The sequence below is a fragment of the Enterobacter sp. DVT3837 genome (genome assembly GCF_056238685.1).
In genome coordinates this window covers 2,356,976-2,414,646 of sequence record NZ_JBWDLA010000001.1, presented here as the reverse complement: position 1 = coordinate 2,414,646, position 57,671 = coordinate 2,356,976, and the positions used below count along the sequence as shown (strand labels likewise).

46 protein-coding genes and 3 tRNA genes (2 of these 49 running past the window's edge) are annotated in these 57,671 nt (G+C 54.0%); 17 read left to right on the top strand and 32 right to left on the bottom strand.

Annotation, left to right across the window (positions count from 1 at the left end):
* Positions 1-1,380 carry the 5' portion of a GTP diphosphokinase gene (gene relA, locus AC0XWG_RS11830; RefSeq protein WP_028016881.1) on the bottom strand. The gene continues 852 nt to the left of window position 1, outside the view, so 1,380 of the gene's 2,232 nt are visible here — the first part of the coding sequence; the start codon lies at positions 1,378-1,380; its stop codon lies beyond the left edge, outside the window.
* A gap of 51 nt (positions 1,381-1,431) precedes the next feature.
* Positions 1,432-2,730, bottom strand: a complete 1,299-nt coding sequence (rlmD, locus tag AC0XWG_RS11825) for a 23S rRNA (uracil(1939)-C(5))-methyltransferase RlmD (protein WP_475680605.1) — start codon at positions 2,728-2,730, stop codon at positions 1,432-1,434.
* 57 nt (positions 2,731-2,787) lie between these two features.
* On the opposite strand from rlmD, the gene barA reads away from it, so the two are divergent.
* On the top strand, positions 2,788-5,547 hold the full coding sequence (gene barA / locus AC0XWG_RS11820; protein ID WP_475680604.1) for a two-component sensor histidine kinase BarA: 2,760 nt from the start codon (positions 2,788-2,790) through the stop codon (positions 5,545-5,547).
* Positions 5,548-5,590: 43 nt separating this feature from the next.
* Here the strand turns inward: barA and AC0XWG_RS11815 are convergent, their stop codons facing one another.
* The 8 genes from AC0XWG_RS11815 to syd all read right to left on the bottom strand — a co-directional run bounded on the left by AC0XWG_RS11815 (position 5,591) and on the right by syd (position 13,904).
* Complete coding sequence (locus AC0XWG_RS11815) at positions 5,591-6,730, bottom strand: glycerate kinase (RefSeq protein ID WP_028016884.1); 1,140 nt, start codon at positions 6,728-6,730, stop codon at positions 5,591-5,593.
* Positions 6,731-6,807: 77 nt separating this feature from the next.
* Positions 6,808-8,145: a glucarate dehydratase gene (gudD, locus tag AC0XWG_RS11810; RefSeq protein WP_128347316.1), complete on the bottom strand. Its 1,338-nt coding sequence runs from the start codon at positions 8,143-8,145 to the stop codon at positions 6,808-6,810.
* 15 nt (positions 8,146-8,160) lie between these two features.
* Positions 8,161-9,501 carry an enolase C-terminal domain-like protein gene (locus AC0XWG_RS11805; protein ID WP_475680778.1) on the bottom strand — a complete coding sequence of 447 codons (1,341 nt, stop codon included), beginning with the start codon at positions 9,499-9,501 and terminating at the stop codon, positions 8,161-8,163.
* Positions 9,501-10,856 (bottom strand): galactarate/glucarate/glycerate transporter GudP, encoded by a 1,356-nt coding sequence (gudP, locus tag AC0XWG_RS11800; RefSeq protein WP_028016887.1) that lies wholly within the window; start codon positions 10,854-10,856, stop codon positions 9,501-9,503. Before gudP ends, AC0XWG_RS11805 begins: the two co-directional genes overlap by 1 nt.
* 295 nt (positions 10,857-11,151) lie before the next feature.
* On the bottom strand, positions 11,152-11,601 hold the full coding sequence (locus AC0XWG_RS11795; protein WP_475680603.1) for a flavodoxin: 450 nt from the start codon (positions 11,599-11,601) through the stop codon (positions 11,152-11,154).
* Positions 11,602-11,625: 24 nt separating this feature from the next.
* Positions 11,626-12,402 (bottom strand): tRNA pseudouridine(65) synthase TruC, encoded by a 777-nt coding sequence (gene truC, locus AC0XWG_RS11790; RefSeq protein WP_128347314.1) that lies wholly within the window; start codon positions 12,400-12,402, stop codon positions 11,626-11,628.
* Complete coding sequence (locus AC0XWG_RS11785) at positions 12,399-12,728, bottom strand: YqcC family protein (protein WP_128347313.1); 330 nt, start codon at positions 12,726-12,728, stop codon at positions 12,399-12,401. The genes truC and AC0XWG_RS11785 overlap by 4 nt, the downstream gene beginning before the upstream one ends.
* A 630-nt stretch (positions 12,729-13,358) precedes the next feature.
* The gene (gene syd / locus AC0XWG_RS11780; protein ID WP_134707880.1) at positions 13,359-13,904 is read right to left on the bottom strand and encodes a SecY-interacting protein; all 546 of its coding nucleotides are present in this window, start codon (positions 13,902-13,904) and stop codon (positions 13,359-13,361) included.
* 69 nt (positions 13,905-13,973) lie between these two features.
* On the opposite strand from syd, the gene queF reads away from it, so the two are divergent.
* The 5 genes from queF (at position 13,974) to xni (ending at position 20,400) form a co-directional block, all read left to right on the top strand.
* On the top strand, positions 13,974-14,816 hold the full coding sequence (gene queF / locus AC0XWG_RS11775; RefSeq protein WP_108091053.1) for an NADPH-dependent 7-cyano-7-deazaguanine reductase QueF: 843 nt from the start codon (positions 13,974-13,976) through the stop codon (positions 14,814-14,816).
* A 116-nt stretch (positions 14,817-14,932) separates the two neighbouring features.
* On the top strand, positions 14,933-16,297 hold the full coding sequence (ppnN, locus tag AC0XWG_RS11770) for a nucleotide 5'-monophosphate nucleosidase PpnN (RefSeq protein ID WP_108091054.1): 1,365 nt from the start codon (positions 14,933-14,935) through the stop codon (positions 16,295-16,297).
* 514 nt (positions 16,298-16,811) lie between these two features.
* A complete protein-coding gene (locus tag AC0XWG_RS11765; RefSeq protein WP_028016894.1) occupies positions 16,812-18,101 on the top strand; it encodes an HAAAP family serine/threonine permease in 1,290 nt (429 codons plus the stop codon).
* A 63-nt stretch (positions 18,102-18,164) separates the two neighbouring features.
* A complete protein-coding gene (locus AC0XWG_RS11760; RefSeq protein ID WP_108091055.1) occupies positions 18,165-19,532 on the top strand; it encodes an L-serine ammonia-lyase in 1,368 nt (455 codons plus the stop codon).
* A gap of 112 nt (positions 19,533-19,644) precedes the next feature.
* Positions 19,645-20,400: a flap endonuclease Xni gene (gene xni, locus AC0XWG_RS11755; RefSeq protein ID WP_128347312.1), complete on the top strand. Its 756-nt coding sequence runs from the start codon at positions 19,645-19,647 to the stop codon at positions 20,398-20,400.
* A gap of 60 nt (positions 20,401-20,460) precedes the next feature.
* Here the strand turns inward: xni and rlmM are convergent, their stop codons facing one another.
* The 4 genes from rlmM to AC0XWG_RS11735 all read right to left on the bottom strand — a co-directional run bounded on the left by rlmM (position 20,461) and on the right by AC0XWG_RS11735 (position 23,481).
* Positions 20,461-21,561: a 23S rRNA (cytidine(2498)-2'-O)-methyltransferase RlmM gene (gene rlmM, locus AC0XWG_RS11750; RefSeq protein ID WP_049005912.1), complete on the bottom strand. Its 1,101-nt coding sequence runs from the start codon at positions 21,559-21,561 to the stop codon at positions 20,461-20,463.
* Positions 21,554-21,949, bottom strand: coding sequence for a DUF423 domain-containing protein (locus AC0XWG_RS11745; RefSeq protein ID WP_028014272.1), 396 nt, complete (start codon positions 21,947-21,949; stop codon positions 21,554-21,556). The genes rlmM and AC0XWG_RS11745 overlap by 8 nt, the downstream gene beginning before the upstream one ends.
* Before the next feature lie 39 nt (positions 21,950-21,988).
* Positions 21,989-22,906, bottom strand: coding sequence for a glycine cleavage system transcriptional regulator GcvA (gene gcvA / locus AC0XWG_RS11740; protein WP_028016898.1), 918 nt, complete (start codon positions 22,904-22,906; stop codon positions 21,989-21,991).
* 347 nt (positions 22,907-23,253) lie between these two features.
* The gene (locus AC0XWG_RS11735; RefSeq protein WP_028016899.1) at positions 23,254-23,481 is read right to left on the bottom strand and encodes a YgdI/YgdR family lipoprotein; all 228 of its coding nucleotides are present in this window, start codon (positions 23,479-23,481) and stop codon (positions 23,254-23,256) included.
* Positions 23,482-23,673: 192 nt separating this feature from the next.
* Here AC0XWG_RS11735 and csdA point away from each other — a divergent pair, with 192 nt between their 5' ends.
* A complete protein-coding gene (gene csdA, locus AC0XWG_RS11730; protein ID WP_475680602.1) occupies positions 23,674-24,879 on the top strand; it encodes a cysteine desulfurase CsdA in 1,206 nt (401 codons plus the stop codon).
* Positions 24,879-25,325: a cysteine desulfurase sulfur acceptor subunit CsdE gene (gene csdE, locus AC0XWG_RS11725; RefSeq protein ID WP_128347311.1), complete on the top strand. Its 447-nt coding sequence runs from the start codon at positions 24,879-24,881 to the stop codon at positions 25,323-25,325. The genes csdA and csdE overlap by 1 nt, the downstream gene beginning before the upstream one ends.
* Here csdE and tcdA read toward each other — a convergent pair.
* Entirely contained in the window at positions 25,316-26,122 is an 807-nt protein-coding gene (tcdA, locus tag AC0XWG_RS11720) for a tRNA cyclic N6-threonylcarbamoyladenosine(37) synthase TcdA (RefSeq protein WP_028016902.1), read from the bottom strand. The two genes, csdE and tcdA, sit on opposite strands and share 10 nt — an antisense overlap.
* Positions 26,123-26,198: 76 nt before the next feature.
* Positions 26,199-27,296 carry a murein transglycosylase A gene (mltA, locus tag AC0XWG_RS11715; protein ID WP_028016903.1) on the bottom strand — a complete coding sequence of 366 codons (1,098 nt, stop codon included), beginning with the start codon at positions 27,294-27,296 and terminating at the stop codon, positions 26,199-26,201.
* A gap of 208 nt (positions 27,297-27,504) precedes the next feature.
* Here mltA and AC0XWG_RS11710 point away from each other — a divergent pair.
* The 3 genes from AC0XWG_RS11710 (at position 27,505) to AC0XWG_RS11700 (ending at position 27,823) form a co-directional block, all read left to right on the top strand.
* Positions 27,505-27,581, top strand: a tRNA-Met gene (locus AC0XWG_RS11710).
* A gap of 44 nt (positions 27,582-27,625) precedes the next feature.
* Positions 27,626-27,702, top strand: a tRNA-Met gene (locus AC0XWG_RS11705).
* A gap of 44 nt (positions 27,703-27,746) precedes the next feature.
* Positions 27,747-27,823, top strand: a tRNA-Met gene (locus tag AC0XWG_RS11700).
* Between the two features lie 89 nt (positions 27,824-27,912).
* Here AC0XWG_RS11700 and amiC read toward each other — a convergent pair.
* On the bottom strand, positions 27,913-29,166 hold the full coding sequence (gene amiC / locus AC0XWG_RS11695; RefSeq protein ID WP_028016904.1) for an N-acetylmuramoyl-L-alanine amidase AmiC: 1,254 nt from the start codon (positions 29,164-29,166) through the stop codon (positions 27,913-27,915).
* A gap of 227 nt (positions 29,167-29,393) precedes the next feature.
* Here amiC and argA point away from each other — a divergent pair, with 227 nt between their 5' ends.
* The gene (gene argA, locus AC0XWG_RS11690) at positions 29,394-30,725 is read left to right on the top strand and encodes an amino-acid N-acetyltransferase (RefSeq protein WP_028016905.1); all 1,332 of its coding nucleotides are present in this window, start codon (positions 29,394-29,396) and stop codon (positions 30,723-30,725) included.
* 34 nt (positions 30,726-30,759) lie between these two features.
* Here the strand turns inward: argA and recD are convergent, their stop codons facing one another.
* The 12 genes from recD to rppH all read right to left on the bottom strand — a co-directional run bounded on the left by recD (position 30,760) and on the right by rppH (position 49,090).
* Positions 30,760-32,580: an exodeoxyribonuclease V subunit alpha gene (recD, locus tag AC0XWG_RS11685; protein ID WP_475680601.1), complete on the bottom strand. Its 1,821-nt coding sequence runs from the start codon at positions 32,578-32,580 to the stop codon at positions 30,760-30,762.
* Entirely contained in the window at positions 32,577-36,119 is a 3,543-nt protein-coding gene (gene recB / locus AC0XWG_RS11680; protein ID WP_128347309.1) for an exodeoxyribonuclease V subunit beta, read from the bottom strand. The genes recD and recB overlap by 4 nt, the downstream gene beginning before the upstream one ends.
* On the bottom strand, positions 36,116-38,998 hold the full coding sequence (gene ptrA, locus AC0XWG_RS11675) for a pitrilysin (RefSeq protein WP_475680600.1): 2,883 nt from the start codon (positions 38,996-38,998) through the stop codon (positions 36,116-36,118). Before ptrA ends, recB begins: the two co-directional genes overlap by 4 nt.
* Positions 38,999-39,137: 139 nt before the next feature.
* Positions 39,138-42,512 (bottom strand): exodeoxyribonuclease V subunit gamma, encoded by a 3,375-nt coding sequence (gene recC, locus AC0XWG_RS11670; RefSeq protein ID WP_128347307.1) that lies wholly within the window; start codon positions 42,510-42,512, stop codon positions 39,138-39,140.
* 12 nt (positions 42,513-42,524) lie between these two features.
* Positions 42,525-42,848, bottom strand: a complete 324-nt coding sequence (locus AC0XWG_RS11665; protein WP_128347306.1) for a prepilin-type N-terminal cleavage/methylation domain-containing protein — start codon at positions 42,846-42,848, stop codon at positions 42,525-42,527.
* Entirely contained in the window at positions 42,833-43,234 is a 402-nt protein-coding gene (locus AC0XWG_RS11660) for a DUF2509 family protein (protein WP_128347305.1), read from the bottom strand. Before AC0XWG_RS11660 ends, AC0XWG_RS11665 begins: the two co-directional genes overlap by 16 nt.
* Positions 43,231-43,791, bottom strand: coding sequence for a prepilin peptidase-dependent protein (locus tag AC0XWG_RS11655; RefSeq protein WP_128347304.1), 561 nt, complete (start codon positions 43,789-43,791; stop codon positions 43,231-43,233). Before AC0XWG_RS11655 ends, AC0XWG_RS11660 begins: the two co-directional genes overlap by 4 nt.
* Complete coding sequence (locus AC0XWG_RS11650; RefSeq protein ID WP_028016913.1) at positions 43,782-44,246, bottom strand: prepilin peptidase-dependent protein; 465 nt, start codon at positions 44,244-44,246, stop codon at positions 43,782-43,784. The genes AC0XWG_RS11655 and AC0XWG_RS11650 overlap by 10 nt, the downstream gene beginning before the upstream one ends.
* A 184-nt stretch (positions 44,247-44,430) precedes the next feature.
* Entirely contained in the window at positions 44,431-45,225 is a 795-nt protein-coding gene (thyA, locus tag AC0XWG_RS11645; protein WP_013098550.1) for a thymidylate synthase, read from the bottom strand.
* 6 nt (positions 45,226-45,231) lie between these two features.
* Complete coding sequence (gene lgt / locus AC0XWG_RS11640; RefSeq protein ID WP_023309046.1) at positions 45,232-46,107, bottom strand: prolipoprotein diacylglyceryl transferase; 876 nt, start codon at positions 46,105-46,107, stop codon at positions 45,232-45,234.
* Positions 46,108-46,300: 193 nt separating this feature from the next.
* The gene (gene ptsP / locus AC0XWG_RS11635) at positions 46,301-48,547 is read right to left on the bottom strand and encodes a phosphoenolpyruvate--protein phosphotransferase (protein ID WP_475680599.1); all 2,247 of its coding nucleotides are present in this window, start codon (positions 48,545-48,547) and stop codon (positions 46,301-46,303) included.
* A 12-nt stretch (positions 48,548-48,559) separates the two neighbouring features.
* Positions 48,560-49,090 carry an RNA pyrophosphohydrolase gene (gene rppH, locus AC0XWG_RS11630; protein WP_013098553.1) on the bottom strand — a complete coding sequence of 177 codons (531 nt, stop codon included), beginning with the start codon at positions 49,088-49,090 and terminating at the stop codon, positions 48,560-48,562.
* A 683-nt stretch (positions 49,091-49,773) separates the two neighbouring features.
* On the opposite strand from rppH, the gene mutH reads away from it, so the two are divergent.
* From mutH to AC0XWG_RS11615, 3 genes are all read left to right on the top strand, one after another.
* The gene (gene mutH / locus AC0XWG_RS11625) at positions 49,774-50,466 is read left to right on the top strand and encodes a DNA mismatch repair endonuclease MutH (RefSeq protein WP_028016915.1); all 693 of its coding nucleotides are present in this window, start codon (positions 49,774-49,776) and stop codon (positions 50,464-50,466) included.
* 128 nt (positions 50,467-50,594) lie between these two features.
* Positions 50,595-50,813: a YgdI/YgdR family lipoprotein gene (locus AC0XWG_RS11620; RefSeq protein ID WP_028016916.1), complete on the top strand. Its 219-nt coding sequence runs from the start codon at positions 50,595-50,597 to the stop codon at positions 50,811-50,813.
* Positions 50,814-50,945: 132 nt separating this feature from the next.
* The gene (locus tag AC0XWG_RS11615; RefSeq protein WP_108090393.1) at positions 50,946-51,986 is read left to right on the top strand and encodes an NADP(H)-dependent aldo-keto reductase; all 1,041 of its coding nucleotides are present in this window, start codon (positions 50,946-50,948) and stop codon (positions 51,984-51,986) included.
* A 47-nt stretch (positions 51,987-52,033) separates the two neighbouring features.
* On the opposite strand, the gene lplT is transcribed toward AC0XWG_RS11615, so the two are convergent.
* Both lplT and aas read right to left on the bottom strand, forming a co-directional pair.
* Positions 52,034-53,227, bottom strand: coding sequence for a lysophospholipid transporter LplT (gene lplT / locus AC0XWG_RS11610; RefSeq protein ID WP_028016918.1), 1,194 nt, complete (start codon positions 53,225-53,227; stop codon positions 52,034-52,036).
* Complete coding sequence (gene aas / locus AC0XWG_RS11605; RefSeq protein ID WP_108090394.1) at positions 53,220-55,379, bottom strand: bifunctional acyl-ACP--phospholipid O-acyltransferase/long-chain-fatty-acid--ACP ligase; 2,160 nt, start codon at positions 55,377-55,379, stop codon at positions 53,220-53,222. Before aas ends, lplT begins: the two co-directional genes overlap by 8 nt.
* Positions 55,380-55,804: 425 nt before the next feature.
* On the opposite strand from aas, the gene galR reads away from it, so the two are divergent.
* Positions 55,805-56,821 (top strand): HTH-type transcriptional regulator GalR, encoded by a 1,017-nt coding sequence (gene galR / locus AC0XWG_RS11600; RefSeq protein ID WP_049006176.1) that lies wholly within the window; start codon positions 55,805-55,807, stop codon positions 56,819-56,821.
* Here the strand turns inward: galR and AC0XWG_RS11595 are convergent.
* Positions 56,782-57,267, bottom strand: a complete 486-nt coding sequence (locus tag AC0XWG_RS11595; protein ID WP_108090395.1) for a GNAT family N-acetyltransferase — start codon at positions 57,265-57,267, stop codon at positions 56,782-56,784. The genes galR and AC0XWG_RS11595 overlap by 40 nt on opposite strands.
* A 232-nt stretch (positions 57,268-57,499) precedes the next feature.
* Between AC0XWG_RS11595 and AC0XWG_RS11590 the strand changes: the two genes are divergently transcribed.
* A protein-coding gene (locus AC0XWG_RS11590) for a LacI family DNA-binding transcriptional regulator (RefSeq protein ID WP_049006174.1) crosses the window boundary here: on the top strand, positions 57,500-57,671 show its start. It continues 866 nt past the right edge of the window; the window shows 172 of its 1,038 coding nt (coding positions 1-172); it begins with the start codon at positions 57,500-57,502; the stop codon falls past the right edge of the window.

Sequence of the window (57,671 nt, the reverse complement as noted above, 5' to 3'; positions counted from 1 at the left end):
AATCTGGTCGCCCATCTGCAACTGGTAGGTGAACGGTACAATGCGCCCGCCGATTTTCGCCCCGATACAGCGGTGCCCCACATCACTGTGGATATGGTAGGCAAAATCGAGCGGTGTAGAGCCCGCAGGCAGATCAACGACATCCCCTTTCGGGGTAAAGACATACACCCGGTCGTCAAAGACCTGGCTGCGCACCTCGTCAAGCATCTCGCCGGAGTCGGCCATCTCTTCCTGCCACGCAATCAGCTTACGCAGCCAGGCGATGCGATCTTCATGGCCGGAACGCGCCCCACCGGAGGTGCCTTCTTTATATTTCCAGTGCGCGGCAACGCCCAGTTCGGCGTCTTCGTGCATCTGTTTGGTGCGGATCTGAATTTCGACCGTTTTGCCGCCAGGGCCGAGCACAACGGTATGAATAGACTGGTAGCCGTTAGGTTTCGGGTTCGCGACATAGTCATCGAACTCATCCGGCAGGTGGCGGAAGTGAGTGTGCACTATCCCCAGCGCGGCATAGCAGTCCTGCAGACGCTCCGCCACGATACGTACTGCGCGCACGTCAAACAGCTCGTCAAAAGCGAGATGTTTCTTCTGCATTTTGCGCCAGATACTGTAGATGTGCTTTGGTCGACCGTAGACTTCGGCACGCACATTCTCTTCTTTCATTGACTGACGCAACCCGCTGACAAACTCCTCGATATAATGCTCGCGGTCGATACGGCGCTCATGCAGCAGTTTGGCAATGCGTTTATATTCCGCCGGGTGCAGGTAGCGGAAGCAATAATCTTCCAGCTCCCATTTCAGTTGACCAATCCCTAAACGGTTTGCGAGCGGCGCATAGATGTTTGTACACTCTTTGGCGGCCAGCACGCGCTCGTCTTCCGGTGCATCCTTCACTTCACGCAGATGGGCAATACGCTCGGCAAGTTTGATGACCACACAGCGGAAATCATCCACCATGGCCAGCAGCATGCGGCGAACGTTATCGACCTGTTCTGAAGAGACAGAGTCAGTGTGCGCAGCCTTAAGCTGGCGGATGGCAGCCATATCGCGTACGCCGTGGATCAGCGCCACGACCGATTTTCCAACGCTTTCGCGCAGTACGTCTTCAGTGACGACGTCCGCATCGGCAAGCGGGAACAGAAGCGCGGCCTGCAACGTTTCGATATCCATGTTCAGCATGGATAAGATTTCAACCATCTCCACGCCGCGCCATAAGAGAAGATCGGCATCCTGATGCCCCTGCGTGGTGCGCAAACAATAGGCCCAGGTTTCGGTTAAGCGTTCACACGACTGCTGGCTGGAAATTCCCAGACTTGCGATCCATTTTTGTGGGTCAAATTCCCCAGCTTTATTAAGATGTGCACTTCTTACCGCAACCATTGTCCTCTCCTTTAGGGACCAGGGCCTGTCGAAGTCGACAAGCCAAACAAATTAGATGTGCTCGAACAACACCATCGATTCCAGATGTCCAGTGTGCGGGAACATGTCCAGCATTGCCAGACGCCGAATCTGGTAACCCGCACTGATTAATGCCTCACTGTCACGGGCAAGCGTTGCCGGGTTACAGGAAACATAGACCACACGCTTCGGCGCGAGTTTAATAATACGTGCCATGACACCCGGAGCACCGGCACGAGCCGGGTCGAGTAAAATTTTATCAAAGCCCTGCTTCGCCCACGGCTTTTGGGTGACATCTTCCTCAAGATTTTGATGAAAGAAGGTCACATTTTGCAAGCCGTTCTGCTCTGCGTTCTCCCGCCCTTTAGCCACCAGCGCCTCAACACCTTCCACGCCGACGACGCTGGCGGCTTTTAGCGCCAACGGCAGCGTGAAGTTACCCATTCCGCAGAACAGATCGAGCACCCGATCGCTTTTCTGAACATCCAGCCACGCCAGCGCTTTCTCAACCATCTGCTGATTAACGCCATCATTTACCTGAATGAAATCCCGCGGGCTGAACGTTAAGCGTAGTCCGTTTGACGCATACCAGGGCGCGTCACCTGTAACCTGCTCAAGTATCTCGCTTTGTGGTGCCAGGAAAAGCGCCAGGTCGTGGGAATGCGAAAAGTGTTCCAGTTTTTCGCGATCTTTTTTCGACAACGGCGTGGTGTGGCGCAAAACCATCAGCGGGCCATTATTTGCCATGACCAGTTCGACATGCCCAAGGTGGCGAACCCCCTCCAGCCCGGAGAGACAAATGCGCACTTTTGGAAGCAATGCCTCAAGATGGGGCACCAAAACAGGGCAATGCTTCACATCAACGATATCGCTGGAGCCGGCTTTGCGAAACCCCATCTCCAGCCGCTCAGTTTTTGGTTGAAAGCTGAGACTCAGGCGCGCACGGCGGCGATAACCCCACGCCTCATCGGCAATAATCTCGCTAACGTCATGTTTAAGCAGACGCGCCAGGGCACTGCTTTTGCTTTTTTGCTGTAATTCTGTGCTCGCATGCTGTTGCTGACAGCCTCCGCAGATACCAAAGTGCGGGCAACGAGGTTCCACACGCTGTGGGCTATCGTTGAGGCGACGCTTCACCTGTCCACGGGCGTACTGCCGTTTATCTTCTGTCAGCGTAATTTCTGCTCGTTCTGTTGGCAGTAAACCTGTTATAAACAGAGTCTTACCATTATGTCGAGCAACCCCCTGGCCAAAAGGATCCAGGTCCGTAGCTTCAACAGTGATGATTTGACGCGTCGTCACGCGTCGTTTTGCAGAGTAGAATTGCGCCATCGCCGAGATTTTTCTCACATAAACATAATTATCTTAATTGTCCCATAACGGAACGCCATGACCAACTACAGCCTGCGCGCGCGCATGATGATTTTGATCCTCGCCCCCACCGTTCTTATCGGTTTGCTGCTGAGTATCTTCTTTGTGGTGCATCGCTATAACGATTTGCAGCGTCAACTGGAAGGTGCTGGCGCCAGCATCATCGAACCGCTGGCCGTTTCCAGTGAGTATGGGATGAACCTGCAAAACCGCGAGTCCATTGGTCAGTTAATCAGCGTGCTCCACCGTCGTCACTCGGACATTGTTCGTGCCATTTCCGTTTACGACGAACATAACCGTCTGTTTGTGACCTCGAATTTTCATCTCGATCCGGCGTCCCTGAAAATCCCTGACGGCACACCGTTCCCGCGCCAGCTCACAGTGCTTCGGCGCGGGGATATCATGATCCTGCGCACGCCGATCATTTCAGAAAGTTATTCACCCGATGAGTCTGCGCAATCCGACGCCAAATCCAGCAATAATATGCTGGGATATGTCGCACTGGAGCTGGATCTCAAGTCGGTACGGCTACAGCAGTACAAAGAAATTTTCATCTCTGGCGTGATGATGTTGTTCTGCATCGGTATTGCACTGATCTTCGGCTGGCGTCTGATGCGCGATGTGACGGGGCCCATCCGCAACATGGTCAACACGGTTGACCGTATTCGCCGGGGTCAGCTCGACAGCCGCGTTGAAGGGTTTATGCTGGGCGAGCTGGATATGCTGAAAAATGGCATCAACTCGATGGCGATGTCTCTGGCGGCGTATCACGAAGAGATGCAGCACAACGTTGACCAGGCCACGTCTGACCTGCGCGAAACGCTGGAACAGATGGAGATTCAGAACGTTGAGCTGGATCTGGCGATAAAGCGTGCGCAGGAAGCGGCACGTATTAAATCTGAATTCCTTGCCAATATGTCACACGAGCTGCGTACACCGCTCAATGGTGTGATCGGCTTTACCCGCCTGACGCTGAAAAGCGAGCTTAACCCGACTCAGCGCGACCATCTGCACACTATCGAGCGCTCCGCTAACAACCTGTTAGCGATCATTAACGACGTGCTGGACTTCTCCAAGCTGGAAGCAGGCAAGCTTATTCTGGAGAGTATCCCGTTCCCGTTGCGGAGCACACTGGATGAAGTGGTCACGCTTCTCGCACACTCCTCGCACGATAAAGGGCTGGAGCTGACACTTAACATCAAGAACGATGTGCCGGATAACGTCATTGGCGACCCGCTACGTCTGCAGCAGGTTATTACTAACCTTGTCGGAAATGCCATTAAGTTCACCGAAAGCGGTAACATCGACATTCTGGTGGAAAAACGTTCTATCAGTAATAACAAGGTTCAGATTGAAGTGCAGATCCGCGATACCGGCATCGGTATCCCTGAGCGCGATCAGTCGCGGTTGTTCCAGGCGTTTCGTCAGGCAGACGCCAGTATCTCCCGCCGTCATGGCGGTACTGGTCTGGGGCTGGTGATCACGCAGAGACTGGTGAATGAGATGGGAGGAGATATCTCTTTCCACAGCCAGCCGAACCGGGGGTCAACCTTCTGGTTCCACATTAATCTGGACCTCAACCCGAACGTGCTGACAGATGGTCCGGTGACAGACTGCCTGAAAGGCAAGCGTCTGGCCTACGTCGAGCCTAACGCGGCGGCGGCGCAGTGTGCGCTTGATATTTTAAGCACCACGCCGCTGGAAGTGGTCTACAGCCCAACCTTCTCAGCCCTTGCCGTTGAACACTACGACATTCTGCTGATGGGGATCCCGGTCACTTTCACCGGCGAACTGACCATGCAACAGGAACGGCTGGCGAAAGCCGCGTCAATGACCGACTATCTGCTGCTGGCGCTCCCTTGCCATGCCCAGCTCAATGCAGAAGAGTTGAAGAATGACGGGGCCGCCGCGTGTCTGCTAAAACCGCTTACCGCGACCAGACTGCTGCCAGCGTTGACGGAATATTGCCGTCTTAGCCAGAATGCTCTGCCTCCAATTGACAATGAGCAAAAATTGCCGATGAGCGTGATGGCCGTGGATGATAACCCGGCCAACCTGAAGCTCATTGGCGTATTGCTTGAAGACCAGGTTCAGCATGTTGAACTGTGTACCAGTGGCACGCAGGCGGTTGAACAGGCTAAACAGATGCAGTTCGATTTAATTCTGATGGATATTCAAATGCCGGGTATGGATGGCATTCGGGCCTGTGAGCTGATCCATCAGCTCCCGCATCAGCAGCAGACCCCGGTGATTGCGGTCACCGCGCATGCGATGGCCGGTCAGAAAGAGAAGCTATTGAGTGCCGGGATGAATGATTATCTGGCTAAACCTATCGACGAAGAGAAACTTCATAACCTGTTGTTACGCTATAAACCGGGGCATTCAGGCGGGACGTACACGCCATCTGCCGAGCCAGTTGAGATTAGCGTCAATCAGAACGCGACTTTTGACTGGCAGCTTGCGCTGCGTCAGGCAGCAGGAAAACCCGACTTAGCGCGCGAAATGCTGCAAATGCTCGTCGCGTTTCTACCGGAAATTCGCAATAAGGTTGAAGAGCAACTGGTGGGTGAAAACCCGGACGATCTGCTGGAAGCGATTCACAAGCTGCACGGCAGCTGTGGATACAGCGGCGTGCCGCGGCTGAAAAATCTCTGCCAGTTGCTGGAGCAGCAACTGCGTGCCGGTACGCCGGAATCTGAGCTTGAACCGGAATTTCTGGAGCTGCTGGATGAGATGGATAATGTGACGCGGGAAGCGATGAAAGTGCTGGGAAGCTGAGGTAAAAGCCGGGTGGCGGTTTCGCCTTACCCGGCAATCACAGCTAAAATGCCTGCCCTATTTTCAGCGCCGCCGCGATATTCCTTGCGGCCATCTGGACATTTTCACTGGCATTTTCCAGCGCGTCTTCCAGTGAGCAGATGGTGTAGATCACGCTAAACACCGCATCAATGCCGTGTTCGTGTACCACGCCAACATCCGCCGTCAGACTCCCCGCAATACCGATGACGGGTTTGTTAAAGCGTTTGGCCACTTTCGCCACACCTACCGGGACTTTGCCGTGGATCGTCTGACTGTCGATGCGTCCTTCACCCGTGATCACCAAATCCGCATCGGCTACCTGGTCGGCCAGGTGTAGCGCATCGGTCACGATCTCAATCCCCTGGCGCAACTGCGCACCGCAAAAGGCATACAGTGCTGCCCCCATACCGCCCGCTGCGCCACCGCCAGCAAGGTTCAACACATCGATATCCAGATCCCGGGCAATGACCCGCGCATACTGAGCAAGCGCGTTGTCCAGGGTGACGATCATCTCGGGTGTGGCCCCCTTTTGCGGACCAAATACGGCTGACGCGCCATCCTTTCCGGTGAGCGGATTAGTGACATCACAGGCCACCTCAATCCGGCACTCAGCCAGGCGTTTATCCAGCCCGCTCAGGTCGATACGCGCGAGTTTTCCCAGCTCGCCCCCGCCCTGCCCAAGAGGCTGTTCGCTCGCGTCGAGCAATTTAGCGCCCAGCGCCTGCACCATCCCTGCACCGCCGTCATTGGTTGCACTGCCGCCAATGCCAATAATGATATGCTTAACGCCCGCATCCAGCGCATGACGGATAAGCTCACCTGTTCCCCAGGAGGTGGTTCTCAGAGGATTACGCTGCGAAGGCGCAACCAGCTCCAGGCCGCTGGCCGCTGCCATTTCAATAAAGGCGCTCTGCTTATCACCGGACAAACCATAAAACCCGTCCACGTGCTCGCCCAGCGGGCCGGTCACCGGAACATGCATAATGCTTCCCTGCGTTGCCGCGATCATCGCCTCAACCGTCCCTTCGCCACCGTCCGCGACCGGCAGTTTGACGTAAACTGCCTCGGGGAAGATCTCGCGAAAACCACGCTCTATCGCTGTCGCAACCTCAAGCGCACTCAAACTTTCCTTATATGAGTCCGGTGCGATAACAATTTTCATAAGCCATCCTTACGCATCGTTGTTACGTTAAGCATACACCACGCAAATGACCAGCAATGGGAGCGTTCCCTGCACATTTATCGCACCATGCACGGACGTTTATTATCAAATGACCAGCCCGGGATGAGATACTGCATCGCCATCGCATCATCGCGCGCACCCAGGCCATGTTTCTGATACAGCTCGTGAGCTTTCATAACCTGATCCATATCCAGCTCAACACCTAACCCCGGTGTGGACGGCACCTGCACCATGCCCCCTTTGATCTCAAACGGCTCTTTGGTCAGGCGCTGATTGCCTTCCTGCCAGATCCAGTGCGTGTCAATCGCAGTGATCGTACCCGGTGCGGCAGCGGCAACGTGAGTGAACATTGCCAGCGACACATCGAAGTGGTTGTTGGAATGCGAGCCCCAGGTCAGGCCAAACTCATGACACATCTGCGCCACGCGCACTGAACCCTGCATCGTCCAGAAGTGCGGGTCAGCCAGCGGAATATCGACAGATTGCAGAGAAAGCGTATGCCCCATCTGGCGCCAGTCGGTTGCTATCATGTTTGTTGCCGTTGGCAAACCTGTTGCACGGCGGAATTCCGCCATCACTTCGCGGCCGGAGAAACCTTGTTCAGCCCCGCACGGATCTTCCGCATAGGCCAGCACGCCTTTCAGCTGTTTACCGATTCTGATCGCTTCATCAAGAGACCAGGCCCCATTCGGATCGAGCGTTACGCGCGCTTGCGGGAAACGTTTCGCCAGCGCAGATATGGCTTCCGCCTCTTCTTCGCCCGCCAGCACGCCCCCCTTCAGTTTGAAATCGTTGAAGCCGTATTTCTCATAAGCGGCTTCCGCCAGACGCACCACCGCATCCGGAGTCATCGCCTCATCGTGGCGAAGTCGGTACCAGTCGCATTGTTCATCTGGCTGACTCTGATACGCCAGAGGCGTCAGCTTGCGGTCGCCGACAAAGAACAGATAGCCCAGCATTTCCACTTCGCTGCGCTGCTGGCCATCGCCTAACAGTGACGCGACGTTAACGCCCAGGTGCTGGCCTAACAAGTCCAGCATTGCCGCTTCGATACCGGTCACCACATGGATAGTGGTACGCAGATCGAACGTTTGCAGCCCACGTCCAGCCGCATCGCGGTCAGCGAAAGTATTGCGCACGGTATTCAGCACATTTTTGTACTCGCCCAGCGTTTTACCGACAACTAATGAAATGGCATCTTCCAGCGTAGTACGGATCTTCTCCCCACCCGGAATTTCGCCTACACCGGTATGACCGGAGTTGTCTTTGATAATCACGATATTGCGGGTAAAGAATGGCGCATGCGCACCACTCAGGTTCATCAGCATGCTGTCATGGCCCGCAACCGGAATGATCTGCATGGTAGTGACTACGGGGGTAGAAAAAGTGCTCATCGTTCTATCCTTTTATCAGTGACGTCCGAAAACAGGGCGCTTACGGTCAAATGTCCAGCCGGGGATAAGATACTGCATTGGTCCTGCGTCGTTACGCGCACCACCAGGCAGTTTTTTATACGCCTCATGGGCTTTATGAACCTGATCCCAGTCAAGCTCTACACCCAGCCCAGGCGCATCCGGCACAGCAATTTTGCCGTTTTTGATCTCAAGCGGATTTTTGGTCAGGCGAGCTTCACCCTCCTGCCAAATCCAGTGGGTGTCGATAGCGGTGGGGTTACCCGGTACCGCCGCGCCAACGTGGGTAAACATCGCCAGCGAAATATCAAAGTGGTTGTTGGAGTGGCAGCCCCAGGTTAGCCCCCAGTCATCGCACAGCTGTGCGACACGTACTGCACCTGAAAGCGTCCAGAAATGCGGGTCAGCCAGCGGAATATCGACAGCGTTCAGCATCACAGCGTGACCCATTTCGCGCCAGTTGGTCGCGATCATGTTGGTGGCGACTGGCAACCCGGTGGCGCGACGGAACTCGGCCATGACTTCACGACCCGAGAATCCCTGTTCGGCGCCGCAGGGATCTTCCGCATAGGTCAGGACATTCCCCAGCCCTTTACACAAGCTGATCGCTTCATCCAGCAGCCATGCTCCGTTCGGATCAACCGTGATACGCGCCTCCGGGAAGCGTGTTTTCAGCGCCCGGGCCGTTTCAATCTCCTGCTCACCTGGCAGTACGCCGCCTTTAAGCTTGAAATCTTTAAAACCGTAACGATCCTGGGCCGCCTCAGCCAGCCGGACAACGCTTTCACCGGAGAGCGCTTCCTGATGACGCAGGTGATACCACTCGTGGCGGCCAGGCGAGTGAGCCAGATAAGGCAGGTCGGTTTTGTTGCGATCGCCAACATAAAACAGATAGCCGAGCACCGTCACCGCATCGCGCTGCTTGCCGGGCCCCAGCAATTCGCAGACCGGGACATGCAAGGTCTTGCCCAGTAAATCAAGCAGGGCGGCTTCCAGAGCGGCGACAGCATTGACGCGCAGTTCAAACGTCCACGCCCCTTTTCCGAAGGTATCAAAGTCTGCCGACTGATTTCCCTTATGTACCTGCTGGACCACCCTATTCAACCGGGCGATCTCCTGACCCACCACCCGAGGTATGGCATCGACCAGCGTCTGATAAATCACCTCTCCGCCAGGCGCTTCGCCCACGCCGGTATTCCCTGCACTGTCTGTCAGCACAACGACATTACGGGTAAACCAGGCGTTATGTGCGCCGCCAATATTCAGCAGCATACTGTCCTGCCCGGCCACCGGGATGACCTTCATCTCAGTGACGATTGGGCTTGATTGCGTTGTCATCATCCACGCTCCGCAACAGGTTTAAGTTCGACGCGTTTGATATCCCCCACCAGCACCAGGTAACTCAGCACCGCCACCAGCGCATGCACACCCACGTAGATCAGCGCACCGTTGAAAGAGCCCGTCGTGCCGACGATGTAGCCGATAGCGATGGGGGTGACAATCCCGGAGATGTTGCCGAACATGTTGAACAGACCGCCGCTCAGACCACTGATCTCTTTTGGCGCAGTATCTGCCATCACCGCCCAGCCCAGCGCACCGATCCCTTTACCGAAGAAAGCCATCGCCATGAAGCCGATAATCATCCACTCGGTATTTACGTAGTTACAGAACACCATGGTCATGGAGAGCAGCATGCCGAGCACAATCGGCGTTTTTCGCGCGATGTTCAGGGAACCGGTGCGGCGCATCAGCCAGTCGGAAATCACCCCGCCGAGCACCCCCCCAACGAAGCCGCAGATTGCCGGAACAGAGGCGACAAACCCCGCTTTCAGAATCGACATACCACGCGCCTGCACCAGATAAACCGGGAACCAGGTGATAAAGAAGTAAGTTAAGGCGTTGATGCAATACTGGCCAAGATAGATCCCGATCATCATCCGCGAGCCGACAAGCTGTTTGATCTGTGCCCATTTCTGACTGAACGGGACTTTTGCTTTTGCGGATTTTTGATCCATGTTGATCAGCGCTCCGCCTTCGGCAATGTACTCCAGCTCTTTCTTGTTCACGCCGGGATGCTGATTAGGTTCGTGGATCACTTTCAGCCAGATGAAGCTGATGACGATCCCAAGCCCGCCCATGAAGAAGAATACGTGCGACCAGCCCACCTCATGCGTCAGCCAGCCCATGATTGGCGCGAAGATCACCGTTGCGAAGTACTGTGCGGAGTTGAAGATCGCTACCGCCGTTCCCCTCTCCTGCGCCGGGAACCATGCCGCCACAATGCGGCTGTTGCCCGGGAAGGAAGGCGCTTCCGCTAAGCCTACCAGGAAGCGCAGCGTGAAGAGCGCCACAATAATGCCGAAGCCGCTGAAGATATCGACGAAACCCTGCAGCAGGGTGAACATCGACCAGATAAAGATGGACCAGAAATAGACGCGTTTAGATCCAAAACGGTCCAGCAGCCAGCCGCCAGGAATTTGCCCGATAACGTAGGCCCATGAGAATGCAGAGAAAACGTAACCCATGCCCACCGGATCAAGGCCGATGTCTTTTGCCATTTCCGAGCCGGCAATCGACAGCGTGGCGCGGTCACCATAGTTAAAGGACGTGACGATAAACAGCATCACCACTATCCAGTAGCGGGCATTGGTGCGCTTCTCAGCGCTGCTCGCTGCGTGGCTTAATGTACTCATTGTTGCACTCCTGAAACATAGCTTTCGCCTGGTTCATTCTGTACAGCACCGGTAGGGTAATCAGAATGAGATTTGTGTTTTGTCGTTTTGGTACGGCCTGACGCCGTTTTATAGTGACCGGAAAAGTATATGAAGGAGTGACACCGTCTCTCACCGTGCAAAAACACAGTATTAAAGGGGGTGTGAGAGGTTGTTTATGGCATTAGCCCAGGGGAGTTGAAGGTGGTTCACGGAATTGGCGTTTGGTGCGGGATGTACAGCCGGGTGGCGTCTACGCCTTACCCGGCATACAGAACTATTTAAGGAGCGTCGCCCAGTGTTCAACCCATGGGTTCGACTCGCTTTCAGGCTCAGGGTGTTCGCCCGCATCAATCAGCAGCATCTCGCCGACGCGTTGGGCGCTTTGCTCCTGCAGGAGAGCATCGAACTGCTTACCGCCGCCGCAGAAGTTGGCGTAAGAGCTATCGCCCAGCGCAATGATGCCGTAGTGAACGTCCGGCTGATAGCCGAGCTGGTCTTTAATTCCCTGGAAAAGCGGCACGATGCTGTCCGGAAGATCGCCCTGTCCGGTGGTGGGGGTCACCACCAGAATGTATTTATCTTGATACTTTTTCCAGTCTGCCAGTTCCGGGTCTTCATAGACCGTGGCTTTGTGGCCCTGGCTGGCGAGTATTGCCTCAGCCTCTTCCGCAACCAGCAGCGAGTTGCCGTACATTGTGCCGACAAAAATGCCTACTTCAGCCATGATATTTTCCCATATTGAATGCGTTTACTGTTCATCCTGAACGTTGCCCGATACAAACTCAACCCTTTCATTTTCGGGGAGTTGTCCCAGCCAGCCAAACTGTGACAGCGCCTGCATCCAGACGTCGTCCAGCCCCGCACGTATAGTTAGCGGTTCGCCGGTAAACGGGTGCGTCAGGCTCAGCTCGCTGGCGTGCAACATCAGACGATGGCAACCAAAGTGTTCGGCCGCGCTGCGGTTCTGGCGCAGATCGCCGTGTTTGCTGTCGCCAATAATCGGGTGGCGCAGGTGCGCAAGATGGCGTCGCAGCTGGTGCTTACGCCCGGTTTTAGGCAGAAGCTCAACCAGGCTGTAGCGTGTGGTCGGAAATTTGCTGGTTGCCACCGGCATTTCGGTAGTCGCCATGCCGCGATAATCTGTCACCGCAGGCTGCGGACCTTTGTCATCACGGGCAAATTTATCGGCAATTTTGTCCAGCTCCTCCACCAGCGGATAGTCCAGCGTGGCACTTTCCGTAAGCCAGCCACGGACAATCGCGTGGTAGCGTTTCTGGATCTGGTGCTGTTCGAACTGCTGCGCCAGCAGGCGGCCTGCCTCGCTGGACAACCCCATCAGCAGAACGCCGGAGGTCGGCCTGTCGAGACGATGGGCAGTGAAAACATGCTGGCCAATCTGGTCGCGCACGGTTTGCATTACCACGACTTTCTCGTCGCGATCCAGCCAGCTTCGGTGCACCAGCCAGCCGGACGGTTTATTCACCGCCACCAGCCACTCATCCTGAAAGAGGATCTCAAGCGTCATACATCTTCACCGGCAAACAGGGCATCCAGCTTTTCCAGTTCGACCAGCATCACGTCGCGCGCTGGATGCGTCGCCTCAAGCGCCATTTCATAATAGGGAGAAACAGCAAAGGCCTGTGGCAGCGGATGACCGCCTTCCAGCAGTGCGTGCATACGCGGAATTAATACCCACTGGAGCCACTCGAACGGTGCCAGCGTATCCAGGCAGAATGGCTGGGTGCTTGCGAACGCTTCTGGCTGCGGTGCAGTCTCCTGCCACAGCTGATGTTGGCGCAAAAGGGCTTCGATGGCGTGCAACCGGGCACGAACGCGATCGTGTTGCGTCATAGTAACCTCAACTGAAAAAATGAACGGCGCGCAGCATAGCATTGCGGAAGACAGAAATAAAAAAAGGGAGCACTGTAAAAACAGTGCTCCCGGTTCGTTTCGCAGCATTCCAGCTACAATTCGTGCTCCCTGCTCATCCGTGACAACTTTTCCTGATGCCCGAAGGCCTGGTCATCCGTAAACCGATGCATCCTGCACATATCGTCCTGATATGTTTGTTTCATCCTGAAACATCCTGGCCTTCCTGACCCACCGCTCATCCTGACCGGCTCTCATTCTCCTTCCTGGAGGTGTCCCTTACGCATCTTGCGTTATCCTTTTGCTTCATCCTGAAGCCTTCCTGCAGCGCCATCCTGACGTGTCCTGAGTAAGAAACGCCATCATCCTGATGTTCGTTTCTCGTGTCGGCGTCCTGTCGACGGAGATAGAATCCGCTATTCCGCTTCGTCTTACAACCCACCCTGTCAGTTGTGTAAGCCTTAAGAAAGCGCTAAAAGTCATGCAATGAACAAGTAATCCATTGAAAAACAGAGTAATATTAATCTTAATTAAATAAGGTAATACTGAATGTTCCAGCGATCTCTCACAAACCTTGTAAGAGATCTCTCACACGCGCTGTAGCATCAAGGATTACAGCAGTGGCTCAATTCGTGTAAGGAAATCCGCAAGAGAGGGGGCGAGGATTTCGCGATTGCGGGTACCGATTGTCTCTTTAACCACTTCACCAGACAAGTTACAGACGGATATTACATCCAGTTCGCTATCCAGCGTGGCAATAAAGAGTGTCGGAGAAAGCTTAAGGCGCTTTTGCGTGACCAGATGCCCAATCAGGTTTTCCTGAACACGCTGCAGATCGTCTTCACTCCAGGTCTGCAACAAGGTCAACGTAATATCAGCAAAGCGTGCAGGCATATCCCCTGCAAATTGCGTGGTATAAAACGCATGAACGGCAGATTGTATCACAATATCCATTGCCCGTTCAACCGCATTTACATTTTGCTCACCGGGATTGGGCTTCGGCTGCCAGATCACGTAATCATCCTGAGAAGAGATAATGCACGGTGACGGTACGCCATATAAATCAGTACTTTGTGGCCATGTGTCATGCTTTTCATGCCATGCATCGCAATAACGGGTCGTGAAGGTAGTGAGGGCATTTGCAGTTTCGATGTCCACCGATTTCTCTCTTCTTGTAAGACAGGATAAACTCAGGCCATAAGTGTACCTGTAAAGTGGCTATGAAACATGTCTTACGAAAATCATCAGGCGTTAACCGGCTTAACGCTGGGTAAATCGACCGATTACCGCGACACCTACGATGCAAGCCTGCTGCAGGGTGTGCCGCGCAGCCTGAATCGCGATCCTCTGGGTTTACACGCGGATGCACTGCCGTTTGTCGGCGGAGATATCTGGACGCTGTACGAACTCTCGTGGCTTAACGCTCGCGGTTTGCCGCAGGTGGCGGTGGGCCATGTTGAGCTGGATTACGCCAGCGTTAATCTCGTTGAGTCCAAAAGTTTTAAGCTCTATCTCAACAGTTTTAACCAGACAAAATTCAATAGCTGGGACGACGTTCAGCACACCCTGGAACGTGATTTAAGTGCCTGCGCTCAGGGCAACGTAAGCGTTTCATTGTATCGTCTGGATGAACTCGAAGGGCAGCCCATTGCCCACTTCAACGGTACCTGCATCGACGATCAGGATATCGAGGTGAACAGCTACGAATTCAGCACTGATTACCTCGAAAACGCGGCGAGCGGGAAGGTGGTCGAAGAGACGCTGGTCAGCCATCTGCTGAAGTCCAACTGCCTGATTACCCATCAGCCGGACTGGGGTTCCGTGCAGATCCAGTATCGTGGCCCGAAAATTGACCGGGAAAAACTGCTGCGCTATCTGGTGTCGTTCCGTCATCACAATGAATTCCACGAGCAATGCGTGGAGCGCATCTTTAATGACATTCAGCGTTTCTGCCATCCTGAGACGCTGAGCGTTTACGCGCGCTATACCCGACGTGGTGGGCTGGATATTAACCCGTGGCGCACCAATACCGATTTTGTGCCTGCGACTGGCCGTCTGGTGCGTCAGTAACATAAATATTTTCATAATATGCGGGCGGTATTCCGCCCGAAGTGTTGTGAAATCTCATAAGCCAGGGCTATTGTAATCAACAGGGAAAGACGATAATCGTCCCGTAAGGAGCTCACTTGATTACACATATTAGCCCGCTTGGCTCAATGGATATGTTGTCGCAGCTGGAAGTGGACATGCTTAAACGCACGGCCAGCAGCGATCTTTATCAACTGTTTCGTAACTGTTCACTTGCCGTACTGAACTCCGGAAGCCTGACAGATAACAGTAAAGAACTGCTGTCCCGCTTCGAAAGCTTTGATATCAACGTGCTGCGCCGCGAGCGTGGCGTGAAACTGGAAGTGATCAACCCGCCGGAAGACGCCTTCGTCGACGGGCGCATTATTCGATCACTTCAGGCCAACCTGTTTGCCGTGCTGCGTGACATCCTGTTTGTTAACGGGCAGATCCACAACGCAGGCCGTTTCCAGCATCTCGATCTGGAAAGCTCTGTCCATATCACCAACCTGGTGTTCTCGATTTTGCGAAACGCTCGTGCCCTGCACGTCGGCGAAGCACCGAACATGGTCGTTTGCTGGGGCGGCCACTCCATTAACGAAACCGAATATCTCTATGCCCGTCGGGTGGGAACGCAACTCGGCCTGCGTGAACTGAATATCTGTACGGGCTGTGGCCCAGGGGCAATGGAAGCGCCAATGAAAGGTGCCGCGGTTGGGCATGCACAGCAGCGTTACAAAGAGGGGCGGTTTATCGGTATGACCGAACCGTCAATCATCGCTGCTGAGCCACCTAACCCGCTGGTTAATGAGCTGATTATCATGCCGGATATCGAGAAACGTCTTGAGGCGTTTGTCCGTATCGCCCACGGCATTATCATCTTCCCGGGCGGTGTGGGAACAGCGGAAGAGTTGCTTTATCTGCTGGGCATTCTGATGAACCCGGCCAATAAAGATCAGGTTCTGCCGTTGATCCTGACCGGACCAAAAGAGAGCGCCGACTACTTCCGCGTGCTGGACGAGTTCATCGTGCATACGCTGGGGGAATCCGCGCGTCGTCACTATCGCATCATCATTGATGATGCAGCAGAAGTGGCTCGTCAGATGAAAAAATCGATGCCGCTGGTGAAAGAGAATCGTCGTGATACCGGCGATGCTTACAGCTTCAACTGGTCAATTCGTATTGCACCGGACCTGCAGATCCCATTCGAACCTACACACGAGAATATGGCGAACCTGAAACTCTACCCGGATCAACCGGTGGAAGTCCTGGCTGCCGATCTGCGTCGTGCCTTCTCCGGGATTGTGGCGGGGAACGTGAAAGAGATGGGCATCCGCGCCATTGAACAACATGGTCCGTACAAAATTCACGGTGACCGGGAGATGATGCGTCGCATGGACGATATGCTGCAGGGCTTTGTCGCCCAACACCGCATGAAGCTGCCAGGCTCAGCCTACATTCCTTGCTACGAAATCTGCACTTAACGCTTAGCGTCTTCTCTTTAAAGCCGGGTCGTCATACAACGCGTCCCGGCTTTTTTATTACCGAAGCAATTCATATAGCTCGCTTATATCTTTTACAAATCACACCAGAACGCAAACGATTACCTTGATTTTACAACCGTAAGTTATCAGCCTTAATCCAAATTACCCGCCAGAAAATACTAAAAACCCGTTTCTTTACAGCTAAAGACACCTATATCACGGGCCTGTCTTTCAGCTCACATGTCGTTAGTGGTAGCCTTCGCGCCCGTAAATTCTCTTTGATGTTTTTTTAACAGATAAATGGTCTAAAGATGCCCACATCATAAGTGGATTATTGCATTTGAGATCGCGATCACTGATAGATTCATAACGAGAATGTATCTTTCCGCCCGCCAATAGTTACGGGTGAAAATTATTAAAAAACCGTCACTGAACGAATTTCATATTACCGTCAGGCACTTTTTCATCGGATTTGACTTAAAACCTGACAATTTGCTTCCTCCAGGAGATACAGATGGAAACCACTCAAACCAGCACCGTTGCTTCGATTGAATCCCGAAGTGGTTGGCGCAAAACGGATACCATGTGGATGCTTGGCCTTTACGGCACAGCAATCGGCGCTGGTGTACTGTTCCTTCCTATCAACGCAGGCGTCGGCGGTCTGATCCCGCTGATCATCATGGCCATCATTGCCTTCCCGATGACCTTCTTCGCACACCGCGGTCTGACCCGCTTCGTGCTGTCCGGTAAAAACCCTGGCGAAGACATCACTGAAGTGGTTGAAGAGCACTTCGGTATCGGCGCAGGTAAACTGATTACCCTGCTCTACTTCTTCGCGATTTACCCAATCCTGCTGGTTTACAGCGTGGCAATCACCAACACCGTTGAAAGCTTCATGACGCACCAGCTGCACATGACGCCGCCTCCGCGTGCAATTCTGTCTCTGATCCTGATCGTAGGCATGATGACTATCGTGCGCTTCGGTGAGCAGATGATTGTTAAAGCAATGAGCGTACTGGTCTTCCCGTTCGTGATTGCTCTGATGGTACTGGCTTGCTACCTGATCCCACAGTGGAACGGTGCAGCACTGGAAACCCTGTCCCTGAGCAGCGCATCTGCAACCGGTAACGGCCTGCTGATGACCCTGTGGCTGGCGATTCCGGTAATGGTCTTCTCCTTCAACCACTCCCCAATCATCTCCTCCTTCGCAGTGGCGAAGCGTGAAGAGTACGGCAACGGTGCAGAGAAGAAATGCTCCAGCATCCTGGCACGTGCACACATCATGATGGTACTGACCGTGATGTTCTTCGTCTTCAGCTGCGTACTCAGCCTCTCCCCGGCGGATCTGGCAGCAGCGAAAGAGCAGAACATCTCTATTCTGTCTTACCTGGCGAACCACTTTAACGCACCAGTCATTGCGTGGATGGCACCTATCATCGCGATTATCGCCATCACCAAATCCTTCCTCGGTCACTACCTGGGCGCGCGTGAAGGCTTCAACGGTATGGTGATCAAATCTCTGCGCGGTAAAGGCAAGAGCATTGAAATCAGCAAGCTGAACAAAATCACCGCTCTGTTCATGCTGATCACCACCTGGGCAGTTGCGACTCTGAACCCAAGCATCCTGGGCATGATTGAAACTCTGGGTGGCCCGGTTATCGCGATGATTCTGTTCCTGATGCCTATGTACGCGATTCAGAAAGTGCCTGCGATGCGTAAATACAGCGGCCACATCAGCAACGTCTTCGTTGTTGTGATGGGTCTGATTGCCATCTCCGCTATTTTCTTCTCACTGTTCAGCTAATACCTCCTGCGCCGTCCTCGGGCGGCGCATTCTTCCTCTCTGACTGAAAGCAATGGACGCATCATGATTAGCGTATTCGATATTTTCAAAATCGGTATTGGTCCTTCCAGCTCTCACACCGTCGGACCAATGAAAGCCGGTAAGCAGTTCACGGATGACTTGATTGCACGCGGCATTCTGCACGACGTAACCCGCGTGGTTGTTGATGTTTACGGTTCTCTTTCCCTGACCGGGAAAGGCCACCATACCGATATCGCCATTATCATGGGCCTGGCGGGAAACCTGCCGGATACCGTTGATATTGACGCGATCCCTGGCTTCATCCAGGACGTTAATACCCACGGTCGCCTGCTGCTGGCAAATGGCGAACATGAAGTGGAATTCCCGGTTGATCGCTGCATGAATTTCCATGCTGACAACCTGTCGCTGCACGAAAACGGTATGCGTATCACTGCGCTGGCCGGCGACAAAGCGGTATACAGCCAGACTTACTACTCTATCGGCGGCGGTTTTATCGTCGACGAAGACCACTTTGGTCAAACCAGTACCTCTTCGGTCGACGTGCCTTATCCGTACAAAACTGCGGCGGACCTTCAGCGTCACTGCCAGGAGACAGGACTTTCCCTCTCCGGCCTGATGATGAAAAACGAGCTGGCACTTCACAGCAAAGCGGAGCTGGAACAGCACTTTGCTAACGTTTGGGAAGTGATGCGCGGCGGTATTGAGCGCGGGATCACCACCGAAGGCGTTCTGCCTGGCAAGCTTCGCGTGCCGCGTCGTGCAGCAGCGCTGCGCCGTATGTTGGTCAGCACCGACAAAACGACAACAGATCCTATGGCAGTCGTGGACTGGATCAATATGTTCGCGCTGGCAGTAAACGAGGAGAACGCCGCAGGTGGCCGCGTGGTCACCGCGCCGACCAACGGTGCCTGCGGTATCGTTCCGGCCGTGCTCGCGTACTACGACAAGTTTATCCGCGAAGTGAACGCTAACTCTCTGGCGCGCTACCTGCTAGTCGCCAGTGCGATCGGTTCCCTGTATAAGATGAACGCGTCAATTTCTGGTGCGGAAGTAGGCTGTCAGGGTGAAGTCGGTGTGGCTTGCTCTATGGCGGCGGCGGGTCTGGCTGAGCTGTTGGGTGCAAGCCCGACGCAGGTGTGCATTGCCGCAGAAATCGGCATGGAACATAACCTGGGGCTGACCTGTGACCCGGTTGCCGGACAGGTGCAGGTGCCGTGTATCGAGCGTAACGCGATCGCTTCCGTGAAGGCGGTAAACGCTGCACGTATGGCCCTGCGTCGTACCAGCGAACCGCGCGTCTGTCTCGATAAAGTTATCGAAACCATGTACGAAACCGGGAAAGATATGAACGCCAAATACCGCGAAACCTCTCGCGGCGGTCTGGCGATGAAGATCGTTACCTGCGATTAAGCCTCTCAGGAAGCCTCGTTTTGCGAGGCTTCTTCCTGTTTCCCCTCACACTATTCGTTTCATCCTGCCGACAGTGTTACCCTTTACCCATCAGATTTAAGGGAGAATCTCTGTGGCTGTTCATTTGCTTATTGTCGACGCACTCAACCTGATTCGCCGGATCCATGCGGTACAAGGCACCCCCTGTAAAGACACTTGCCTGCACGCACTGGAGCAGCTTATCCGCCATAGCGAACCGACTCATGTTGTGGCCGTGTTTGACGACGAAGCGCGTAACACTGGCTGGCGTCACCAGCGCCTGCCTGATTACAAGGCCGGACGTGCCCCGATGCCAGACGATCTGCATGCCGAGATGCCCGCCATTCGTGCCGCCTTTGAACAGCGCGGCGTCCCTTGCTGGGGGGCGCATGGCAATGAAGCTGACGATCTGGCGGCAACACTTGCGGTTAAAGTTGCCAGCGCTGGGCATCAGGCGACGATTGTTTCAACCGATAAAGGCTACTGCCAGCTGCTCTCACCTACGATCCGCATCCGTGATTACTTCCAGAAACGCTGGCTTGATGCCCCTTTCATTGCCAGTGAGTTTGGCGTCTCGCCTGAACAGCTACCAGATTACTGGGGGCTGGCGGGGATCAGCAGCTCGAAGGTGCCGGGTGTCGCGGGTATAGGACCAAAAAGTGCCGCTCAGTTGCTAACGGATTTTCAGAGTCTGGAAGGGATTTACGCCAGGCTGGATGAGGTGCCGGAAAAATGGCGCAAGAAGCTTGAAGCACACAAAGAGATGGCCTTTATCTGCCGGGATGTAGCGACGCTACAAACGAGTTTACAGCTGGACGGAAACTTGCAGCAGTTAAGGCTGGAACGTTAATACAATTCACGATTTGTCTGCCCGGTAAGCGCAGCGCCACCGGGCAAAATAAAGCACACACTATCGCTCGTCGCGACGTCCACCGACAGCGGCCCACCAGCGACGAATATGCACCGTCACCTCTTCGCGGTCGTGATACAGCTGACGCGCCTGGATCTCCGCGTTAATGCCATGCTCATCCAGTTGCTGCTGAATATAAGCCAGATTCTGCGACACTTCCTCATAGCGCTTTTTCATTGGCAACTTGAGGTTGAAGATCGTCTCACGACACCAGCCGTTCACCAGCCAGGAAGCCATCAGCGCGGCCACCTTGGCCGGTTTCTCAACCATATCGCACACCATCCAGGAGATGTTGTTACGGTTCGGACGATAGCGGAAACCATCTTCACGCAGCCAGGTAACCTGCCCGGTATCCATCAGGCTTTGTGCCATCGGGCCGTTATCGACAGATGAAACCCACATGTTACGTTTCACCAGTTGGTAGGTCCAGCCGCCCGGGCACGCACCGAGATCGACGGCATACATGCCGTTTGCCAGACGCTCGTCCCACTCATCTGCCGGGATAAAGACGTGGAAGGCTTCTTCCAGCTTCAGCGTTGAACGGCTCGGCGCATCGGCCGGGAAGCGCAAACGCGGGATGCCCATAAAGAAGGGAGAGTTGTTGGTGGTGTATGAATACCCCGTATAGCAGCAGCCTGGTGCGATAAAGAAGATATGCACCACCGGACGTTTAGGTGTTTCGTAGTTCGTCAGGATACCCGCATCACGCAGCGCTGCACGCAGCGGTACGGTAAATTTGCGGCAGAACTTCATCAGCTCTTTGCTTTCATTGGTATCCGCCACTTCAACGCGCAGATCCCCGCCCTTCTCCACCACGCCCTGCAGCATGCCGACAATTGGGGTGATACGGTCTTCCGGCGGAAGATCCTTCAGCAGTTCACCCGCGACAAACATCTGGCGGGCAAAGATCAATGAGTTGAAAGGTAGTTCACGCGCCAGCTTATCCGCGTCTTCAGGCTGATAGCATTCAAATACCACATAGCCTGCATTCTCTTTAACGCGCGCAAAGCCGAAGACCTCGCGCTTTGCCGCTTTATCGGTAATTTCCGCGGCGCACTCTTTCTCAAACCCCGGGCGACAATATAAAACAACCTTATTCATGAACAACGCCCTTGCGTTTCAGACGGATAGCTCCGATAAACATTAATACCCAACCCGCCAGGAAGCTAACGCCACCGACAGGTGTAACAAACGCCCACAGGCGTAAATGCGAAAGTGCCAGACAGTAGAGACTGCCACTGAAAAGCACGGTGCCCAACGCCATAAAGACGCTGCTCCAGTAAAACCAGATACTGATACGGCGCTGCATCGCCACCGCCAGCCCAAAAATAGCCAACGTGTGGAATGCCTGATATTCAAGGCCGGTCTGGATCCAGCCCATCTCTACTGCGCCCAAAGACTTGCTTAATACATGTGCGCCAAAAGCGCCCAGTGCAACAAAAATAAAGCCACTCACCGCGGCAAAAATCAGCATGAATCGGCTGGTCATGTTTAAGTCCTGAATTGATGCGTGCCCGGCACACAAACGTTATTGTTCATACCTGAAGCGGAATTTTTCTTGCTCGCTTGCCGCTTTCGCCAGTATCCACTGCCGGAAAGCGGCTATTTTACCCAGTTCTGCCTGACTGTCATGACAAACCAGATAAAACGCATTCTTGCTGACCAGAACATCATTAAAAGGGCAAACCAGGCGGCCGGCCTCAATTTCGGACTGTGCCATCACGTTGTTCGCCAACGCCACGCCCTGCCCGTGAATAGCAGCCTGTAACACCATCGCACTGTGGCTAAAAATGGGCCCCTGCTGCACGTTTATATGAGTAAGACCTAATTGACGGGTATAAGTTTGCCAGTCACGGCGAGACGCATCATGTAAAAGTGTATGTTGCGCCAGGTCAGCAGGTGTCTTCAGCGCCTTTTCACCCGTTAATAGCAGAGGCGAACAGACCGGCAGGAGATATTCTGCGTATAATTTTTCGACGCGCAAGCCCGGCCAGTTACCGCGACCGTAAAAAATGGCGACATCGACGTCATCTGCCAGCTTGTCTTCCTGACGATCGACCGCCTGGATTCGAACGTCGATCCCCGGATAAGCTGAGTTAAAGCTTGAGAGTCTTGGCACCAGCCATTGAATGGCAAAACTGGGCAATAAACTAACAGTCAGGGCACCTTTTGCACTTCGGGCCTGCAGCTTACGCGTGGCCTCTGTGAGCTGGGAAAAAATCTCTTTAATATCCTGAAAATAGCTCTGCCCCTCTTCGGTCAACAGCAATGAACGGTTGCGTCGACGAAACAGCTTAAGGCCCAGAAAATCCTCCAGGGACTTGATTTGGTGACTTACTGCGGCCTGTGTCACAAAAAGCTCATCTGCTGCACGTGTAAAGCTCAGGTGACGTGCTGCTGCATCAAAAACACGTAATGCATTAAGGGGTGGCAATCGCTTCGACATGGTTATCTGGCTTAGATGTTAACGGATTTTAACAAACAGGAAACAACGTTTAACCTATTAGTTTTTTTTATCTGAGACATTATAATTTGTCCGTTGAGGAACTACCAGCAAATACCTATAGTGGCGGCACTTCCTGAGCCGGAACGAAGAGCTTTTTTTGGAATGCGTGTTCTGAAGGGCTTTTGGCTTACGGTTGTGATGTTGTGTTGTTGTGTTTGCAATTGGTCTGCGATTCAGACCACGGTAGCAACGCTACCAATTTTTCACTTCCTGTACATTTACCCTGTCTGTCCATAGTGATTAATGTAGCACCGCCAATTTGCGGTGCTTTTTTTTCGCCTGCGATCTTAGTGCTGAATCTCAACCATCTCTTTAACATCGCTTCGGTTGATCTGCTGCTTGTTCCCGTTGGCATCTTTGTATGAAATCATCCCGGTATCATTATCAGTTGACGGTTTCCCTTCCGAAACGATGGAACGACCATCGTTGGTGTGCATCACGTAGTTGTTACCAGAACAGGCGCTCAGGGCAAAAGTAAACGCACAGGCAGAAATGATTGCAGCTGTCTTGTTCATGATTATTCTCCTTTAGCAATTAATGCTATTCAAACCTCGATTTATAACAGGCTAAAACATCCGCCTAACACTATTTAGCATAACCTGCTTTTTTGGGGTCATCAGGATAAGCAGACAATTCTGATAGATATCAACCTCCTTGCCCTGCCGCTGAAATTGCGCGACGATCTTGCTATTGAAATGAGGAATCCCATGAACGCTTTCAGTCCCGCACATTTTCGCGAACAGTTTCCGGCGCTGGCCGATGCCGGTATTTATCTTGATAGCGCTGCCACCGCCCTGAAGCCACAGGCGGTTATTGAAGCGACGCAGCAGTTCTACAGCCTGAGCGCCGGGAATGTGCATCGCAGCCAGTTTGCCGAAGCGCAGCGTCTGACCGCGCGCTATGAAGCCGCACGCGATCAGGTAGCACGTTTGATCAATGCAGAAGGCGGGAAAAATATCGTCTGGACGCGGGGTACGACCGAAGCCATCAATATGGTGGCCCAGTGCTATGCACGCCCGTTGCTACAGCCTGGAGATGAGATCATCGTCAGTGAGGCAGAGCACCATGCCAACCTGGTACCGTGGTTGATGGTCGCTGAGCAAACGGGGGCACGTATTGTGAAACTCCCGCTGGGACCAGATCTCCTGCCCGACGGTGCTCAACTGCCTGAGTTGATTACTCCACGCAGCCGCATTCTGGCCCTCGGGCAGATGTCGAACGTCACGGGGGGATGTCCGGATCTGGCTCAGGCCATTCGCATCGCCCATGCCAGCGGCATGGTGGTGATGGTCGATGGCGCACAAGGGATCGTGCATTTCCCTGCTGATGTGCAAAAGCTGGATATTGATTTTTACGCTTTCTCTGCACACAAGCTGTACGGCCCAACCGGCATCGGTGCGTTGTACGGTAAGCCGGAACTGCTGGCGCAAATGACACCGTGGCTCGGTGGCGGCAAAATGATTACCGAAGTGACCTTCGACGGCTTTAAAACCCAGGAGATTCCCTATCGCCTTGAAGCCGGTACGCCAAACGTGGCCGGCGTCATTGGTCTGAGTGCCGCTCTCGAATGGCTTGCTGAAACAGACACTGCTCAGGCTGAAAGCTGGAGCCGCGGACTGGCGACGCTCGCAGAGGAAGAACTCAAAAAGCGCCCGGGTTTCCGCTCGTTCCGCGTTCAGGATTCCAGCCTGCTCGCCTTTGATTTTGCAGGCGTTCATCATAGCGACATGGTGACGTTACTTGCCGGGTATGGCATTGCCCTGCGTGCCGGACAGCATTGTGCCCAGCCGCTCCTGGCGGCGCTCGGCGTAAGCGGTACGCTACGCGCCTCGTTTGCGCCATATAATACCCAAAGCGATGTTGATGCGCTGGTTGCCGCCGTCGACCGCGCCCTTGAAATACTGGTGGATTAATGACTCACGCTGCTTTAGCCGGACACCCGTTTGGCACGGTCATCACAGAAGAGACCTTAAAACAGACCTTCGCCCCTCTCTCACAATGGGAAGATAAATATCGCCAGTTAATCCTTCTCGGCAAACAGCTCCCGACGCTGTCTGACGATCTAAAAGCGCAGGCAAAAGAGATCGCTGGCTGCGAGAACCGCGTCTGGCTGGGCGTAAGTGTCGCCGGCGAGAAGCTGCATTTCTTTGGCGACAGCGAAGGACGTATTGTCCGCGGGCTGTTGGCGGTACTGTTAACCGCCGTCGAGGGGAAAAGCGCGGCGGAGTTGCTGGCACACTCGCCGCTGGCGCTGTTTGATGAGCTTGGGCTGCGGGCGCAGCTTAGCGCCTCACGCGGCCAGGGTCTGATCGCGCTTAGCGAAGCGGTGCAGGCTGCGGCACGTCAGGCTCAGGCCTGACGTTCTGCTTTCGCCATCATCTTCTTCAGGGCGTGAGATACAGCTATAAAACCGAAGGACGCGGTCACCATGGTGGCCGCACCAAAGCCTGAGGCACAATCCATACGTTTTGGCCCTTCCGCCGTACTTTTCATCGCACAGACAGAACCATCAGCCTGCGGGTAGACCAGCGCTTCTGTAGAAAACACGCAGTCAACGCCGAGCTTGCCTTTGCTGTTCTTCACCACGTTGAAGTCGCTCTTCAGCCGTTCACGCAGCTTGGCAGCCAGCGGATCCTGAATGGTTTTCGCCAGATCGGCCACCTGGATCTGCGTAGGGTCGATCTGCCCTCCTGCGCCACCAGTGGTGACCAGAGGTACCTTGTAACGACGACAGTAAGCGATCAGCGCCGCTTTAGGGCGTACGCTGTCAATGGCATCAATCACATAGCTGTAGCCTTTATTCATGTACTCTGCGACGTTATCGGCTGTCACAAAGTCGTCAATGACCGTCACCCGGCATTCAGGGTTGATCAGACGAATACGCTCCGCCATGACCTCAGATTTTGCCAGACCGACGTTATCACGCAGGGCATGGATTTGACGGTTGGTGTTGGTGACGCACACGTCGTCCATATCAATCAGCGTGATTGCGCCAATACCGGTTCTCGCCAGCGCTTCTGCCGCCCAGGAACCCACACCACCAATGCCCACGACGCAGACATGCGCATGCGCAAACAGCTGCAGGGCTTTTTCACCATAGAGACGTGCCGTGCCGCCAAAACGCTGACGCCAGGCATCACTGATTACCACTGACATAAAACCTCAGATGTAAAAAGGGTGAGGTTTCTCCTCACCCTGAACATGAATCCGTATTGCGCTCAGAATACCACAATCAGCCGCTGAATACGCTTCCGGCGCCCGGCGCTGCTTTGAGCACCCATACGCGTCCGTAGTGGTTATACCAGCCGGCACGGTGACCCGCATCCGGACCAATCCCCTGATAGATATCGAAGTGCTGGCCTTTAATCGCCCCACCCACATCCAGCGCCACCATCAGACGTAGCTCATACTGGCCGTTAAATTTGCCATTATTATCCAGCAGAGGCACTTCCGCGAGCAGCGTAGTGCCAGCAGGAATAATTGAACGATCCGATGCCACAGACGCACGACCAATCAGCGGTACAGCGCTCGCCCCTTTCACCGGAGCAAAGTTTTGCGGTTTAAAGAAGACAAACGACGGGTTTTGTTCCAGCAGCTCGCGCACCTCGGCTTCGCTGTGTTTTTCACCCCACTCGCGGATCGCCTGCATCGACATATCTTCTTTCTTCACTTCGCCGCGATCGATCAACACCTTACCAATACTGCGATAGGCATGGCCGTTTTTACCGGAATAGCTGAAGAAGTTAAGCGGCGAACCATCACCGAAATCAATATAACCGCTGCCCTGAACATCCATGATGAAGTTATCCATCAGTGAATTGCTGTAAGCCAGGACGTAGTTTTCGCTCAACGCACCAGAGTAGATTTCTGCACGGGACGGCAGGCGGCCGCGTTTTGGCGGCATACGATAAATTGGATACTGGAATTCGCCCTGGCGGGAGTGCCGCGCCTGAATCACTGGCGTGTAATACCCCGTGAACTGGACGTTCCCGTAGTTATCTGCCCCTTCCATCTGCCAGGCGTCGATACCAAACTGGCGCATGTTGCGCGTATCGCCGCCCGCGCGCAGCCAGTCCTGTACTGCACTGTAAACGTTGTTTTGTGAGCCATACAGGCGTGGTGACGCATTGCGGATCTGATAGACCTGCTCGGAGAAATCTCCGGCGTTAATCGGTGCGCCAACAGCATCAGGCTGGTTAACTAAGGAGAAAGGCTGGGATAATTTCCCGTCTTTATACTGTTGACCGCGATCGGTCGGTTTGGAAGAGCAGGCCGCAAGAATGGCTACCATTGCGCCCGTCATCAGATACTTCGCCCAACGTCCTTTCATTATATCTCGTCTTTAAGTTGCCCATTTCCGCGTGATGAAGATAACAAACCGCCAGGGCTAATGAAATGCGATCGCATGACCTTTGGCAAATTTTGCGCAAAAAATAGTCCAAACAGAGCCATGTCGTTCAATTTGCATACAAAATCATGATTTATGTGAAAAAGGGGTTGCATCACAAACCTATCCGAGTATAGTGCGCATCCACGGACGCGGGGTGGAGCAGCCTGGTAGCTCGTCGGGCTCATAACCCGAAGGTCGTCGGTTCAAATCCGGCCCCCGCAACCAATTAAAATTTGATGAAGTATCTTCTACAACAGTAGAAAGACGGACGCGGGGTGGAGCAGCCTGGTAGCTCGTCGGGCTCATAACCCGAAGGTCGTCGGTTCAAATCCGGCCCCCGCAACCAATCAAATTTGAAGAAGTAAGTTTCTACAGAAGTAGAAAGACGGACGCGGGGTGGAGCAGCCTGGTAGCTCGTCGGGCTCATAACCCGAAGGTCGTCGGTTCAAATCCGGCCCCCGCAACCAATACTTCTTAAAACAATAAACACCCTTAAGGGTGTTTTTTTGTATCTGTCGTTTGTGAATTTGCCGGGTATTTCACCCGGCTGAAAGATTTACCCGCGTCGCGCCAGCGTCGCCCCATCAGAGAAATACGCTCGGATCCCTGCCAGAATCGACTCCGCTACCTCCTGCTGGAATTTTGCCGTCTTGAGCTTACGCTCTTCTTCAACATTACTGATAAAAGCCGTCTCAACCAGAATGGACGGAATGTCCGGCGCCTTGAGCACCGCAAACCCGGCCTGTTCTACGCTGTTTTTATGCAGCTTATTGATGTTACCCAGCTTGCCCAACACCGCTTTACCAAATTTCAGGCTGTCGTTGATGGTCAGTGATTGCACCATATCGAACATGGTGTGATCGACATAACGGTCGCCGCTTTTGCCCACACCACCGATGAGATCCGAGGCGTTCTGGGTATCCGCGAGATATCTCGCGGCAGTACTGGTCGCCCCTTTGGTTGAGAGCGCAAACACCGAAGAACCGCTTGGCTGGCGGCTGGTAAACGCATCCGCATGGATAGACACAAACAAATCGGCGCGCTGCTTCTGCGCTTTTGCCACGCGAACTTTCAGCGGAATAAAGACATCTTCATTACGCGTCATATAGGCGCGCATATTGCCTTCTTTATCGATCAACGCCTTCAGACGGCGGGCGATTTGCAGCACCACGTCTTTTTCGCGGGTGCGATATTTTCCGACAGCACCCGAGTCTTCCCCGCCGTGCCCCGGATCAAGCATGATCACAATCGGACGATCGCGCCCTGCTTTACCCGGCTGTGGGCCACTTTGCGCAGGTGGAACCTGCTTCTCAAGATTGCCCTGGTTATAATCTTCCAGTAACGCCAACAGAGGATCCTGAATATCCGTCGCATTCGCCGGGTAGAGATCCATTACCAGACGCTCTTTGAAGGTCGCAACAGGTGCGAGAGCAAACAGTTGAGGCTTAACGTTCTGCTTCAGCTCAAACACCATACGCACGGTTTGCGGATCAAACTGCCCGACGCGCGCCGATTTAATAAACGGATCGTCACCGCGGATCTGCGCCGCCATCCCCTTCAGCACGGAATTGAGATTCACCCCTTCGAGATCCACGACCACGCGTTCAGGATTGCTTAAGGCAAATTGCTTATATTTCAACACGCGATTGGATTCAACCGTCACGCGCGTATAGGTCGACGACGGCCAGACGCGAACCGCCACCACCTGACTTGTGGCGGCTAATCCTACCTGACTGACGCTAAGCAACCACATTGCCCCGGCCCCTTTTAACAAACGGCGACGGCTTATTGCTGAGTTGGATCCCGACATGCTTCTCCCGAGCAAGAAAACTGACTGATATACAAAATGTCCAAATTGACCGAAAACTTTAACGAATGACGCATAAACTGTCATCTATAAAAGGGTAAACAATCATACGTTAACGCACGGATTACTTATTAATTTCTGTGGGTCGCGGAAAATTTGCGCTTGCACACACGCCCACAATCGAATAAAAATACAGAAATTACGAATAAACATTCATTAAGGGTTGTGCCATGGTGAAGGAGCGTAGAACCGAACTGGTCCAGGGATTCCGCCATTCTGTTCCCTATATCAACGCCCATCGGGGAAAAACGTTTGTCATCATGCTTGGCGGCGAAGCCATTGAGCATGAAAATTTTTCCAGCATCGTCAATGACATTGGCCTGCTACACAGCCTCGGGATCCGCCTGGTGGTGGTCTATGGCGCGCGCCCGCAGATCGACGCCAACCTGGCCGCACACCACCACGAGCCGATTTACCACAAACATACCCGCGTTACGGATGCGAAAACCCTGGAGCTGGTGAAGCAAGCTGCAGGTCTGCTGCAGCTGGATATTACGGCTCGCCTGTCGATGAGCCTGAACAACACGCCATTGCAGGGTGCGCATATCAACGTCGTGAGCGGTAACTTCATCATTGCCCAGCCGCTCGGCGTGGACGATGGCGTGGACTATTGCCACAGCGGACGTATTCGTCGTATTGATGAAGAGGCAATCCACCGCCAGCTCGACAGCGGTGCCATCGTGCTGATGGGCCCGGTCGCCGTTTCCGTGACCGGAGAAAGCTTTAACCTGACGTCTGAGGAGATTGCCACGCAGCTAGCGATCAAGCTGAAGGCGGAAAAAATGATTGGGTTTTGCTCTTCCCAGGGTGTCGTAAACGATGAAGGGGTGATTGTGCCCGAACTCTTCCCTAATGAAGCCCAGGCCCGCGTAGAAGCACTGGAAGCTGAAGGTGACTACCATTCTGGTACCGTGCGTTTTCTGCGTGGTGCGGTGAAAGCCTGTCGCAGCGGCGTGCGCCGCAGCCACCTGATCAGCTATCAGGAAGACGGCGCCCTACTGCAGGAGCTGTTCTCCCGCGACGGTATTGGTACACAGATTGTGATGGAGAGTGCGGAGCAGATCCGCCGCGCCACCATCAATGATATCGGCGGTATTCTGGAACTGATCCGGCCGCTGGAGCAACAGGGTATTCTGGTGCGTCGTTCGCGGGAACAGCTGGAAATGGAGATCGACAAATTCACCATTATTCAGCGCGATAACCTGACCATTGCCTGTGCCGCACTCTATCCATTCCCGGAAGAGAAGATCGGTGAAATGGCCTGCGTGGCGGTGCATCCTGATTACCGCAGCTCCTCACGCGGCGAAATGCTGCTTGAGCGCGTGGCAGCGCAAGCCCGCCAGATGGGCCTGAGCAAGCTGTTCGTCCTGACGACACGCAGCATTCACTGGTTCCAGGAGCGTGGATTCACGCCGGTAGATATAGATTATCTGCCAGAAACGAAGAAAGAGATGTACAACTATCAGCGCCGTTCAAAAGTGCTGATGGCTGATCTGGGATGATACGATGCCCTCACCGTCTGGTGAGGGCTTTCGCTTAAAGAGACTCAAATATCGCGCTCAGTCCGCTCCGGCGCTCTGTACGGGTGGCAATGGCCTGCACCAGCACACGTTCATCGGTATAGAGTGACAAGCGCTGACGCGCGCGCGTAATCGCGGTATAAATCAGCTCGCGGGTAATAACAGGTGAAAGCTGTGTCGGCAGGATCAGCGCCGCATGGTTAAACTCGGAGCCCTGGGATTTATGCACCGTCATCGCCCACGCGGTTTCATGCTCAGGCAAACGGCTGGGCTGGAAAGACTTCACGCTACCGTCCGGTAACTGGAACCAGACGCGCAGCCCCTGGCCGCGATCGAGCGCAATCCCGATATCCCCGTTAAACAACCCCAGCGCACTGTCGTTGCGGGAGATCATTACGGGTCGTCCTTCAAACCAGCGCGAATGCGGCATGCGGTTGATTTTGTGCTTCTGAACAAGAAGCTGCTCCAGCCTGTCGTTCAGCCCACTGACGCCAAACGGCCCTTCCCTCAGTGCGCACAGTAACTGGTACTCACCAAAGGCGGCAATGACCTGCTCTGGTGAGTTGCGCTGTTGGACACATGCCAGGAAATGCTGATACCCCTCCAGGGCGTCATCCAGCATCACCTGATACTCTTCTCCGCTTTGCAGTGATTTTTTCTCGATGTCGGTAAACGTACCGTCAAACACCGCACGGGTACTGTGCCGATCGCCACGGTTTACCGCGGCAGCCAGTTGGCCGATACCGGAGTCGCTGCCGAAACGATAGCTTTTTTGCAGCAGGCACAGGCTGTCGCGTAGCGCTCCCGCCACCGGCGAGTTATCGGGTTCAAGTACGCATCCGGTCAAACGCGCCAGCTCCTGAGCACGCGCGGTGGTGTAGCCAAAGCTGGCGTAAGTACAAATATCCCCCAGCACCGCCCCAGCTTCCACTGAAGCAAGCTGGTCACGATCGCCCAGAAAAATGACGCGCGCATGGGGCGGCAGAGCATCAATCAACCGCGACATCATCGTCAGGTCGATCATCGATGCTTCATCTACCACCAGTACGTCCAGATGCAACGGGTTACCCGCATGATATCGCAGACGCTGGCTACCTGGCTGAGCACCAAGCAGTCGGTGCAGCGTACTGGCTTCATTTGGGAAAAGCGCAAGTTGCTCACCGGTGAGCGGCAGCTTTTGCAAGGCCCCACCTAACGATTCCGTCAGACGAGCCGCCGCTTTGCCAGTGGGGGCCGCCAGACGAATACGGCACTTGTGCTCGCCCGATAGCTGGATCAACGCGGCAAGCAGTTTTGCCACGGTGGTCGTTTTCCCGGTTCCCGGGCCGCCAGAGATAACCGAGATCCGCCGCGTCAACGCCACGGCTGCCGCGACTTTTTGCCAGTCTGTCGCCTCATCAGAGGTAAACAGCGTATCCAGCACGTGCCGGAGTTGCGCTTCATCGCAAGGCAGAGGCGCATTCGTCTCGCTGAAGAAACGCGCCACCGTCAGTTCATTGCGCCACAGCCGGTTAAGGTACAAACGTTCGCCGCTCAGGATCATCGGCGTCCCGGTATCGGTTCCGCTCACGGCGGGCGAGCCGAGTAATATCGCCTGCCAGTCCACTGCGTCATCCAGCAACGCGAAACACGCCTGTAAAGCCGGAGGCATTTTCTCATCAACAACCAGACGCGACAGCGGCAGGCAGACATGCCCCTCTCCCGCGTCTTTACTCAGGATTGCGGCGGCGAGCATCACGGCGGGTTCATCGCCTGCCACCATCATGGCGAACTGTACATCGAGGTGGCGGAGTAATCGTTGTTCTACCGCTTCCAGCAATAGCGCCTGCATCGTCATGCCACCTCCTCTGTGCTTGCGGCAAACAAGTTATCCATTTTTTCAATCAGTTCCACAGCCGGACGCGTACTAAAGATGCCAGAGCGCGGGTCGCTAGCATCCACTCCGCGCAGGAACAGGTAAATAACGCCGCCAAAATGGTCTTCGTAACGATAATCGGCAATGCGATGCCGCAGGTACCGATGCAGCGCCAGGGTATAGAGCTGATACTGCAGATCGTAGCGATGTGCTTGCATGGCTGATGCCATCGCCTGCTGGGTATAGGCTTCGCTGTTTTCACCCAACCAGTTTGATTTGTAGTCCAGCAGGTAGTAACGCCCTTCGTGGCGGAAAACCAGGTCGATAAACCCTTTTAACATTCCCTGCACCTGGCGGAAGTTCAGCGCTGGGCAACCGGCAGATAACGGATCATGCTCGCGGATCAACGCATCAAGCGCGTCGGCTCTGAGGGGGCTGGCAATAGGGAGATAAAATTCCATCTCCACCTGTTTATCTTTGTTAGTCAACTGACTCAGAGAGATCCCTTGCGCCGTCAGTGGGGCGTGCAGAACCGTGCTGATCCAGTCTGTGAGAACCGGTTGCCACTGTGCGTCATAGCCTCCACTCTGCAACATCTTCAGCACCCACTCTTCAGAGACTGGCTGGGTAAAATCCAGCTCTTCAAACAGGCTATGTAAAAATGTGCCTGGTGAGGCGCCACGCGGGAATTGATGCGGAGTGAGCGCTGGCTCAACAGGTACGCTACCGGTCCCTGCTGCATCGACGTCCAGTTTTGGCATCAGATCCTGGGCAATGCTCTGTCCGTGCTGCTGTAAACCGGAATAACTCGTCACACGCCAGTCGTCAGCAATTGTGCGCACAACCTGGCGGGCATGGAGCTCAAACTCGCGCAGCTCCGGCATTTGCCAGCGGCTATTATCGGGCTGCGACGGAATGTGCAGGGCAGTATGATCCCCACATAATGATTCGATACACTGACGCAGGCCTGCTGCATCTTTGGGTTCACCGAGCTGAATAAGCCGCCCCAGCGCACTCAGATGAAAATCGCTCTCCCCGGTCTTCTCACCACGGCGACGAAACAGTGGGGCGACACCCATACTGCAGTGCCAGACCGAACGGGTCAGCGCTACATAGAGCAGGCGTAAATCTTCCGCCAGACGTTCGGCCTCTGCCAGCTCAACGCTGGACTCAGCTTTACTGAGATCGAGCACCGCCTCAAATGACTCGCGATCGTGGTAAAAGGCCTGATCCTGCACGCGGTAATTGGCAATAAACGGCAACCAGACCAGCGGATACTCCAGGCCTTTCGACTTGTGAATGGTGACGATCTGCACCAGATGTTTATCACTTTCAAGACGCATCTGCTGACTGGACGAATTACTGTTCGGGTCGGCAATCTGTTGCGCCAGCCAGCGCACCAGAGCGTGTTCACTCTCCAGTTGCGTGCCCGCTTCCTGCAGCAGTTCACTGATGTGCAAAATGTCGGTCAGACGACGTTCACCGCCCGCGGTCGCAAGCATATTCTCCGCAATGTGACGCTGCGCCATGAACTCACGTATCATCGCCATTACACCGCGTCTGTGCCATTTATCCCGGTAGTAAACAAACTCTTCCACTACCGCATCCCACGCGTCTTCGTCGTTGTTGAGCGCATCAATATCACGCGCATTCAGCCCGAGCATCGCGCTGGCTAACGCGCTGCGAAGCGTGCTCTCCCTCTCCGGGGCCAGCACCGCCTGCAGCAGCCATAACATCTCCTGCGCTTCCAGCGTTTCGAAAACACTGTCCCGGTTTGAGAGGTAGACGGACGGAATGTTCAGCAATGTCAGGGCATCGCGGATAAGCGCGGCCTCCTGACGGCTACGCACCAGCACCGTAATATCCGATGCCTTTACAGGGGTTGACTCCTCCCCCTTCCAGAGCACCGCCTCGCCACGAGCCCCTGCACTCAGCCAGTCACGGATTTGCGCGGCACAGTGCTGTGCCATTGCATTTTGATAGTCCGCGACGCCACAGCCTTCTCCGTCCAGCAGCCAGAAGTTCATGGCGGGCTGAGTCGTACCGTTGAATTCGAAGCGCAATGAGGCATTTTTTGTCGCAAATTTTACCGGCTGGAAAGGGATCTCCCGGAACATAAATGCCGTATCCATGCGGCTGAAAAGCGCATTGACGCTCTCTACCATCCCGGGAGATGAACGCCAGTTGGTATCCAGTGTGTAATGTGCGTCAACTTCGCTGCGGGCTTTCATATAGGTGAAAATGTCCGCACCACGAAAAGCGTAAATAGCCTGTTTAGGATCGCCAATTAACAACAGCGCGGTATCAGGCTGTTGTCGCCAGATACGGCGGAAAATACGGTACTGCTGCGGGTCGGTATCCTGGAACTCGTCAATCATCGCAACCGGGAAACGGTTACGAATAGCCGCGGCAAGTGCTTCACCATTTTCGCTGCATAACGCGGCATCCAGGCGGCTCAGCATATCGTCAAACCCAAGTTCACCGCGGCGACGCTTTTCACGCGAGACGGTTTCACGGATCTCCACCATAGCGCGGGTGATCATCAGGTCATTGAGCGTCAACGGTTCGGCCAGCAGGGCTTCGATATCCACAAACAGCGGATGCTCCGGCACAATGCCATCGGGTTTGGTTCGTTCAACCAGAAAACGCTGAGAGAATTTTTCAAGCGCATCCGGGAGCTGATACCCTCGCGTCTCTTCCTGTGCCCAGGCGCTGATCTTATCGATCCATTTCCCCTGATTTGCACGGTTAAATTTACGTCTGTCGATCCCGGAATTTTCGATGATCGCCTCAATCTCGCCGACCGACGTATTCCACTTTTGCTTGATGGCCGCAATTTTGGCGGTAATTTTTTCATGGCGAGAAGCGAGAGTTTCATCTGCTGGCGGCGGAGATTTGATTACCGGTGCTTCACCCTGAAGATAGCGATCGATGGCACGCAGAAGCTCCTCGGGGCCCTTCCATAACGCATGTACCGCTTCTGCGATATCTCGCGGTAAGGGGTAGCAATGGCGACGCCAGAAATCCGCGCAGGCCTGATAGCGAAGCACGGATTCATCTTCAACGAGCTGCTGCTCAAACAGCATGCCGGATTCAAACGCATTCAGGCTCAGCATGCGCTGACAAAAACCGTGAATGGTGAAGACGGACGCTTCGTCCATCTGCCGTTCAGCGAGAAGCAACCACTGGGCAGCCTGTTGCTTATCAGCAATCTCTTCCAGAAGGCTCGCGTAGAGAGGGTTATCCGTACTCTGACGCAGACAGGCGATACGCAGCTCATGGATATTGGAACGAATACGGCCGCGCAACTCCGCGGTGGCAGCCTCGGTGAAGGTGACGACCAGCAGCTCTTCCACGCTTAAAGGACGTGGAAAAGCCGCGTTACCGCCAAGCCCTAACAGCAGGCGCAGATAGAGCGCGGCAATGGTGAAGGTTTTTCCCGTTCCCGCTGAAGCTTCAATCAATCGTTCACCCTTTAGAGGTAAACGTAAGGGATCAAGAGGCTCAGCGGTATCGGTCATTCTTTCTTACTCCAGGGCATAGTTTGCTGCAGCGCGCTGACGCTCTTCCAGACTTTCCAGCCTTTCGGGTTCACGTACTCCGTTTTCCCGTTCTGGCTACCGGAAACCTGAGACAGGATGGTCATTCCCTGCGGCTTAATCACCGCCTGATGGAAGAACTCGGCAACCTTCTGAGGCGTCAGCTGTTTTATCTCGGCCACTACTTTATCACGCGAATCAAAGTTCAGATTACCGCGATCAAAATCTTTGCTGAGCTGTGACGCTTCTTCACCCAATGTCTGCGGTGGCTGCATCACCTGGGCGATGACGGCCTGCTGGATCTGGGCAAATTCGTCCGGTTTCATGGCGCGCAGTTTTGCTTCCACTTGTGGAAAGAAAGCCTGATAACGCTGCCAGAGATAGGCCGGTTGTTTATCGCTACTTTGCAGCAGGAAACCCAGCCCCCACTGGCGGCCAACGTTCATGGAGAACGCAAAGACCGCATAGCCAAGCTGCTCTTCTGTACGTAGCTGGTTATAGAACCACGGCTGAATAATCTGTCCCAGAACGGCACTCCGCGCTGAACTGGAGAATTCATCATAACCCGTTGGTACAAACACCGCTGCCAGCGCAGAATCCGTACTAGTGCCCGCCTTTTCAAAAATCACATTCTGTTTTTTCTCAACCAGCACATCCTGGTTGCGGCACCACTCGTCACCTTTCGAGCCGAGCTGGGTGCGTACATTCTCCGCCAGCTTTTTGGCCTGCTCCTCACTCATGTTGCCGACGATCAGGAACTCGGGACGCGTGTTGGTTTTCAACGCATCACGGTAAGCGAGGACATCTTTCAATGAGATAGAAGGCAGTAACGCGCGGCGATCTTCACGCTGGAAATAAGGAATTTGCGACAACATTTGCGCTGGCATAAGCGCAAGATCGTAAGCTTTGCCCTTCTCCGCAGAGTCCATCATCTGCGCATACCAGGATTTGGCCTGCTCAAGCTGCTCTTCCGTCGGCGTGTAACTAAAATAGCCCTCAAGCAGCGCCTGGAACAGCTGAGGCAGGCGCTGAGTGTAGCCATTTGCATTGACCATCAAACCGTTATTGGCATTAGTTGAGAAGCTGATTCCCCCCACGGCCGCCTGATTGCTGAGCTGATCGAGCGCGATGCCAGCAAGATAGTCATTCAGGGCGAACATCACCTGATTTTTGGCGCTATTCATCGCCTTAGGGTTACGCAGAACAACGCTGACATCTGCTTTTGGCTCGCTCGCAAAATACCGGCTTGGGGTATACACCACGCGAAGCGTCGGCTCATCAATAATCAGCTCCGGGTGCGGATAGTCCTTCGTGGTTTTGATCAGCGAGAAATCATCCGGAATGTAGGGGTTCAACTCCGGCAGTTTCAACGCAATCTCCCCGGCTCTTTTCTGCCAGTCGGCGAAGGTCTGGGCGCTGATTTTGTCTACCTGATAAGGGGCGTCTACAAAATAGGCCGTTTTGTTATGGGGTTCATTCGGGCTGATGTACCAGATGCGGGCATTCTGGGGGGTCATCATCGCAAGGCGGGCTTTTACGGCCTCAGCATCATACTGATCGGCGATATTGACCGCATCAAGAGTATGTTCCACCGGCACGCGGATCATGGTATCCGCCAGCCACTCCACATAGTCCATGTCGCGGGTAATAGACGGGTAACGGAAATCGAGATCCAGCACGTGAGCCAGTTCATCAAAGTAGCGTTTATCGACGCCTTTATCACGCAGCAGAGAAATGTAGCTAAAGATCGCCGCCACCACTTCATCACGGTTTGCCTGCCCTTTGTCGGTCAGGGTTGCAGATATCGCCAGCACACCGCTATTGCCGTTCACAACGGGATCGGAGTCGGCTCGAATCCCTTCCACCAGCCCTTGTTTTTGCAGCCAGTCAGAAAGCGTACCCGGGCTACGGTTGCCAATCAGATAGGTCACCAGCTCGTCGGTTTTACTGCGAAACTGTGCCGTGTTGTTATCAATGCGGAATTCAACACGTAACACCTTGCGCGGCAAGGCGGGCACGTAGTGGATAACAATCCCTTTTTGGGCGTCCGTGACTACCGGAACGGTTATCTGAGGTAAGTCGATATTTTTATTCGGCACACGACCAAACGTCTGAGCGGCCATGCTTGCCAGCTCTGGCAGCGGTTTGTTGCTGTAGATAACCGCTTTCATCAGGTTCGCGGAGTAATATTTGTCGCGAAACGCATGCAGCGCATCAAGCACCGGGCTGTTTGGCTTATCGCTTAAAGTTTCCAGGTTACCACCGGAGAAACGCGAACCCGGATGCGCCGGGTTAATGGTTTCGGCGCTCACTTGGGCCATGCGCATACCGTCTCGCGTACGGGCAAGGGTTAACTCAGCATTAACGGCATTGCGTTCACGTTCAGCATATTTTTTATCCAGAAGCGGTGCAGCGATGGAATCAGCAAGGCGATCGACCGCCCCTTCCAGTGCATCATTTTCGACTTCGAGATAAAAAGCCGTACGGTACGGTGCTGTGCTGGCATTATGACTACCCCCGTGCATTTTCAGATATTCGGACAGGCTATCTGGCTGCGGGTATTTTTTAGACCCCATCAGCGTCATATGTTCCAGATAGTGCGCAAGCCCAGGATGGGCATCAGGATCTTCCAGTGACCCAATCGGCACCACCAGCGCCGAGAGGGATTTCACCGCCTGCGGATCGGAAACCAGCAGCACGGTCATGCCGTTATCAAGGCGTATAGCCTGATACTGCCGGGTATCTTTTTCGCTCTTACGGATAGTTTCCTGAACAGGTTGCCAACCGGAGTCTGCTTGAGTGAAGGGAGCCCAAAGGGCGACAAACAAAACCAACGCTTTAAACAAGGTGCTGCCTGGCATTACGACCTCTTTATCACGGCTACATCATTAACAAACTGCGTGCTGGGCACGCCAGCATCTCTTTCTTTGAGTACATCAGTCCGTGATAACAGGTGCATCATAAATGAACACCCTTTCCTGTGCAATTTTTATACAACACTCAGGACTGATTAAATTTGAACAACGGTAACAGGTAACGCAGTGCCTCTTCCGTGATCGTCTCGAAGTACTCTGGTTCAAGAGTGCGCCATAAGCGCTGATACCAGACATCTTCACCTTCGCCACGTACCATCATGTTTCCTTCATAGGCTTGTATAAATTTACTTCGCGCTTTCTGCAGTGACGCCTCGTCCGTTAACATTGCATCATTCTGTACGTCATAACAGGCTTTTATCCAGGCACCGCCACTCTCAGGCAGTAACAAAAGTGGTTTGTTCATGCCCTGACGGTAGCCCTCAATATACAAAGACAGATAACGTAACGCCTGTTCAGACTCCATCGGTGGGAAGCGCCATTCGCCCTCTTTGCGCACGAATATCCGGCTTTCGCCTTTATTACCCATCGCACTGTAGACAAGATGTTCCAGCCAGAGTTGCAACCCTTGAGAAACGCTAAGCATAGAAGGTCGCCAGCGTAGCAGCCCGTCCGCCTGAACCAGGGTTAGCCAGCCCGTCAACTGAACGCCGTTACAGTTGAGATCAATTTCAATGCTTTTACCGGGTTGTCGACACTCCCTTACGCGCTCGGCCAGCGCTGTCATCTCCTGGCACTGCGCCTCCCAGACAATTTCACCAAACGCCCCATAAGGCAATTGCCCTGCTGCGCGGTAACGGCGAAAAAGTTTGTCAGCATCTTCCTGATCAACCAGTGCATTCAACAGCTGCAGGTTTAACTGATAGCGCTCCAGCCCTTCCAGCGTAAAGGGCTCCGCATCGGGAATTTCGTTCTCTTCAGAGCGGAAATTGACCTGTAATCGCTGCTGGAAAAAGGCCCGCACCGGGTGCGCCCAAAACCGCTGAAGCTGTTCAAATGTCAGTGTGTCAATGGGCCGAGGGTCAAGCGCCTGAATGAAATCGGTATGCGCAGTTCCCTCTTTTTTCGCCGCAGGAAGCCACTCGTGAGCATAGCTCTGGTGCTCACTCACCACGTAGTTCACCGGGTCAAACGGCATGCGGCTATGACAACAGGTGATATGCGCTTTCACCCGCTTATCACTTTCATCGCAGTTACGTTCTTCATCCCCCGGCAGGTAGTGGCTCTGTCCGATATAATCCACCAGCTCCTGCACCAGAACAGAAGGGAAACGCTCACTGTTGTCCTGAATTGAACGGCCGATGTAACTGATATAGAGCTTACTTTGGGCGGAAATGAGCGCTTCAAGAAAGAGATAGCGATCGTCATCACGACGACTACGGTCACCCCGCTTTGGATTAGCACTCATCAGATCAAATCCCAGTGGTGCCAGTGCACGTGGATAAATACCGTCATTCATGCCAAGCAGACACACCACTTTGAACGGGATAGAACGCATTGGCATCAGGGTGCAGATATTCACCGGGCCCGCCAGGAAACGCTGACTGATTCGCTCCTGGTCAAGCCGCTGCGTCAACTCATCCCTCAGCAGTGACAAGGGGATCTCTTCGTGATAATGGGAGTTCACGCCCTCGTCGACGATAGCCTGCCACTGCGTTTCAATGAGCGCCATTGCGGCTTCAGTGTCACTGTCTGGCAGGAAGAAATCATTGAGCAATGCCCTGCAAACCGGGAGCCATTCTTCCAGAGTACGCGGTTGCATTAACTCACTTCTCCAGCGGTTAAGCTGCATCAATAGTGAAGCCAAATGCCCCACCAGTTCAGCAATTAACCCACTGGTCTCATCGTAAGGCAGTACCTCATTCCATTCCCCCTGACTGCTTTCCATGGCATATCCCAACAGCATACGTGTCAGGCCAAACCGCCAGGTATGCTGCCCAGTTGGGGGGAGTCCGAACGACTGGACGTTATCGTCATCGATCCCCCAGCGAACACCCGATTCGTTCACCCACTGGCGAAGGTAGCGTAACCCCTCTTCATTGATGTTGAAGCGGGTAGCCAGAACAGGAACATCCAGTAATGACAGAACATCTTCGGAGATAAACCGACTATCAGGCAGTGACAACAGGGTGATGAATGCCTGCAAAGCCGGGTGAGACTGACGGGCACGGCGGTCCGAGATAGCGTAAGGCAGGTATCGTTCACCCGTCGCACTGCCAAAAACGGCCTGAATGAAGGGACTGTAATTGTCGATATCCGCCACCATCACCACGATATCGCGCGGCGTCAGCTCAGGATCATCCTGCAGCATGTTCAACAGCTGGTCATGAAGGATTTCAACTTCACGCTGCGGGCTGTGGCAAACGTGGATGGTGACACTGCGATCGTCAGGATCCAGCCTCCGCTTCCTGTCGCTGCGTTCAAACTCTTGCGCCGTAACACCCATGACGGCACGGTTCTCCAGCTCCAGAATATCTAACTGAATATTATGCAGCAGGCTATCCGGGGAGATCTCAACAAAGGCATCCACGTCGCCTTCACCTGATGAAGTGATATCAGAAAGCATGTGAATGTAATCACGCCCCAGCTTCCCCCACGAAGCAAGCAGCGGATTGGGCAGGTTCTGGATACCTTCTTCATCGAAAAGTTGCCCGGCAGTCGAGCCGTCTTTAAACAGCGGGATGGTTCGTTCTTCAAAAAGGCGTTTTCGTTGGCGAGTCACCAGCCGCGAAAGCCAGCGTTGGTCGAGGATATCCCCCCAATATTGCCTGCAAGGGTTGGTAAACAAAATATGAATATCAATATGTTTACCCAGCGCATTCAACGCCTTGAGATAGACTGGGGGTAATGCAGATATTCCACAGATAAACACGCGTGATGGCAGTCGGGCTGGTCGCTCCGACGTATTTTCAAGTATGGAGATAAACCGATCGTACAGATTGGCACGGTGCCACTTAGGCTGGCCAAGTTTCTCCGTATGCTCCACCAGCGCTTTCCACAGTGGCGCCTGCCAGATTTGCGCCTCCGGTAACCCCTCCACCAGCTCACCTGCTTCCCAACGAATTAACCAGTCAGAACGATAAACAAGATATTGATCGTAGAGATCGGCGGTACGCGACGCGAGCTGGAACAGCTTGCGTTTATCGGTATCGTCATTGAGATAGTGGTTCAGCATCGCGAACTCATCACGCTGAAGCATTTCCGGCAGCAACGCCATCAGCTTCCAGCTCATGCTTTGCTTGTTGAACGCACTGTGCTCCGGGATATCCGGCAACACGCGGACAAACATCTCCCAGATAAAGCTCGCGGGTAGTGGGAACTCAATGTTCGCGGCAATGCCAAATTTGCGGGAAAGCGACATTTGCAGCCACTGTGCCATACCGGTGCTCTGCACCAGCACCATTTCAGGCTCAAAAGGATCGTCAAGCCGCTCGCGCTCAACGATATATTCCATCAGTGCTTCCAGCACATCCAGACGATTTGAGTGGTAAACCCTTAACATAGACGCTCCCGACTACTGGCTAACCGGGCAATGCAGACGCGTTATCTCACCGCGCCGCCCCAGAGGAGAAATAAGTGTAACCGTGATGCTGACACATCCGGCGAGCGTTGTCTGCCCCCGGTTGGCCTGCCAGCCTTCCGGTAGTGCATTTGTTGAGAGCTGGGACTGGTTCCAGGCATGGTGCCAGAGCTGACGATATTGGCTAAACAAGGTGAACCGCGTCGCCAGTGCCCGGTGGTAACCTGACAGTGCGGTCACGATTATCACCATCAGCATCATCGCCAGGAGAACCTCAACCATGCTAAACCCTCTTTCTTTGTTCATGGCAACAGGCATAACGCACTCCCCTTTAGCGGACAAAAATCACTCCAGCCGTGAGGCGAGAAGCGAATCTTGCCGTCGATTATCTCTCCTGTGCGCCAGAGCAGCAGGTCGTTGACTCCAGCAATGAGCAAAACATCCTTCTCACTTAATAGCCGTAAACAAACTCGCCATGACGATGCCTTTTTGCACTGAATCAGGGGCTCTGACGACCAATCCTGAACGCGTCCCCACTCAAGTGCAGATTGCACAGACGCCTGCTGCTGGAGTGAACGGCTCTCATCACCCACGAGCGCACTAAACGTTGTGAGTTGTTGGTTGAGACCGGTGAAGATCAGAGTACCGAGCACCAGTAAAAGCAAAACCAACGCCAGCGAAGACATTCCGCGTTGACGGTTCACAAGTTATACCCCGTGACCCCATATAAAGCCTGATATGACTCCCTCTGCTCACCTTTACGACTGGCGGTCAGTTCGATATTCAACTCTGGTGCAAAACCGGCATGCTCAACTTTACGCACCATAAAGTGCAGGATCACAAGCTTGTCCGGTTCGGTGAGCTTTTCCCATCCCTTTCCTTCACACGAAGTTGCCCCACGCAGCATTTCCAGCGATCCTGCTTCCAGACGAAAACCGGTGCTGTCATTTTCTGATGCGGTGTTATCCCAATTGCCGTTACTGTTAGCATCCCACCGTACAATGGCACAGCTCCCTTCCCTGCCAATCACCAGCCCTTGTCCCTGACAGTTTCCGGCACAATATCCTGCGCGCTGAAGATGTTTACCGAGGGCGAACAGGCGCTGCCAGACCTCTTCTTCCAGCTCTCGCTGGCCGGATTGCAGTAGTACAGCCCGCTGCAACCCGGGTAAAAAACGCGATGCGCTTACCAGCAAAAGGCTGCTGATCGCCGTAGCAATCAGCACTTCAATCAGTGAGAAACCGCGCTGTCTCATTGACATGAACCGTCCCCTGAACTTTTGCACATTCTGATGCGTCCTCCATTTGAGACAATAATCAGCCATTCTCCTGCTCGACTTTGTATGCGTATCCGCCCTGCCCATGCCGTATCTCTTAATCCATAAAACCCTAATGACGGTGTTAGTTCACTCACCGTGACTTCAGGCCAGAGTGGCATCAGCACAAAGGGACTCCCCTTCTCGCAACTCTTCATAACTGAGCTCACCAGGCAGTCTCTGCCTCCAATCCGCTGAAGGGTTACCTGATGGTCACGGTTGTGCCGGTTGGCATTGTTGCGCAGAAACACCAGGTAATCGCGAACCTGACTGGCGGTTTGCCACAGCCGCTGCTGTCGTTGCCAGCTGTCCCAGCCGTATAACCCTGACGCGCTGAGGATGACAATCAACGAAATCGCTACCAGTGTTTCGATAAGCGTAAAACCATTCTCTTTTTTCATACCGGGAGTGTGGCGAAGTGCCGTGAAGGTGACGAGCAGCGGATTGCTGTTTTCCGAGTCGTTATCCAGAGAATCGACCGAGTTGCAGCGTGTTGCACGCGTTCTGGATAACGCTTCGTGAAACGGGATGAAGGCGAAAAAAAACCGGCGCTAAAAAGCACCGGTTGTGTCACGCTTTGCTACATCAGATAGCGACGGGCGCTTTGATGCCAGGGTGCGGGTCGTAACCCTCAATCTCAAAATCATCAAAGCGGTAGTCGAAGATAGACTCCGGTTTGCGTTTGATAATCAGCTTCGGCAGCGCACGCGGTTCGCGGGTCAGCTGGAGATGCGTCTGTTCCATATGGTTACTGTAAAGATGGGTGTCCCCACCGGTCCAGACAAAATCGCCCACTTCCAGGTCGCACTGCTGCGCCATCATGTGGACTAACAGCGCATAGCTGGCAATGTTAAACGGCAGGCCGAGGAACACGTCGCAGGAGCGCTGGTAGAGCTGGCAGGAGAGCTTGCCGTCTGCCACGTAGAACTGGAAGAACGCGTGGCACGGGGCCAGCGCCATTTTATCCAGTTCCCCCACGTTCCAGGCGGAAACGATAATACGACGCGAGTCCGGATCGTTTTTCAGCTGGTTCATCACGGTGGTGATCTGGTCAATATGGCGGCCATCAGGCGTTGGCCATGCGCGCCACTGTTTACCGTAAACCGGGCCCAGATTGCCGTTTTCGTCTGCCCATTCGTCCCAGATTGAGACGTTGTTTTCGTGCAGATACGCAACGTTGGTATCGCCTTGCAGGAACCAGAGCAGTTCATGAATGATCGAGCGCAGGTGGCAGCGCTTTGTCGTCACCAGAGGGAAGCCTTCTTGCAGATTGAAGCGCATCTGGTGGCCAAAAATGGAGAGCGTGCCGGTACCGGTACGGTCGTTTTTCGGCGTGCCCTCATCGAGCACTTTTTTCATCAATTCAAGATACTGTTTCATGGTTCCTCAGGAAATTTGTTGCTGTGGACGACGACGATACGCCCAAATCATCATAATGGCACCCGCGACAATCATCGGAATGGAGAGAATTTGCCCCATGCTGATGTACTGCACCCACTCGCCGGTAAACTGTGCATCTGGCTGACGGAAGAACTCGACGATGATACGGAACGCACCGTAGCCAATCAGGAACAGGCCAGAAACAGCCCCCATCGGACGCGGTTTGCGGATAAACAGATTCAGGATGATAAACAGCACCACGCCTTCCAGCGCCAGTTCGTAAAGCTGAGACATATGGCGCGGCAGCACACCATAGGTATCGAAAATAGACTGCCACTCCGGGTGTGATGGCAGCAGCGCGATATCTTCTGCGCGGGAGCCCGGGAAGAGCATCGTGTACGGCACGCTTGGGTCAACGCGCCCCCACAGTTCACCGTTGATAAAGTTGCCCAGACGGCCAGCACCGAGACCAAACGGGATCAGTGGTGCGATAAAATCTGAAACCTGGAAGAAGTTGCGTTTGGTGCGTTTGGCAAAAATCACCATCACCAGAATCACGCCGATCAGGCCACCGTGGAAAGACATACCACCATCCCACACGCGGAACAGATAGAGCGGATCGTTCAGGAATACCGGGAAGTTATAGAACAGCACATACCCAATACGGCCACCGAGGAACACGCCGAGGAAGCCCGCATACAGCAGGTTTTCAACTTCGTTTTTGGTCCAGCCGCTGCCAGGACGGCTGGCGCGACGGCCAGCGAGCCACATGGCAAAAATGAAGCCCACCAGGTACATCAGACCGTACCAGTGAAGCGAAACAGGTCCTACTGAGAAAATGACCGGATCAAATTCCGGAAAATGCAGATAACCACTGTTCATCTGTCACCACAAGATGTTGTTATTCCGCTGAAAGTGGACAGCGGTAGAAATGCGATTCTGCCGTAAGCAGAGGCTCCAAAGTTGCGAATCATAGCATAAGGCGGGCGCGGAGGATGCGCCAGAGATGTAAAAGATGTGTATAGGGTTTTATGCGCGCTGGTGCCCCCTCCCACAGGGAGAGGGAGAAAGATGATTAGCGCCCGCCGCGGATCAGGCCGCCCATACCGCGTCGTTCCATAAACGCAGCAACCTGATGACGGACTTCAGTAGCCAGTTGCGCTTCCAGGCTGCGTACAGCCAGCTCTCGGGCATCGTCGATTTCAATATGCCGCAACAGGTACTTCACACGTGCAACGGCGCGACCGTTCATAGACAGATGGCGGTATCCCAGACCAATCAGGATCGCGACGCACATTGAATCCCCGGCCATTTCACCACACAGGCGTAAATCAATCCCGTACTGTTCCGCATCACGAGCGATCATCGCTAACGCGCGGATTATCGCCGGGTGCAGGCTGTCGTAGATACTGGCGACACGGGTGTTGTTACGGTCGACGGCCAGGATATATTGCGTCAGGTCGTTCGTGCCGACAGAGATAAAATCAACCCGGTTGGCCAGTTGCGGCAACATGAAGACCATAGACGGCACTTCGAGCATCACCCCAATCCGCGGTTTCGGGATCGCGTAGCCAATCATCTCTTCGACTTCACGGCCAGCGCGTTCGATCAAGCGCCGTGATTCGTCGATCTCATCAATGCTGGTGACCATCGGCAATAAAATGCTGAGATTGCCCGTCGCGGCATTCGCGCGCAGCATGGCGCGCACCTGGATCAGAAAGATCTCCGGCTGGTCGAGCGTAATACGGATCCCGCGCCAGCCCAGACACGGGTTCTCTTCGCTGATCGGCATATAGGGCAACTGTTTATCAGCGCCGACATCCAGAGTACGCAGGGTGACAGGTTTGTCGTTAAACATCTGCAGCATTCCCTGATACTGCGCAACCTGCTCTTCTTCTGAGGGGAACCCACTTTGCAGCATGAACGGGATTTCGGTGCGGTATAAGCCGATACCATCAATGCGACTGCCAAGCTTTTCTTCGTGCTCAGGGCTTAAGCCGGCGTTGAGCATAACTTTGATCCGCTCACCGCTCTTTAGCTGTGCGGGCAGGTTAACGTCATCTTCTGCCAGCTTGCTTAATTCGTTCTCTTCACTGATAAGACGCTGGTATTCCTGGAGCAGAACCGGCTCAGGATCAACCAACAGCTCACCGCGATAGCCATCGACAACCAGCGTGCGTCGATGCAGCACTGACGGCTGGATATCTGCGCCCATCACGGTAGGAATACCCAGTGCACGCACCATAATGGCAGCGTGTGAGTTGGCGGCACCATCGCGCACTACCACACCGGCCAGCCTGTCCTGAGGCAGCTCAGCCAGCGTCGTCGCGGAGAGTTCATCGGCGACCAGCACAAACCGTTTTGGCCAGGCATTTGGCCCCTGAATAGTGTCATCCAGATGGAACAGCAGACGTTGCCCCAGGGTTCGGAGATCTCCCGCCCGCTCTTTCAGGTAACCATCAGTCAGTGCCGCAAATTGCTCGGCAAATTTTTCGATAACCTTTTTAACGGCCCACTCCGCGACCGAGCCTTTATCCACTTCCGCAAAAAGCTCGCGACGCAAACGCGCATCGGAAAGCAGGTGTGAATAGAGATCAAAAATGGCCGCCGTCTCTTTTTGCGCACCTGCGGCAAAGCGTTTGCTGTAACGACGAAATTCATTCGCCGCCTCTTCCAGCGCAGCAGTAAGACGCTCACGCTCAAGCGCTTCATCAAGCGTTGAGGCTTCGTAAACCTGCTCCATTAACGGTAGCGTGGCGTCCATCCAGCCTTCTGCAATCGCCACACCTGGCGACGCAGGAAGGGCGCGAATGCGAGTATGGCGATACTGACCGAAAAGTGCGGCAAGCTGAGACTGGGAGAGGATCGCAGCCATCTGCGTGGCCAGCGTGACGAGGAAAGACTCTTCGCTTTCATCGTACTGACGCAGCTCGCGCTGCTGAACAACCAGCACGCCAAGCAGCTGGCGACGCTGGATAATCGGCACGCCAAGAAACGCGCGGAAGCGCTCTTCTTTTACGGAAGGGATGTATTTAAAGCTGGGGTGTTTTTGCGCGTCGGCAAGGTTGATAGGTTCAGCCAGCCGCCCAACCAGACCTACGATACCTTCATCAAATGCGAGCGTTACGGTGCGTCCGCGTGGTTTTTTCAAACCACGGGTCGCCATCAGGTAATAGCAGCGCCGATCGTGGTCGGCCAGATACACCGAACAGACCTCGGTCTCCATCGCAAGACGGATGTCAGTGACCAGAATGTTCAGCGCCTCATTGAGACGCGGAGCACTGGCCACCTTCTCGACTATTTCTCGCAAGCGGGTGAGCATGATTTGCGTAACTTAACCTCTTTTACGTCGCCAGGCAGGTGCGCTCTGCGGCTTAGGGGGGATCTCCTGAAGCTGCATTACCACACTTGCGAACTCTTTCATCACCCTACGGTAAACATCGCGTTTAAATGACACGACCTGACGAACAGGATACCAATAGCTTACCCAGCGCCAACCATCAAACTCCGGCGTACTGCTGGTTTGCATATTGATGTCTGAATCGTTGCCCACCAACTGCAACAGAAACCACTTCTGTTTCTGGCCGATACAAACCGGCTTTGTGTCCCAACGCACCAAACGTTTCGGTAACTTGTAACGCAACCAGTTGCGGGTCGAAGCCAGGATGCGAACATCTTTTCGGCTTAAACCGACCTCTTCAAAAAGCTCCCGGTACATCGCTTGTTCTGGGGACTCTCCTGGGTTGATCCCGCCTTGCGGGAACTGCCAGGAGTGCTGACCATATCGCCGGGCCCACATTACCTGGCCCTGACGATTACAAATTACTATTCCTACGTTCGGGCGGTAGCCATCGTCATCAATCACCGGACTACCCCAAACTAAACCTTATATATGAATGATTGTTTCACACTACAGGGAGGCGGTAAACCACTCTCTTACAGGCCTGCAACCTAATAACATTTGAATAACTCACAAATAAGTGCTGAGTTATAAACAGATAAGAGCCAGCAAAGGGATTTTTATTCACCTTTTCTGTGGATATAGTTGTGAAAAAGTGTCTGATTACCGATGAACAACCTCAATCCCCGTCTGCGTCCCGCTTTCATCAATATTATATAATGATATTATTTTCATTCAGTTAAGTGTGTCATCACAAACAAAACACAGAATAGCGTGACGATCATCACATCAGGGATCGTCGCGCTGATGAAAGATCGAACAGCGTCGGTTTTATCCACAGATTGTGCCAATAAGTTAGGCACAAATTGTCTGAAAATTCGATTTTCATCGCACGTCAAGGCTGTAAATTGAAACAGTAGTCAGGGTTATGCCCAGTTATCCCATTTTTCTGTGGATAACATGGTGTAAGATCCTGTTCATTGTCAGTGACCAGATTTGAACAACCGGTTTTTCTTCTCAGGTGAAACGATTTCAAACTAATAAAAAAACCTATAAATCATACACATGGAATATTCGTACAGAAAAAGTTAAACTCTATCCACAGGGGACAATTTCTTCGTTTATTTTTTAATCAAAAGGTTATCTTCATGCATCCGCTTACACCCTTGCTTTCACCTCCATCCAGCGAAGGCCAGTTGCTCCAGCAGGCTCAACGCCTGGCTGGCTTTTCGCTGGGCGAGCTGGCGGCAATGGCCGGGATTCCGATCCCGAAGGATCTGAAACGGGATAAAGGCTGGACGGGCATGCTGCTTGAACTGTGGCTGGGTGCCAGTGCGGGGAGTAAACCAGAGCAAGATTTTGCGGCTCTTGGCGTAGAGTTAAAAACCATTCCCATAGACAGCCAGGGGAAGCCACTTGAGACCACCTTTGTCTGCGTTGCGCCATTAACCGGCAATACCGGTGTGACATGGGAAACCAGCCACGTTCGCCATAAGCTGAAACGCGTGCTTTGGGTACCGGTTGAAGGTGAACGCCACATTCCACTGGCCGATCGTCGCGTTGGCGCACCGCTGCTCTGGAGCCCGAATGAAGAGGAGGAGCATCAATTGCGTCTGGACTGGGAGGAACTGATGGATATGATCGTTCTTGGCCAGGTAGAGCGCATCACAGCCCGACACGGGGAAGTGTTACAGCTGCGTCCGAAGGCAGCCAACAGTAAAGCGCTTACCGAGGCGATCGGTGCGCAGGGCGAGCCAATACTGACGTTGCCGCGCGGCTTTTATCTCAAAAAGAATTTCACCGGCGCAGTGCTTGCACGCCATTTTTTACTAAAAACATAGTTTTTTACTCATTTTGAGAGATCCCAAACATAATCATCTGGTTTTTAAGATTTTACCGCTTCCTCCTGCCGGCATATCGGGTTAATACTACACTATGATTTGATACCAGCCAGGTGAGGACGATAACGATGAAAAAATGGGCAGTGTTAATTTCAGCAGTCGGCTTAGCGTTTGCAGTATCGGGCTGTAGCAGCGATTACGTCATGGCGACAAAAGATGGTCGGATGATCCTGACCGACGGAAAACCTGAAGTGGATGATGATACCGGTCTGGTCAGCTATCGCGATCAGCAAGGCAATAAAATGCAGATCAACCGCGACGAAGTCTCACAAATTATCGAGCGATAAACAGAGAGAGGTCAGTCGCTTGCTGGCCTTTTTGATTTTTTTCTTCCCCTTTTGCTTCCCCTCTGCCATGTTTATATTCCTTTGTCGGGAAGTTCCTGACGCGGTCTACATGTCTATTGAAGGAAGCCGGCTATGCATTATCACCGTATCCCCCACAGCTCTCTGGAGATAAGCCAATTGGGGTTGGGCACGATGACATTTGGTGAACAAAACAGCGAAGCCGATGCCCATGCGCAACTCGATTATGCCGTCAGCCAGGGGATTAACCTGATTGATGTCGCAGAGATGTACCCTGTACCCCCGCGTCCGGAAACACAGGGGCTTACCGAAACCTACGTCGGTAACTGGCTGACAAAACGTGGCAACCGTGAAAAGCTGGTCATTGCGTCGAAAGTCAGCGGCCCCGCACGTAATAACGATGCTGGGATCCGTCCAAATCAGATCCTCGATCGCAAGAATATCCGTGCCGCGCTCGATGCCAGCCTGAAGCGCCTGCAAACAGATTATCTCGACCTGTACCAGGTTCACTGGCCTCAGCGTCCAACAAACTGCTTTGGTAAACTCGGCTACAGCTGGAATGAGAGCGCCCCTGCCGTTACGCTACTGGAAACGCTGGAAGCGCTGACCGAGTGCCAGCGAGCGGGTAAAATCCGCTACATCGGCGTATCTAACGAAACGGCCTTTGGTGTGATGCGTTACCTGCACCTGGCGGATAAACACGATCTGCCGCGTATCGTCACCATCCAGAATCCGTACAGCCTGCTTAATCGCAGCTATGAAGTGGGGCTGGCCGAAGTGACGCAGTATGAAGAGGTGGAACTGCTCGCCTATTCCTGTCTCGGATTTGGCACGCTGACTGGGAAATACCTGAACGGCGCGAAACCGGCTGGCGCGCGTAATACCCTCTTTAGCCGCTTTACCCGCTACAGCGGCGAGCAGACGCAGAAAGCCGTTGCAGCCTATGTAGATATCGCGAAACGTCACGGTCTTGATCCGGCGCAGATGGCGCTGGCCTTCGTACGTCGTCAGCCGTTTGTTGCGAGCACCCTACTGGGCGCGACCACTATGGAACAGTTGAAAACCAACATTGAGAGTTTCCATCTGAACCTGAGTGAAGAGGTGTTAGCGGAGATTGAAGCGGTGCATCAGGTATATACATACCCGGCACCATAGCTGGACGCTTTTGCCGGGTGGCGGCTTCGCCTGACCCGGCAAAGAACTCAACGCCGACGCTGCCAGATCCACAAGCCAGCAATCGCCAGCGCAAACAGCCCACCAAACCCGACGCCAATCCCCACCACCGGCACGCCCACTTTTACCGCCAGCGAGTAAAGTCCCAGCATCAACAGCATCGCCAGGTTTTCACCCAGGTTTTGTACCGCAATGGCGTTGCCTGCACCGACAGTTTGCTTGCCACGTTCCTGCAGTAGCGCATTCAGCGGCACCACGAAGAATCCACCCAGAATACCAATCAGGATCAGGAGGGCATAAGCTGGCAATAGCGCGTGTTGCAGCGAGAAAATAAGCACGACTACGCCAATAAGGATCCCTGCCGGCATACAACGCGCCACCGTCTCAAGCGTCACCAGTTTCGCTGCCGCCCCCGCACCAACAACAATCCCGATTGCGACCATCGCATTAAGGTAGGTTGGAGTCGCATTGTCGGTGATACCCAGCGCCACCGGCACCCATAGCACCAGCAGGAAGCGCAGCGTGACACCCGCTCCCCAGAACATACTGGTTCCCATCAGGGAGAAGCGCGTTTCACCGTTACGCCACAGCACGCGACAGGCGTTGAAGAAACTGCCGGTCATCGGCTTAAAGCGCCAGGATTGTCCCGGGCGTGCAACTGGCAGCTTCGGGATAAACAGGTTAGCCACAACCGCCCCGCCATACACCACCGCACAGACCCCCAGAGCGGCCAGCACATGCCAGTCGGCAAGCACCCCACCCGCAACGGAGCCGAGCAGGATGGCCGCAATGGTGGAAGACTCCATCAGACCATTGGCTTTCACCAGCTTATCACCCGTTGTCAGCTCCCCGAGGATGCCATATTTCGCCGGGGAGTAAGCGGCAGCGCCAATGCCCACCAGCGTATAGCCAATGAACGGATTAAAACCAAAACAAATGCTTGCGGCACCCAGCAATTTCAGGCCGTTAGCAAACATCATCACCCGGCCTTTCGGGAAACTGTCCGCCACCTGCCCCACAAAGGGGGCAAAGATAATGTAAGCGCCCACAAACACCATCTGCAGGATCGGCTGGCTCCAGTCTGGATAAAACTCGGCTTTCAGCAGCGCCAGAGTGGCAAACAGCAGCGCGTTATCACCGAAGGCAGAGAGAAACTGCGCGGCGATGACCGCCATCATGCCTTTTGATCTGAGCGATGTGTTAGTGTGTACTGACTCACGCATTTTGCTGTTCCGCCTCTTCAACCATGCCTTTCAGGGTCACGAAATCGGGCTTCCCGCTCCCCAGCACCGGGAGCTGCTTCAGGTAGCGAATATCGCGCGGCACCGCCAGTTCAGGGATACCATGTTCACGCGCATAGCTAAGTAGCCTGTCGCGCTTAAGCTCACTGTCAGTGGTAAACAGCACCAGCGCCTCACCTTTGCTGGCATCACTCTTCACCACGGTCGCATGAATCTTATCCGCGGAGACGGCCGTCGCCAGTTGCTCAACCATTTCCAGAGAGACCATTTCACCGGCGATTTTGGCGAAGCGCTTTGCACGCCCCTGGATCTGCACAAAACCTTGTTCATCAAAACGGACAATATCGCCGGTGTCGTACCATCCCGTTTCAACCTCACCCTTAACGTTTTCCGCCGTCGGCGCTTCCAGCACACCCGGGTTTTCCACGCGCAGATAACCGTTCATCACGTTTGGCCCTTTCAATTGCAAACGGCCACCATCCTCAATGCCCGGCACGGCCAACAAGCGCGCATCCATCCCCGGCAGAATTCGGCCAACCGTACCCGGTTTTGCCGCCATCGGCACGTTAATCGAAACCACCGGTGCGCACTCGGTCACACCATAGCCTTCAAGAATGCGCAAACCAAACTTGTCCTGCCAGATTTGACGCGTGCTCTCCTGCAGCTTTTCTGCGCCAGCTACCACATACCGCACGCGATAAAAATCATACGGGTTGGCAAAACGCGCATAGTTACCCAGGAAAGTAGATGTCCCGAACAGGACGGTGCAGTTACGGTCATACACCAGCTCCGGCACAATGCGGTAATGCAGCGGGCTTGGATAGAGGAACACTTCAGCACCGGTCAGCAGCGGCGTAAACAGCCCCACCGTCAGGCCAAAGGAGTGGAACAGCGGTAGCGCCGACATAAAACGGTCATTCGCAGTAAAGTCAGCAATGCTTTTGATCTGTTCAACGTTCGCCAGAATACTCTTGTGACTGTGGACAACACCTTTGGGGTTACCTTCCGAACCAGAGGTAAAGAGGATAATCGCATCATCTTCCGGCTGCTGTTTGACCTGCGCCAGACGCGGCATCAGCAGGTGCGCAAAAATCCACAGCTTATCGCCGGTGGTCACGTCCGCTTTCAGATCTTCCAGGAAGACCCAGCGCACCTGGGTGAGCTGTTCGGGAAGATGCCAGAGCTTGCCTTTATCCAGGAACTGTCGAGAGGTAAAAACAGTGTTAATCTGAGCGGCGGTGATGGCGCTGGTCAGCCCCTTCACACCCGCCGTGTAGTTCATCATCGCCGGTATACGACCACGCGAAACGGCACCAAAAATCACTGCAGCGCTGATGCCCGCGTTAGGCAGCATCAGACCAATTTTTTCACCCTTCTTACTGTATTTTTCCAGAATGCGGCCCACAAACAGGGTCTTAGTCAGCAGTTTGCGATAGGTATCCGGGGTAAAGTTGATGTCTTCGATACAGTTTTTCTTCGCCCCATAGCGGTATTGTGCGGAAAGGAGGGACTCGTAGAGCGTTTCGCGCGGACGAACGGCCATACGCGCTTCCATCATAATCTGGTGCAGCATTTCACCCGCGATTTTACGACGATCGCGGGCACGCGGTGCGTCAGGCATCGGTAACGAGGTTGGCGGCAGAATATGCAGCGTTATTTTGGGGAACAGGCGCTGCTTTACCAGCCCCTTAAGACGGCTGAAGCGGGTTAACTCCGCCCCTTCAATACGCAGTGGTACCACGGTGGCTTTTGACTTCGCCGCCACAAACCCCGCGCCGTCGTAGATTTTCATCAGCGAGCCCGTCACCGAGATGCGTCCCTCAGGGAAGATGACCACCGGACGCCCCTGCTCCACCAGACGTACCAGATGTTTAATCATCATCGGTTTAGTCGGGTCGAGCGGCACGAAATCAATCAGCGGTGTGAGCCAACGCATATACCACTGCTGGCTGATGGAGGTATAAACCGCAAACACCGGACGCACGGGCAAAAACAGCGCCAGTAAAATGCCATCTATAAAGGAAATATGGTTTGGTGTGATAAGAACGCGTTCACCGCGAAGTGCCTGGGCATCGCCAGTGACGCGGATTCGAAAAAGAATACTGAATAGTGTACGGAAGAACCCAAATAGCATCTCAACTCCCTTTGCCAGCCAGTGTGGAGGGTTGATAGTAAATGGTGGCAGATTACACGAGAAGTGATACAGGAGCGACAGCTAAAGTGGAGGCGAAAAAAAACCTGCGCATCCGCGCAGGTTGGTGCAAGAGATGAGTACGAAACCGTACTAAGAATTCTCACCAATCAATACCTCTGGGATCTCAACTCTACCAACCTCTTTCACGTCCTCGCTATCGGACAATCGCAACAGCCTGAGGCAAAGTGTAACTAAAGGTTCAGATTGACATTATTCAGACATGACTAGTCGTGTAACGATTACACCGTCAGGGTTGTGCTGCGTCACGTTTGTGGAGAACTGAAATCCACTCCCCTTGAATGCGCACCACTTTTCCGCAACACTACCGGGTGTGTAAACGCTTACCCCCACTAAGAAGGTATTTAATGGCGACAATAAAGGATGTGGCCCGTCTGGCAGGAGTTTCGGTGGCAACCGTCTCGCGCGTGATTAACGACTCGCCAAAAGCCAGTGACGCATCACGCCAGGCTGTGCAAAACGCCATGGAATCCCTGAACTACCATCCCAATGCCAATGCCCGCGCGCTGGCCCAGCAGTCCACTGAAACCATTGGGCTGGTTGTGGGTGACGTGTCTGATCCCTTTTTCGGCGCGATGGTTAAAGCGGTGGAGCAAGTGTCTTATCAGACAGGCAATTTTTTGCTGATCGGTAATGGCTACCATAATGAACAAAAAGAACGCCAGGCCATCGAACAGCTTATCCGCCACCGCTGCGCGGCGCTGGTTGTTCACGCCAAAATGCTTCCCGATACCGAACTTATTCATCTGATGAAGCAGATCCCCGGCATGGTGATCATCAACCGTATTATTCCCGGGTTTGAAAAACGCTGCGTGGCGCTCGATGACCGCTATGGTGCCTGGCTCGCGACCCGTCATCTGATTCAACAGGGACACACACGAATTGGTTATCTCTGTTCAAACCATCCCATTTCTGATGCGGAAGATCGGCTACAAGGTTACTACGATGCCTTGCGCGAAAACGGTCTCCCGTGTAATGACCGCCTGGTAGCCTACGGTGAGCCGGATGAGAGCGGCGGTGAGCAGACTATGACTGAGCTGCTTGGCCGTGGACGAAATTTCACCGCCGTTGCCTGTTATAACGACTCCATGGCCGCCGGGGCAATGGGGGTGCTAAATGACAACGGGATTGAGGTGCCGTCAGAAATTTCACTCATTGGTTTCGATGATGTGCTGGTCTCCCGCTACGTGCGCCCGCGCCTGACCACGGTACGTTATCCTATCATCACGATGGCAACGCAGGCCGCAGAGCTGGCGTTAGCCCTGGCTGAGAAACGCCAGCCACCGGACATTACCCATCTCTTCAGCCCGACCTTAGTGCGCCGTCACTCCGTAGCATCGCCAGCAGAAGCAGGAGAGGAATAGCGATAAAGGTGTACCGTTTTATTCGGGTACTCCAGTGCATCGCCAATATACTGCCAGCCGTAACGTTCATAGAAGTCACGGCAGGCAGACCACAAATGCAGCTCGCGATACCCGGCCTGAGCAGCATAGGTCATAACATGCTGCTGGAGTTGCCCGGCTAACCCTTTACCACGCGCCGCGTCGTCAACGTACAACGCCGCCAGCCACGGGAAGAGATCCTGCCGGGTGATCAGATCGCAACGCCAGAGCCCCACAGTGCCGAGAAGCTGTTCGTTTTGCACAGCAATAAAGGTCAATGGCAAAGCACCCGGCGTCTGGCTGTGCTCAACAATGCTATGAAAAAACGCCCGGGGAAGCCCCTCACCAAAGGCGTGCCAGATCCAGTCGGTCACTTGCTCCGCATACTGCGGTGCGGCGTAAAGCGGCAGAATGTTAGCCTTATCCATGTTTTACCTGTGTTTTTCAGTTCGATGCTCAGGCCTGATGCCCCCAGCCAGTTTGTACACTATTTTACCAGAACCCGGCCATTTTCGTTGACTGCGGGCAGGCCGTTATGTCGGCGGGCGGATCGTTACCAAAAAGCGTGATCGTGGCAGAAGTTTTGCGTCCCCCGCATCGCTTATACGCTGCGAGGTCTGTGTTAAACTGCAGACCATTACGTGGAAGCAGGAATGTAGAATGGCAACAATGCTGGATGTCTCACTGCGTGCGGGCGTGTCGAAGGCCACGGTATCGCGCGTACTGAACGGCACAGGTCAGGTTAAAGAGAGTACGCGTCAGCAGGTGTTTGCTGCGATGGAAGAGCTGGGCTACCGCCCGAACTTTCTCGCGCGTTCACTGGCTAACCAGA

Bases quoted from the DNA above. Each gene is read 5' to 3' on its own strand.
- AC0XWG_RS11615 (WP_108090393.1), top strand. From the start codon at position 50,946: ATGCATTATCACCGTATCCCCCACAGCTCTCTGGAGATAAGCCAATTG.
- truC (WP_128347314.1), bottom strand. From the start codon at position 12,402: ATGACGCTTGAGATCCTCTTTCAGGATGAGTGGCTGGTGGCGGTGAAT.
- recD (WP_475680601.1), bottom strand. From the start codon at position 32,580: ATGACGATGCAGGCGCTATTGCTGGAAGCGGTAGAACAACGATTACTC.
- csdE (WP_128347311.1), top strand. From the start codon at position 24,879: ATGACTCACGCTGCTTTAGCCGGACACCCGTTTGGCACGGTCATCACA.
- thyA (WP_013098550.1), bottom strand. From the start codon at position 45,225: ATGAAACAGTATCTTGAATTGATGAAAAAAGTGCTCGATGAGGGCACG.
- mltA (WP_028016903.1), bottom strand. From the start codon at position 27,296: ATGAAAGGACGTTGGGCGAAGTATCTGATGACGGGCGCAATGGTAGCC.
- ptrA (WP_475680600.1), bottom strand. From the start codon at position 38,998: ATGCCAGGCAGCACCTTGTTTAAAGCGTTGGTTTTGTTTGTCGCCCTT.
- AC0XWG_RS11595 (WP_108090395.1), bottom strand. From the start codon at position 57,267: ATGGATAAGGCTAACATTCTGCCGCTTTACGCCGCACCGCAGTATGCG.
- tcdA (WP_028016902.1), bottom strand. From the start codon at position 26,122: ATGTCAGTGGTAATCAGTGATGCCTGGCGTCAGCGTTTTGGCGGCACG.
- lplT (WP_028016918.1), bottom strand. From the start codon at position 53,227: ATGCGTGAGTCAGTACACACTAACACATCGCTCAGATCAAAAGGCATG.
- gcvA (WP_028016898.1), bottom strand. From the start codon at position 22,906: ATGTCGAAGCGATTGCCACCCCTTAATGCATTACGTGTTTTTGATGCA.
- rlmM (WP_049005912.1), bottom strand. From the start codon at position 21,561: ATGAATAAGGTTGTTTTATATTGTCGCCCGGGGTTTGAGAAAGAGTGC.
- AC0XWG_RS11760 (WP_108091055.1), top strand. From the start codon at position 18,165: ATGATTAGCGTATTCGATATTTTCAAAATCGGTATTGGTCCTTCCAGC.
- recC (WP_128347307.1), bottom strand. From the start codon at position 42,512: ATGTTAAGGGTTTACCACTCAAATCGTCTGGATGTGCTGGAAGCACTG.
- recB (WP_128347309.1), bottom strand. From the start codon at position 36,119: ATGACCGATACCGCTGAGCCTCTTGATCCCTTACGTTTACCTCTAAAG.
- gudP (WP_028016887.1), bottom strand. From the start codon at position 10,856: ATGAGTACATTAAGCCACGCAGCGAGCAGCGCTGAGAAGCGCACCAAT.
- argA (WP_028016905.1), top strand. From the start codon at position 29,394: ATGGTGAAGGAGCGTAGAACCGAACTGGTCCAGGGATTCCGCCATTCT.
- queF (WP_108091053.1), top strand. From the start codon at position 13,974: ATGTCTTACGAAAATCATCAGGCGTTAACCGGCTTAACGCTGGGTAAA.
- mutH (WP_028016915.1), top strand. From the start codon at position 49,774: ATGCATCCGCTTACACCCTTGCTTTCACCTCCATCCAGCGAAGGCCAG.
- rlmD (WP_475680605.1), bottom strand. From the start codon at position 2,730: ATGGCGCAATTCTACTCTGCAAAACGACGCGTGACGACGCGTCAAATC.
- barA (WP_475680604.1), top strand. From the start codon at position 2,788: ATGACCAACTACAGCCTGCGCGCGCGCATGATGATTTTGATCCTCGCC.
- AC0XWG_RS11795 (WP_475680603.1), bottom strand. From the start codon at position 11,601: ATGGCTGAAGTAGGCATTTTTGTCGGCACAATGTACGGCAACTCGCTG.
- galR (WP_049006176.1), top strand. From the start codon at position 55,805: ATGGCGACAATAAAGGATGTGGCCCGTCTGGCAGGAGTTTCGGTGGCA.
- ptsP (WP_475680599.1), bottom strand. From the start codon at position 48,547: ATGCTCACCCGCTTGCGAGAAATAGTCGAGAAGGTGGCCAGTGCTCCG.
- AC0XWG_RS11665 (WP_128347306.1), bottom strand. From the start codon at position 42,848: ATGCCTGTTGCCATGAACAAAGAAAGAGGGTTTAGCATGGTTGAGGTT.
- aas (WP_108090394.1), bottom strand. From the start codon at position 55,379: ATGCTATTTGGGTTCTTCCGTACACTATTCAGTATTCTTTTTCGAATC.
- AC0XWG_RS11620 (WP_028016916.1), top strand. From the start codon at position 50,595: ATGAAAAAATGGGCAGTGTTAATTTCAGCAGTCGGCTTAGCGTTTGCA.
- AC0XWG_RS11765 (WP_028016894.1), top strand. From the start codon at position 16,812: ATGGAAACCACTCAAACCAGCACCGTTGCTTCGATTGAATCCCGAAGT.
- AC0XWG_RS11735 (WP_028016899.1), bottom strand. From the start codon at position 23,481: ATGAACAAGACAGCTGCAATCATTTCTGCCTGTGCGTTTACTTTTGCC.
- amiC (WP_028016904.1), bottom strand. From the start codon at position 29,166: ATGTCGGGATCCAACTCAGCAATAAGCCGTCGCCGTTTGTTAAAAGGG.
- AC0XWG_RS11815 (WP_028016884.1), bottom strand. From the start codon at position 6,730: ATGAAAATTGTTATCGCACCGGACTCATATAAGGAAAGTTTGAGTGCG.
- AC0XWG_RS11650 (WP_028016913.1), bottom strand. From the start codon at position 44,246: ATGAAAAAAGAGAATGGTTTTACGCTTATCGAAACACTGGTAGCGATT.
- AC0XWG_RS11655 (WP_128347304.1), bottom strand. From the start codon at position 43,791: ATGTCAATGAGACAGCGCGGTTTCTCACTGATTGAAGTGCTGATTGCT.
- lgt (WP_023309046.1), bottom strand. From the start codon at position 46,107: ATGAACAGTGGTTATCTGCATTTTCCGGAATTTGATCCGGTCATTTTC.
- AC0XWG_RS11805 (WP_475680778.1), bottom strand. From the start codon at position 9,501: ATGACAACGCAATCAAGCCCAATCGTCACTGAGATGAAGGTCATCCCG.
- gudD (WP_128347316.1), bottom strand. From the start codon at position 8,145: ATGAGCACTTTTTCTACCCCCGTAGTCACTACCATGCAGATCATTCCG.
- csdA (WP_475680602.1), top strand. From the start codon at position 23,674: ATGAACGCTTTCAGTCCCGCACATTTTCGCGAACAGTTTCCGGCGCTG.
- AC0XWG_RS11745 (WP_028014272.1), bottom strand. From the start codon at position 21,949: ATGACCAGCCGATTCATGCTGATTTTTGCCGCGGTGAGTGGCTTTATT.
- AC0XWG_RS11785 (WP_128347313.1), bottom strand. From the start codon at position 12,728: ATGACGCAACACGATCGCGTTCGTGCCCGGTTGCACGCCATCGAAGCC.